Origin of the sequence: Paenibacillus silvae (genome assembly GCF_014639235.1) — a bacterium.
Classification (GTDB): domain Bacteria; phylum Bacillota; class Bacilli; order Paenibacillales; family Paenibacillaceae; genus Paenibacillus; species Paenibacillus silvae.
Genome location: NZ_BMFU01000023.1, coordinates 1 through 48,309, shown reverse-complemented (window position 1 = coordinate 48,309; position 48,309 = coordinate 1). Strand labels below are relative to the sequence as shown.

General features: G+C 45.3%; 42 protein-coding genes. 11 read left to right on the top strand and 31 right to left on the bottom strand.

Features of this window, described 5'->3' with window-relative positions; translation table 11 throughout:
• Positions 1 to 841 precede the first annotated feature (841 nt).
• The 6 genes from IEW26_RS29405 to IEW26_RS29380 all read right to left on the bottom strand — a co-directional run bounded on the left by IEW26_RS29405 (position 842) and on the right by IEW26_RS29380 (position 5,950).
• On the bottom strand, positions 842 to 1,102 hold the full coding sequence (locus IEW26_RS29405; RefSeq protein WP_188594930.1) for a hypothetical protein: 261 nt from the start codon (positions 1,100 to 1,102) through the stop codon (positions 842 to 844).
• 753 nt (positions 1,103 to 1,855) lie between these two features.
• On the bottom strand, positions 1,856 to 2,098 hold the full coding sequence (locus tag IEW26_RS29400) for a hypothetical protein (RefSeq protein WP_188594929.1): 243 nt from the start codon (positions 2,096 to 2,098) through the stop codon (positions 1,856 to 1,858).
• A 243-nt stretch (positions 2,099 to 2,341) separates the two neighbouring features.
• Complete coding sequence (gene phnE / locus IEW26_RS29395) at positions 2,342 to 3,154, bottom strand: phosphonate ABC transporter, permease protein PhnE (protein WP_188594928.1); 813 nt, start codon at positions 3,152 to 3,154, stop codon at positions 2,342 to 2,344.
• Positions 3,151 to 4,017 carry a phosphonate ABC transporter, permease protein PhnE gene (gene phnE, locus IEW26_RS29390; protein ID WP_188594927.1) on the bottom strand — a complete coding sequence of 289 codons (867 nt, stop codon included), beginning with the start codon at positions 4,015 to 4,017 and terminating at the stop codon, positions 3,151 to 3,153. Before phnE (IEW26_RS29390) ends, phnE (IEW26_RS29395) begins: the two co-directional genes overlap by 4 nt.
• Entirely contained in the window at positions 4,014 to 4,811 is a 798-nt protein-coding gene (gene phnC, locus IEW26_RS29385; RefSeq protein ID WP_188594934.1) for a phosphonate ABC transporter ATP-binding protein, read from the bottom strand. The genes phnE (IEW26_RS29390) and phnC overlap by 4 nt, the downstream gene beginning before the upstream one ends.
• 152 nt (positions 4,812 to 4,963) lie before the next feature.
• The gene (locus IEW26_RS29380) at positions 4,964 to 5,950 is read right to left on the bottom strand and encodes a phosphate/phosphite/phosphonate ABC transporter substrate-binding protein (RefSeq protein ID WP_111270276.1); all 987 of its coding nucleotides are present in this window, start codon (positions 5,948 to 5,950) and stop codon (positions 4,964 to 4,966) included.
• A gap of 275 nt (positions 5,951 to 6,225) precedes the next feature.
• Here IEW26_RS29380 and IEW26_RS29375 point away from each other — a divergent pair, with 275 nt between their 5' ends.
• Positions 6,226 to 7,989, top strand: a complete 1,764-nt coding sequence (locus IEW26_RS29375) for a bifunctional metallophosphatase/5'-nucleotidase (RefSeq protein WP_188594926.1) — start codon at positions 6,226 to 6,228, stop codon at positions 7,987 to 7,989.
• Positions 7,990 to 9,175: 1,186 nt separating this feature from the next.
• Here IEW26_RS29375 and IEW26_RS29370 read toward each other — a convergent pair.
• From IEW26_RS29370 to IEW26_RS29350, 5 genes are all read right to left on the bottom strand, one after another.
• Positions 9,176 to 9,478, bottom strand: a complete 303-nt coding sequence (locus tag IEW26_RS29370) for a hypothetical protein (RefSeq protein WP_188594925.1) — start codon at positions 9,476 to 9,478, stop codon at positions 9,176 to 9,178.
• Between the two features lie 627 nt (positions 9,479 to 10,105).
• Positions 10,106 to 11,947 (bottom strand): ABC transporter ATP-binding protein, encoded by a 1,842-nt coding sequence (locus IEW26_RS29365; protein WP_188594924.1) that lies wholly within the window; start codon positions 11,945 to 11,947, stop codon positions 10,106 to 10,108.
• A complete protein-coding gene (locus IEW26_RS29360) occupies positions 11,928 to 13,934 on the bottom strand; it encodes an ABC transporter ATP-binding protein (RefSeq protein ID WP_444543969.1) in 2,007 nt (668 codons plus the stop codon). Before IEW26_RS29360 ends, IEW26_RS29365 begins: the two co-directional genes overlap by 20 nt.
• Positions 13,935 to 14,301: 367 nt before the next feature.
• A complete protein-coding gene (locus IEW26_RS29355; RefSeq protein ID WP_188594922.1) occupies positions 14,302 to 15,048 on the bottom strand; it encodes a nuclease-related domain-containing protein in 747 nt (248 codons plus the stop codon).
• A gap of 313 nt (positions 15,049 to 15,361) precedes the next feature.
• On the bottom strand, positions 15,362 to 16,255 hold the full coding sequence (locus IEW26_RS29350; RefSeq protein WP_188594921.1) for an NAD(P)-dependent oxidoreductase: 894 nt from the start codon (positions 16,253 to 16,255) through the stop codon (positions 15,362 to 15,364).
• Between the two features lie 745 nt (positions 16,256 to 17,000).
• Between IEW26_RS29350 and IEW26_RS29345 the strand changes: the two genes are divergently transcribed.
• Genes IEW26_RS29345 through IEW26_RS29335 form a run of 3 tightly spaced genes read left to right on the top strand, consistent with a single transcriptional unit; the run spans position 17,001 to position 20,759 of the window.
• Positions 17,001 to 18,137: a GerAB/ArcD/ProY family transporter gene (locus IEW26_RS29345; RefSeq protein ID WP_188594920.1), complete on the top strand. Its 1,137-nt coding sequence runs from the start codon at positions 17,001 to 17,003 to the stop codon at positions 18,135 to 18,137.
• On the top strand, positions 18,094 to 19,599 hold the full coding sequence (locus tag IEW26_RS29340) for a spore germination protein (protein ID WP_188594919.1): 1,506 nt from the start codon (positions 18,094 to 18,096) through the stop codon (positions 19,597 to 19,599). The genes IEW26_RS29345 and IEW26_RS29340 overlap by 44 nt, the downstream gene beginning before the upstream one ends.
• Positions 19,596 to 20,759 (top strand): Ger(x)C family spore germination protein, encoded by a 1,164-nt coding sequence (locus IEW26_RS29335; protein WP_188594918.1) that lies wholly within the window; start codon positions 19,596 to 19,598, stop codon positions 20,757 to 20,759. Before IEW26_RS29340 ends, IEW26_RS29335 begins: the two co-directional genes overlap by 4 nt.
• Before the next feature lie 128 nt (positions 20,760 to 20,887).
• On the opposite strand, the gene IEW26_RS29330 is transcribed toward IEW26_RS29335, so the two are convergent.
• A complete protein-coding gene (locus IEW26_RS29330; protein WP_188594917.1) occupies positions 20,888 to 21,292 on the bottom strand; it encodes a RidA family protein in 405 nt (134 codons plus the stop codon).
• 251 nt (positions 21,293 to 21,543) lie between these two features.
• Here IEW26_RS29330 and IEW26_RS29325 point away from each other — a divergent pair, with 251 nt between their 5' ends.
• Positions 21,544 to 22,071: a hypothetical protein gene (locus IEW26_RS29325; RefSeq protein ID WP_188594916.1), complete on the top strand. Its 528-nt coding sequence runs from the start codon at positions 21,544 to 21,546 to the stop codon at positions 22,069 to 22,071.
• A gap of 69 nt (positions 22,072 to 22,140) precedes the next feature.
• On the opposite strand, the gene IEW26_RS29320 is transcribed toward IEW26_RS29325, so the two are convergent.
• Positions 22,141 to 22,422, bottom strand: a complete 282-nt coding sequence (locus IEW26_RS29320; RefSeq protein WP_188594915.1) for a hypothetical protein — start codon at positions 22,420 to 22,422, stop codon at positions 22,141 to 22,143.
• 244 nt (positions 22,423 to 22,666) lie between these two features.
• On the opposite strand from IEW26_RS29320, the gene IEW26_RS29315 reads away from it, so the two are divergent.
• Positions 22,667 to 23,995, top strand: coding sequence for an MFS transporter (locus tag IEW26_RS29315; protein ID WP_188594914.1), 1,329 nt, complete (start codon positions 22,667 to 22,669; stop codon positions 23,993 to 23,995).
• 111 nt (positions 23,996 to 24,106) lie between these two features.
• On the opposite strand, the gene IEW26_RS29310 is transcribed toward IEW26_RS29315, so the two are convergent.
• From IEW26_RS29310 to IEW26_RS29285, 6 genes are all read right to left on the bottom strand, one after another.
• Positions 24,107 to 25,402 carry a galactokinase gene (locus tag IEW26_RS29310; protein WP_188594913.1) on the bottom strand — a complete coding sequence of 432 codons (1,296 nt, stop codon included), beginning with the start codon at positions 25,400 to 25,402 and terminating at the stop codon, positions 24,107 to 24,109.
• Between the two features lie 428 nt (positions 25,403 to 25,830).
• Positions 25,831 to 26,319, bottom strand: coding sequence for a copper amine oxidase N-terminal domain-containing protein (locus IEW26_RS29305; RefSeq protein WP_188594912.1), 489 nt, complete (start codon positions 26,317 to 26,319; stop codon positions 25,831 to 25,833).
• Between the two features lie 176 nt (positions 26,320 to 26,495).
• Entirely contained in the window at positions 26,496 to 26,750 is a 255-nt protein-coding gene (locus IEW26_RS29300; RefSeq protein WP_188594911.1) for a helix-turn-helix domain-containing protein, read from the bottom strand.
• Entirely contained in the window at positions 26,731 to 26,910 is a 180-nt protein-coding gene (locus IEW26_RS29295; RefSeq protein WP_188594910.1) for a YvrJ family protein, read from the bottom strand. The genes IEW26_RS29300 and IEW26_RS29295 overlap by 20 nt, the downstream gene beginning before the upstream one ends.
• A 3-nt stretch (positions 26,911 to 26,913) precedes the next feature.
• On the bottom strand, positions 26,914 to 27,537 hold the full coding sequence (locus tag IEW26_RS29290; RefSeq protein WP_188594909.1) for a sigma-70 family RNA polymerase sigma factor: 624 nt from the start codon (positions 27,535 to 27,537) through the stop codon (positions 26,914 to 26,916).
• A 219-nt stretch (positions 27,538 to 27,756) separates the two neighbouring features.
• Positions 27,757 to 28,155, bottom strand: coding sequence for a hypothetical protein (locus IEW26_RS29285; protein WP_188594908.1), 399 nt, complete (start codon positions 28,153 to 28,155; stop codon positions 27,757 to 27,759).
• Positions 28,156 to 28,249: 94 nt separating this feature from the next.
• On the opposite strand from IEW26_RS29285, the gene IEW26_RS29280 reads away from it, so the two are divergent.
• From IEW26_RS29280 to IEW26_RS29265, 4 genes are all read left to right on the top strand, one after another.
• Positions 28,250 to 28,834, top strand: coding sequence for an N-acetylmuramoyl-L-alanine amidase family protein (locus tag IEW26_RS29280; protein WP_188594907.1), 585 nt, complete (start codon positions 28,250 to 28,252; stop codon positions 28,832 to 28,834).
• Positions 28,835 to 29,075: 241 nt separating this feature from the next.
• The gene (locus tag IEW26_RS29275) at positions 29,076 to 29,675 is read left to right on the top strand and encodes an RNA polymerase sigma factor (protein WP_229730101.1); all 600 of its coding nucleotides are present in this window, start codon (positions 29,076 to 29,078) and stop codon (positions 29,673 to 29,675) included.
• A complete protein-coding gene (locus IEW26_RS29270; protein WP_188594906.1) occupies positions 29,623 to 30,597 on the top strand; it encodes a DUF4367 domain-containing protein in 975 nt (324 codons plus the stop codon). Before IEW26_RS29275 ends, IEW26_RS29270 begins: the two co-directional genes overlap by 53 nt.
• Before the next feature lie 278 nt (positions 30,598 to 30,875).
• Positions 30,876 to 31,856, top strand: a complete 981-nt coding sequence (locus IEW26_RS29265) for a DUF4367 domain-containing protein (protein ID WP_188594905.1) — start codon at positions 30,876 to 30,878, stop codon at positions 31,854 to 31,856.
• A 423-nt stretch (positions 31,857 to 32,279) separates the two neighbouring features.
• On the opposite strand, the gene IEW26_RS29260 is transcribed toward IEW26_RS29265, so the two are convergent.
• The 5 genes from IEW26_RS29260 to IEW26_RS29240 form a co-directional block, all read right to left on the bottom strand.
• Positions 32,280 to 34,736 carry a DEAD/DEAH box helicase family protein gene (locus IEW26_RS29260; protein WP_188594904.1) on the bottom strand — a complete coding sequence of 819 codons (2,457 nt, stop codon included), beginning with the start codon at positions 34,734 to 34,736 and terminating at the stop codon, positions 32,280 to 32,282.
• Entirely contained in the window at positions 34,720 to 35,046 is a 327-nt protein-coding gene (locus IEW26_RS29255) for a nucleoside triphosphate pyrophosphohydrolase (protein ID WP_188594903.1), read from the bottom strand. The genes IEW26_RS29260 and IEW26_RS29255 overlap by 17 nt, the downstream gene beginning before the upstream one ends.
• A gap of 191 nt (positions 35,047 to 35,237) precedes the next feature.
• Positions 35,238 to 35,723, bottom strand: coding sequence for a hypothetical protein (locus IEW26_RS29250; RefSeq protein WP_188594902.1), 486 nt, complete (start codon positions 35,721 to 35,723; stop codon positions 35,238 to 35,240).
• Positions 35,723 to 36,964 carry a WXG100 family type VII secretion target gene (locus tag IEW26_RS29245; protein ID WP_188594901.1) on the bottom strand — a complete coding sequence of 414 codons (1,242 nt, stop codon included), beginning with the start codon at positions 36,962 to 36,964 and terminating at the stop codon, positions 35,723 to 35,725. The genes IEW26_RS29250 and IEW26_RS29245 overlap by 1 nt, the downstream gene beginning before the upstream one ends.
• A 189-nt stretch (positions 36,965 to 37,153) precedes the next feature.
• Positions 37,154 to 37,660, bottom strand: a complete 507-nt coding sequence (locus IEW26_RS29240) for a hypothetical protein (RefSeq protein WP_188594900.1) — start codon at positions 37,658 to 37,660, stop codon at positions 37,154 to 37,156.
• Between the two features lie 140 nt (positions 37,661 to 37,800).
• On the opposite strand from IEW26_RS29240, the gene IEW26_RS29235 reads away from it, so the two are divergent.
• Positions 37,801 to 38,142, top strand: coding sequence for a helix-turn-helix domain-containing protein (locus IEW26_RS29235; RefSeq protein WP_188594899.1), 342 nt, complete (start codon positions 37,801 to 37,803; stop codon positions 38,140 to 38,142).
• A gap of 69 nt (positions 38,143 to 38,211) precedes the next feature.
• Here the strand turns inward: IEW26_RS29235 and IEW26_RS29230 are convergent, their stop codons facing one another.
• The 7 genes from IEW26_RS29230 to IEW26_RS29200 all read right to left on the bottom strand — a co-directional run.
• Positions 38,212 to 40,071, bottom strand: a complete 1,860-nt coding sequence (locus IEW26_RS29230; RefSeq protein ID WP_188594898.1) for a DUF2075 domain-containing protein — start codon at positions 40,069 to 40,071, stop codon at positions 38,212 to 38,214.
• A 998-nt stretch (positions 40,072 to 41,069) separates the two neighbouring features.
• Complete coding sequence (locus IEW26_RS29225) at positions 41,070 to 44,207, bottom strand: DEAD/DEAH box helicase (protein WP_188594897.1); 3,138 nt, start codon at positions 44,205 to 44,207, stop codon at positions 41,070 to 41,072.
• 253 nt (positions 44,208 to 44,460) lie between these two features.
• On the bottom strand, positions 44,461 to 44,745 hold the full coding sequence (locus IEW26_RS29220) for a DUF4183 domain-containing protein (RefSeq protein WP_188594896.1): 285 nt from the start codon (positions 44,743 to 44,745) through the stop codon (positions 44,461 to 44,463).
• Between the two features lie 81 nt (positions 44,746 to 44,826).
• Entirely contained in the window at positions 44,827 to 45,567 is a 741-nt protein-coding gene (locus IEW26_RS29215; protein WP_229730100.1) for a DUF4183 domain-containing protein, read from the bottom strand.
• Positions 45,568 to 46,004: 437 nt separating this feature from the next.
• Positions 46,005 to 46,667, bottom strand: a complete 663-nt coding sequence (locus IEW26_RS29210) for a hypothetical protein (RefSeq protein ID WP_229730099.1) — start codon at positions 46,665 to 46,667, stop codon at positions 46,005 to 46,007.
• A 229-nt stretch (positions 46,668 to 46,896) separates the two neighbouring features.
• Complete coding sequence (locus tag IEW26_RS29205) at positions 46,897 to 47,364, bottom strand: hypothetical protein (protein ID WP_188594894.1); 468 nt, start codon at positions 47,362 to 47,364, stop codon at positions 46,897 to 46,899.
• A gap of 18 nt (positions 47,365 to 47,382) precedes the next feature.
• Positions 47,383 to 48,309: CdiA C-terminal domain-containing protein (locus IEW26_RS29200; protein ID WP_229730098.1), on the bottom strand; the 927-nt coding region annotated here is incomplete at its 5' end.

Here is a 48,309-nt window from a genome sequence, read left to right as displayed (position 1 = left end):
CAAGCGAATGCACGGGGCGCTAGGTTATCTTTCTCCTGCTCGTTTTGCAATGAAATTTACGGACAAATCCGCAGCGTAGTGTCTACTTTCTTGACATAGGTCCAAATCCACCCGCTCCCTCGGTCATCCGAAACTCTAACGAATCTGAGAAACCTTATTCAGCCATTTTAGACGCCTTTTACATTCTAACGATTCCTAGTGACGCTATTTGGCTAAATTTCGGGTACAGGAGAGCAAAAATGGGCTAAATGTTACAAATAGCGTCTATACGAATCGTTAGAATTTTGAAGCCCCCTTTTCAGGCCAAATAAGGCTTCTGGGAATCGTTAGCTTTTCGACCCAGCACGAAATGCCACTAAACAGCACCAACTTAATACCCAAGCAGCACCCACTCATAACCAAGCGACACTATCTACAACGACTTCATACCGTAAACACCTAGTCATAACAAATCAGCACCATACCTAGCAACTTAACACTAGTGGTGATTCAGCGCCCATACGTAGCATCTTAGCACTCACACTAATGACGATTCAGCGCCCCTTAGCAACAACCTAACACTAACACTAATGACGATTCAGCGCCCCTTAGCTGCAACTTAACACTTATTAGTCATACTAGTAATCACATCACTTTACACTCACTGTGCGACTTCTACCGGACCTTCCCTCGTACCACGAGTATTACTTATTTCAATTCATTTCAGTTGATTCCAATTCGTTTTATTTTAATTTTACTTTATTCGACTTTACTTTACTTTACTTTGCTTTGCTTTGCTTTGCTTTGCTTTGCTTGCTTCATATCATTTCATTTCACTCCATATAAATTAACAACATTCATATCACTTCAGGCGTGCTCTCTCGTAACCATTCCTTGTAAAAAGAATAGTGTTCCAGACCGCGCAATAAGCACCTAGTGCAATGACGACAATTACGAAAAAAAGATTCATCTGCGCGAATGCATAACTGCTCCCGGTAAATACAATCAGAATAGCGCTAAGTCCAATATTCTCACGTTGATGTCGTTGAAACTTCTGAAAAATCATCCTGTACAGCAATACCGCTGCCACAAACATGATCCAGATAATATAAAACTTTTCCATAGGCTAATCACCTTTTATTTATTTTTTCAGAGCTTTAATATATCCTGCTCCTTCTATCTTGGACACCCTATTCTTCTCATACGTAATCTCAATATGCCTTCCCGCCGACTAACTTGTTTACCTGTAGCTTTAGCTTTACTTTTACATGTACCTCCACCTGTTTGTCTATGTACGTTACATAGCAACTCTTCCCAACAATCAACCCCATTCACTCACCCACAGTCCAATTGTTATGAATTAATCAACCGGATAAATCCCAAAAGCCAGGCTGCGATGAAAAGATACACCATAACTTTGATAAACACATATTCTCGTTTTCGATGAAGAACATATCCAGCCACCACAAATGCTGAGCGCACCCGTGATAATCAACAGCATCATCCGTAAAATGATCCACGCCCCCTTTTAATAGAGCATCGGTATCTTCTGCGGATAAATGAATAATATAAGATTAAATAGAAATAAAATACATTTTTAAACAATATCCCCCTCCATATATAAATTCAGCTAGAAGTGGAGCTCTCCACTGAAGCCTTATTTCTGTTACTGAAGCCTTATTTCCGCTGTCTCAAGCACGAATTTTCTCAGTTACTTTGCTTGTAAAAGCATACTCTCTTCATATTTTTCACCATTTACATCAGTCCACTCGATCTCAACCGTTTGGTCTTCTTCATCACTAACCTTAGAGCCTTCTGTCCTCATGATCGGAAACTGAATAGAAGTAGATGCTAGACCGGTTTCCTGTCTGATTATCTATCCATTGTTTATGCTGATTTTGAAATTCTGGATATTCTCCCAACTATCTTTATTGTAAGAGATGATGTATACTCCCTGCTCGCTTTCGCCCTTTGTAACCGTCGTGTCCAGCTGGCCCGTCCAATGCTCACTCTCTCCCGTCAGGTTAATTTTGGTTTGCAATGTCGAACATCCCACAAGAAATACAATGACCAGGCAAGTAATTCCAGCCACCCACCACAGATTATGCTTTTCTCTCATAATTCCCCTCCATGATCACAAATGTATACCTATATAATATCGTAAGAGGAAATCATTTCTAACTAATCATTTCAAATTCGTGAGAAAATATGATGATTCTGTCTGCAAAACAGTACATATCCAATACACAAAAAGCAGCTCATGCGCTGATGCACGGCTGCTTTGCGATCCATAATGGATCAATCGTGTATAAAGTATCGGGTTCGTTTTCGGTTGGAGAAAAAAATGTATTACAATTCCCTGTTACACCAGCTTCTTTCGAATATATCCCGAGATCAGGTCAATAATCGTAATCATCACGATGATGCCGAGCAGGATAATGCCGACACGCGGCCAGTTGCGTGTACTGAGTGCAAAGATTAGCGGTGTCCCGATGCCGCCTGCGCCGATGACGCCGAGAATCGTGGCCGAGCGCACATTAATTTCAAAACGATATAGCGTATAGTTCAGGAAGCCTGGAATGACCTGCGGCAGAATGGCAAACCACAGCTGCTGCATCCGGGTTGCCCCTGAAGCCAGCAGTGCCTCGGACGGGCCGTAGTCGATATTTTCAACCTCATCCGCAAACAGCTTACCCAGCATGCCGATCGAGTGCAGTCCCAGAGCCAACACCCCGGCGAACGAGCCAGGACCGACAGCCTTGATGAACAGCAGCGCCATAATAATCTCGGGGAATGTACGGATGAAGCTCAGCATCATTTTACCCGCACCCGAGATGGCCCGGTGGCCGCTCATATTGCGTGCTGACCAGAAGGCAAACGGGATACAGAGCACAGCAGAGATTACGGTACCAAGTACAGAGATCGCGAGCGTATCCAGCAGTCCACGCAGCAAATCCTCCCCTTCAGGCAAATAGACAAAATTCCAGTCTGGGGAGAAAACACCTGCGATAATTGCCTTCATAATCTGTCCGGCGGTTTCCTTGAATCCGGTAAAAGGCACGCCCGCAAGCGCCCACGCATAGATCAGAATTAACAGCAGGATAATGATCCAGCGCAGCGGATTTTTTCGTGGTTTGGGTCTGGGCCGAAAACGGCTTACTTCATTTTTCATCATAACAATTTCTCCCGCAGCTTAGTGCTCACATAGTCTATAATCAGAACGATAGCCAGTGTAAAAATAATGATTGTATTGGTCTTGTCGTATTCAAGGAATCCGAGTGTCGCTTCATAATAAAGCCCAATGCCCCCCGCTCCAACTAATCCCAGAATGGCAGCAGCTCGTACGTTAATCTCGAAGGCATACAGCACGTAAGAGGTAAACTGTGCCGCAATTTGGGGAACAACACCGTACACAATAAGCTGAATCCGGTTCATACCCACAGCGGTCATCGCTTCAAGCGGCCCTTTGTCAATCGTCTCCAGTGTTTCATACGTAAGCTTGGCAATCAGCCCCACCGAGAACACAGCCAGTGCGAGAATACCCGGAACCGGCCCCAATCCAAATACAGCAACAAACAGTGCCGCCAGCAGCAGATCGGGTATCGTACGAATCAGGTTCAGCAGAAAACGTGCCGGATAATAAATCCAGCGGCTCGGCGCCAGATTACCAGCACAGATAATCGAGATCGGAATCGCGAGAATCGCACCAATTGTCGTACCCAGCAGCGCCATACGAATCGTCTCCAGCATGCCTTGAACGATATTGTCAAAATAACTCCACCGCGGTGGAAACATCTCCTTCAGCAGCTTCCACATCTCGGGAATGCCTGTAATCAGATCGGTTATCCCCGCACCCGTCTGCTTCGCACTGGCCCATAACAACAGCAGAATAAGCAGCAGCGTCAGTACATGTTTGGTACGACCAGGCGGCTTGGGACGTTGGATGACCTGAATCGGACTAGCTCCAGAGCCTGGCCCCCTCCGGTTCCCAGCTGATCCTCCTGCATTTTGTAATGAAACGTTAACCTCTTCCTTCATACCAGCACTTCTTCCTGCTCATGCACAGCCTGCTTGTCCAGCAATTCGTCAGCCAGAATCGGGCGGCCATATATTTCAGCAAATCGCTCATCCGTTGCTTCTTCTACCGGGCCATCAAATACAACCTCTCCCGCCCGCAAGCCAACAATCCGTGTCGCATACTCTCTGGCCAGATCAATAAAGTGCAAATTAACAATCGTGGTAATCCCGAGCTCCTGATTGATCCGTTTTAGGTCATCCATAACCTGTTTCGTGGTGAGCGGGTCAAGGGAAGCGACGGGTTCATCGGCCAAAATAATTTTGGCTTCCTGTGCGAGCACACGCGCAATAGCCACACGCTGCTGCTGTCCACCAGACAGCTGGTCCGCACGAGAATAAGCCTTCTCCGAGATATTCACCCGATCCAGTGCATCAAAGGCCAGCTCGACATCCTCTTTTGGAAAACGGCCCAGAATCGTGCGAAGTGTGGAATGATACCCCACCCGACCAGCCAGGACATTGCGCAGCACGCTAGAGCGTTTCACCAGATTGAAGCTTTGAAAAATCATGCCGATATCCCGGCGGATCATGCGCAGGCGTTTGCCCTGGGCTTTGGTGATGGAGCTGCCGTTGATCAGAATCTCACCTTCACTAATATCATGCAGCCGGTTGATGGAACGCAGCAGCGTTGATTTGCCTGCACCGGATAAACCGACCACGGCAATGAATTCCCCCTGCTTCAATGTCAAATTGATGTTATTCAAACCTTTTGTGCCGTTGGCATACGTTTTGGTTACATTGTGAAGCTCAATCATCACGTTAATCCTTCTTTCATTCATAATGTTTATCTGGTTTCCGCTGTTCCCAGCAGAAACTTGTAATAACGGCACAAGCCAGAACAGCGTCAATCACGCTGAACTGGCCTGTTCACTGTGCAAAAGTCACGAATTGCTTCTGGATCGAACAACTACTCGGTTTTCACTTTCTCGTTATACTGGCGAACGATATCAAATTTGCTGTCATCGGACTCCACATAACCTTCGTGCGTGTAGATTTCTTTGATGATCTGATGACCTTCTGTATCTTTACCGATATCGATGAAGGCTTGTTTGATCTTGGCAGTCCAATCTGCATTCATATCGCTGCGGACAGCAATGGTATCGTTAGGAATTGGCTCAGTGAAAGCAAGTACGCGTGTGTCTTTGAATACATTCGGATAATCTTTGGACACCGTGTTACGGGCATCCTGGAAAATAGCTGCGGCATCCACATCACCGTTCAGCACGGCGATAACACCTTGGTCATGGCCTTTAACGGTTACAGGCTGTACATCCTTGAGCGGATCAATACCGCGGTCCATCAGCAGCGCCGCAGGCCATACATAACCTGCAGAAGACGTTACGTTCTGGTAGGCAATTTTTTTACCTTTCAGATCCTCAATGGACTGGATCGGGGAGTCTTTTTTCACAATAATCATGGATTTATACGAATCTGCCAGTTGCTCTGTCGGAGCGCCCGTCTCATCATTCACGCCAAAACGTTGAGCTTGCAAAATAACCTGTGCTGCCCCTTTTTCCTTCGCCAGAACATAAGCCGTTGGAGGCAGGAAACCTACATCTACTTTTTTGGAAGACATCGCTTCAATGATGGTGTTGTAATCTGTAGAAACGCTGACTTTTACCGGGATACCCAGCTTGTCGCCAAGCAGCTTCTCCAGCGGTTTTGCCTTTGCTTCAAGGGTGTCTGCATTCTGGGAAGGAACAAATTGCACCGTCAGTTCCGTAGGTACATAGCCGTCAGCCGTTTTGTCTTTCTCAGCTGTATCGGTCGATGTGCCGGACGCGCTCGAACTGGCTTCAGCTCCGTTTGACGAATTGGTTGTCGCGTTAGACCCACATGCACTCAGGAACAGAACCAAAATCAATAATGGTAAAAATAAAGCAGACTTCTTCAATCGAACACCCTCCAAAAGTTTTTCTATTTTTCAATACTTGTCTACTATAATTGGCAAATATTCGCGTGATGTGAAACGAAATTTGGAGTTTTGTAAAGTTTGCTGTCATGCTGTCAACGGGACTTTCATCTGTTAAAATAGGCTCATTATGGTTGATGTTTCTGGATGAAACATGCGTTTATCACGGCTTATCCCCTGTGGTTCAGGCTGTTTCCTGTACAGTATCCACTGTTTCTGCCATATATCTAAACTTATATATTAGAGGAGATTGTAAAATGACCCGCATTCCCCCTACGACAAACGTTGAACTTATATTCACCAGTGACCTTCACGGGGCTATTCGCCCGATCCACTACAATACCAATGCATATCGTCCGGCAGGTCTCGCCCTGCTGGCTTCTCTTATTCGCCAGGAACGGGAGCGTTCACCTGAGCTGCTGCTCATTGATAATGGAGACTTGCTGCAAGGTTCCCCCCTTGCCTCGTATGCGGCTTCACACATTTCCAAAGATGGAATCCATCCTTTCATTAACGTGTTAAATGAGCTTGGATACGATGCCGCCGTTCCGGGTAATCATGAGTTCAACTATGGACAGGAGCTGCTGCGCGGAGCGGTGGAAGGTTCTTCTTTTCCCTGGCTATCAGCCAATATTGTGATGAAACGTGAACAGCAAACGTCAGAGCTTGCAAATACAGAGCATCCTGCCAATCAGCCAGCGTATATGACCTATGAGGATACATCGATCGCGGTTCATTGCTATAATGCAGACTCGAGTGGAGATTCGGAAAATACTCAACTGGAACGTCCTATTACACCTGCTGGAGCGGGTATCCCTGCTTTTGGACATCCGTATCTGGTCAAGACACTCTCTTCCGGTGTAAAACTCGCCTTACTCGGTGCGACCACACACTACATCCCCAACTGGGAGCATCCGAAAAACATCGAAGGTCTGCACTTTCTGGATGCACTGGAAACCATTCGTGCGTGGGTGGCATACATTCGTGAATATGAGCAGCCCGATGTGCTGGTGGTCAGTTATCATGGTGGATTCGAGTGTGAGCTGGAATCGGGAGAGCCTGCGGAGCGCTTAACGGGGGAAAATCAGGCCTATGCCATCTGCCGGGAGATCGAAGGTATTGATGTATTGCTCACGGGGCATCAGCACCGCCAGTTGACCGCCGAAATTCATGGGGTAACCGTGATTCAACCCGGATTCAACGGAAGTGCAGCAGGTCATGTGTCAGTACAGCTTGAGCAGCTGCCAGGCGGCAAATGGGCAGTGACGGACAAAAAAGCGCGTTTATTGCTGCTGGATGAGCACTCTGATCTCAAGCCTGACCCACTCGTGATGAAGCTGACTGAGGAGCTGGAGGCCTCGGCACAGACATGGCTGGATCAGCCGATTGGCGAAGTCGCGGGAGATGGGGATTTGTCTATTATGAGCGCCGCGCAGCTTCGGCTTCAAGCGCATCCTTTTATTGAATTTGTGCATCAGGTGCAGCTCGAGGCAACAGGTGCTCAGTTATCCAACACAGCTATGCTAAGCGAAGAGGCTCGCGGATTCGGCAGACAGATTACAGTACGTGATGTGTTATCGAACTTCATTTATCCTAACACCCTGACTGTGCTTGAACTGAGCGGAGCGGATATTCGGGAAGCACTGGAGCAGACCGCACGTTATTTCGAGCTAGACGCTTCAGGCAAAGTGGCCGTGAATCCCGCATACATGCAGCCCAAACCTCAGCATTACAACTACGACATGTGGGCCGGGATCGAATACGAACTGGACATCTCAAAGCCGGTTGGCAGCCGTGTGGTACAGTTGGAGCGTGAAGGCAAACCGCTGGAGATGGACGCAACTTACGCTGTGGTGATGAACAGCTATCGTGCTGCAGGCGGTGGAGATTATGCGATGTATCCGGGCAAAAAGGTGCTGCACGAAGGCGCCACGGATATGGCGGCACTCGTCGAGGATTACATTCGACGGCATCAGCCGTTGCAGGTAAATGAAGTGCATAACTGGAAGGTGACTTGTTAAATGGACTTCCTGAGGCTGGGCCGATCACCGTCATGTGGGGAAGGGAAGCAGTGCAGGTAGACACCGTACTCTCTGGGAATTACTAACAATGTTCGGCATAGCCCCCAGTTCACAGTGGGCGGGGCTTTTGCTGCATAACGGCGGTTGGGTGGACGTTGGATGGACGTTCGATGCACAGATAGATATTGGGTGGACGTTGGATAGACGTTTGATGCACGGATAGATATTGGGTGGACTTTGGATAGACGTTTGATGCACGGATAGATATTGGGTGGACGTTGGATGGACGTTTGATGCGTGGATAGATATTGGGTGGACTTTGGATGAAGTGCCTTGCATAGATGGGATGGTTGGTTAAAGCTGTATAACGAACGAGGGAATTGTACTTCGTTTAGGCTCAGGTTAATGGTGCGGATCGTTGTAGGCGAAACGTAGACTCAGGTGGTGGAATGTAATTTGGGTTGGCACCACCGATGGCGCAGAATTATCCGGGAAGCTGTGGCTTATGTTCGATCGGCGGGGCGCTGAATTATCTAGGTAACTGTAAGTTCATGCTCGATTGGCGAGAGCGGGGTATCTACACATCTGTAGTTCATGACCGACGGACAGCCACGGGATTATCTACTTATCTGTAGTTCAAGCTCAACCGACAGGCGCGGGGTTATCCAGGAAACCGTCGCTCTCCAATTCTAACGATTCCTAGAAACCTTATTTGGGTCATTTCCCAGCATTCAGAACTCTAACGATTCCCAGTGACCTTATTCCTCCGCGAAATGACGATTTCAGCTCCAATTGAGCTGATTTTCTCTGAATAGCGTCTCTCAGAATCGTTACATTTTAAACTTGGGCAAAAAGTGCCAAATAAGCTTTCCTGGGATCGTTAGAGTTCAGCTTCCATAAAAAATCCCCCTCCTCCCCCAATTTCATCAGGTTGGCGTGACAGCGACTTATCGAGTAGTAAACACATACCAAAGAGAACTTTCCGTCATACTCGCGGCATATCTCGAAACCTACTGAAGTGCATCATTTATCGCTTTTTCGCCCCCTAGCTGGTCACTTTCCCTTGACGTGCCCCGGCACGCGTGCGGTAAGCTGCTTTGCTTGGAACAAAATTTCGGTAAAATCTGCTTCCTTCAGCGTTTTCAGACACGCGCCAATGACTCTTCGGAAGTCCTCTTTGTTCTTCTCAATAGTAATTCAACCATGCAATCAAAGTTAGCAGCGGAACTAGCCATATGAGAAAAAGATTAGCCACTGCGATCGCTGTTTTGTATTTCCCAAAATGATAAAACAACCAACAGAACAGAGAAAGTAATACACCTATCGGATATGACAGCAGCAGCGCATAAATCCAATACTCAATGCCTCCCTGTTTACTTCCCATCTGACTATATAATCCGAAAATAAAGAAAACTGGATACGGTAACAGCGTAATTGCGTAAATTCCATTAAAAAGAATAAGCCAGTGCGCTACTTTTTGATTTTTCAAAAGCGACAGCAACCTCCTAACCACTACGTTCGCAGCAGCATTTGACCAGCCATATCCGATGCCGTTCAGCACAAAAGCTTAGACTACTTAAACTGCTAAACTCCCCACGCTCCATTACATATTACTCATCATTACTCGACCCACACGACTCTACTCCGCACCACTTAGCACTCATTTACTCAGAGTCCAGAACTCAGCACCATTCATTACTCAAAAATCGAGTCCAGAACTACTCACCACGTCTCCTGTATTTCCATCACTTCTCCTGCTACACGATCCCCAATCTTCTTTCACTACTCATCGCTCATTACTCACTATTCATCACTCATTACTCAAAAATCGAGCTCAGAACAACTCACCACGCCTCTGTTTCCCCATCACTCTTCTGTTCCGCGATCCCCACTTAAGCTCATACCCCACTTCCCCGCATTTCCCGACCTGCTTAACTTAATTGGCGCTCTGCATCAAGCTTCACTTCATTAGATCTCTGCGCCATTCACCTAATTTCCCCTTCATACTTCTCGTAACTCTTCTTTTATAAAATCAACTTCACTTCACTTCTCTATCTCTTCCCTTCTCTTCATTTCACTTCGCTCAATCCGCTCCGAACAACTACATTTTTGCAGCTTACTGTGCCTTCTTCCGCAGCTGACTGTGGTACAGCTCACTATAGAATCCGCCCTGCTTCAGCAGCTCGTCATGTGATCCCTGCTCCAGCAGCCGTCCATCCTTCAGCACCAGAATCCGATCAGCCTGGCGGATCGTGTTCAGCCTGTGCGCAATGACAAAGCTGGTGCGGCCTTGCATCAAACGTTCCAGCCCCTCCTGAATTTTGATCTCGGTCACAGTGTCAATGCTGCTGGTGGCCTCATCCAATACCAGAATGGACGGGTCAGCCAGAATGGCCCGGGCAATCGCAAGCAGCTGCTTCTGCCCTTGGCTGATGCCGCTCCCGTCCGCTTGCAGCACCCGGTCGTAGCCATCCTTCATTCGCATAATGAAGGAATGGGCATTCGCCAGCTTCGAAGCAGCCTCCACCTCTTCATCGGTGGCATCCAGACGTCCAAACCGGATGTTTTCACGAATCGTTCCTTGAAATAAAAATGAATCCTGCAATACAAACGCCATGTGCGAGCGCAAATTATCACGACGAATGCTCGTCATCGGATGCCCATCCACGATAATGACTCCACTTGTCGGATCATAGAAACGGGATAACAGCTGAATCAGCGTGGTTTTCCCCGCTCCCGTTGGCCCCACCAGCGCAATCATCTCGCCAGGCTTTGCCTGAAAGCTAATGCCGCGCAGAATATCACGTCCCTCATCGTATCCGAACGATACATTGTCGAACCGGACGTTGCCCTCCATTTTATCCAAAGCAATCGCTGCCCCTTCATCCTTCGCTTCCTCATCCTCGTCCAGCACCTCGAATACCCGCTCTGCACCCGCAATCGCAGACAACAGTGTGTTCCACTGATTCGCCAGATCGTTCAGCGGACGTGTGAATTGACGCGCATATTCTACAAAGATAATAATGACACCCACGGTCACAGAGCCCTGAATCGCCAAGATGCCACCGATGCCCGCGACAATCGCAAAGCTCAGATTGTTGAGCCCATTCATCAGTTTCGGGATAAAACCGGATATGGTCTGCGCCCAGAAGGCCGAAATGCGAATACGCATATTCCGCTCTTCAAAGCCGCGAATAACCCGTTCCTCCTGTGAAAAAGCCTTGATGATGCGCTGACCGGATAACGTCTCCTCAATATAACCGTTGAGTTCACCAAGATTTCGCTGCCGCTCTTTGAAGAGCGGGCCTGTTCGGCGTGTAATCCATCTCATGCCGAGGGCCATCAGAGGCACAACGATAAATGTAAGCAAGGTCAGCAGCGGACTAAGCCACAACATTACTCCTAAAGTGCCGAGCAGGGTTAATACACTCGAAAAAATCTGAATCGCCGAGCTATTCAGCGTACTGCTCACATTCTCGATATCATTGGTAACCCGGCTCATAATCTCACCCTGCTGACGTTTGCCAAAGAACGGGATTGGCAATTTGTGCAGATGGGAGAACAAGTCATAACGCATGCGGAATACCGTTTCCTGTGCGATCTCTATCATCCATATATTTTGCAGCCAGGAGGTGAGCGAAAAGAGGACATACACCGCTGTCAGCCCCAGCAGAAACGTGATCCAGCTAGAGCTTGTCGCTTCTCCGGCTATAAATTGATCCACCGCCACGCCGACCATATACGGACCAAGCAAAGCCAGACCCGAGCTGGCCAGAACCATGAGCAGCACAAGCGAAAGCTTGACCTTGCGGCGTGCAAGGTAACTCCAGATTCGCCCCAGCGTACCTGACCAGTTTTTGGCTCTTGCCTTCGGTTTGCGTCCACTGCCTGAACGAAGTGATTCGGGATCAAGTGCAGGCCGTGGCTGACGGAACGGTTCAATGAATGCTTTGAACATACTGCGCACCCTCCCCGTATTGTGATTCATGAATTCGACGATAAAGCTCCGACGACCCCATCAAGTCTTCATGTTTGCCCTGTCCGATCAGCCGGCCATCGTCCAATAACAGAATCAAGTCGGCCGAAGTCGTCGAGCTGATCTTTTGCGTAATAATAAACGTCGTACAGGAGAGCTCCTCCAACGCATCCAGCAAGCGGCCTTCCGTAGCTACATCCAGTGCGCTTGTGCTGTCATCAAGAATGAGAATGCTTGGACGGCGTACCAAAGCTCTCGCAATCGAGAGGCGCTGCTTCTGTCCGCCGGAAAGGTTAACCCCTCTTTGGCCCAGCTGCGTATCATATCCATTCGGCAGCTGCTCGATCGTCTCATGAATTTGCGCACGTCTTGCCGCCTCTACAATCTCCTCCATTGAAGCATCTTCACGTCCCCAGGCGATATTCTCCCGCACGGAGCCGGTGAACAGGATTACCTCCTGTGGCACGTAACCGATTGAACCGCGCAGCGTCGGCAAATCCAGCGCTGACGCATCTGCGCCATCAATACGCACCCGCCCCTGTTCTTCGGTATAGAGCCGCGGAATCAGCTGAACCAGAGACGATTTTCCTGATCCGGTTGCGCCCATAATGGCAATTCGCTGGCCTGCTTTTGCCGAGAACGAGATATCCTCAAGCACTTTAATCTCACTACCAGGATAACTGAAGCCCACTTTGCTAAACTCTACCGCACCTTGCACGGCACGAAAATTCTGTTCATTCCGTATAGAGCCCGCGCCAGAGCTTTCTGAACGATGATGGATTGAACTTGGGAAATCTGCAGGCACTGTCCCTTTCTCAGACACACCAATTAGGGCCTTTTCACTTTCGCTTTCACTTTCACTTACATTTCCACTTTGATCCCTTTGCCCCATCTTCCCGGTTTGCCCATTCTTGCTGTGCTCTTCCATCCATGGAACCTGTTCGTTCTGATCACGCTTGCCATTCTCTCCAATCTGTGCAATCCGACCAGCCAGGCTTCCTTGTCCCGTTCGTTCCGTCTCCGATGTATCTTCTGTCTCGAACACTTCATTCAGACGCTGTGCTGAAGCACTTGCCCGGGAAAAAGTGACCAGAATCCACGATAGCGCCGACATCGCTCCAATGGTACGCAGCAAATAATTGATGACAGCAACCACTTCACCGACCGTTGCTGAGCCTGAGCTGATGTCCAGCCGCCCGAACCATAACACGGCAATAATACAGCCATTCATCATCAGCAGCATGAACGGCATTGTTGTCTCCGTCAGGCGCAGCGCGGAGATTGTGCCCTTCATCAGCTTGCCGCTGAAGCTGGCAAAGCGTTCAATCTCATGGCCCATCCGAACAAAAACACGGATCAGACGAATGCCTGTCAGATTTTCCTGGATGACACCGTTGACGGCATCCAGTCTGCGCTGCACATTGCGGAACAGCAGCGCTGCCTTTTTGATCATCCAGATAACAAAGACAAGCAGCACAGGCACCATAACCACCAGCAGCAATCCCAGTCTCGGGTTCACCACCACCGCCATCATCATGCTGCCAATCACCACCAGCGGAACCCGTGTCATGAAACGCAAGCTCATGAAGATCGTATCCTGCACCTGAGTAACATCCCCGGTCAATCGGGTGATAAGCGACGAAGTAGCAAAGCGGTTAAATACCGCATAGGAAAACGTTTGCATCTTCTCATACAGCTTCTCCCTCAGGTCATATCCAAACCCCAAACTGGCATGGGAGGCAAAAAATGAACTTGCAATGCCCGCGGCAAAAGCGATCAGCGCACTTACCACCAGCACGCCTCCCCACATCCATACAACGTTCAGGTCCCCTTGCTGGATGCCGTTATCAATAATTTTGGAGATCAGATACGGCTGAGCCAGCTCCACCGTTAATTCAATCAGCATCATGACTAACGCTGCAATGGCGGCGACCCGGTACTTTTTCAAGTGAACAAACAGCTTGATCATTCCCATTCCTCCAGCCCGGAGCATCGTTCAGGCGATCCTGCACCAGGTACTTGCCATCAGCTCCGTTATTCTCTTTCTTTAACTCTATGTAAAATTTCACGTAACCTATACGACTATTATATCGCATTTTTTCCACTTTACATCGTTACGTTCTTCTCATTCTTAGTATTAACCTTAAAGTTAGGCCTGAAATCCGCTGAACATGAACCGTAATCTGTAATAAAAAAAGGAAAAGGATACCCTTATCTGTCGAACCAGACCAGGAATATCCCTTTTGGGTTTGCTTTTCTTAGTTTCCTCAATGAATTTTGCACAACGTAAAAAGCAATAACACTGAACCAAAAACCGCTGCCGGATCGTAGCAGTCCTACTTAATCCCTTTGGCCTTGGCCATATGTTCGGCTCGAATCTGTTGATCCGTCGAATTCGCGGCATGCAGCATATCCCGGATCGCCTGAATGTCCTGCTCTTTATACAAGGTCTCGGGCAGCTCGGACTCCAGCCGTTCGGTTTTGCGCTGAATCGTTTCCACTAATTCATGGTCATAAATGACCATTTCATCCGAATTCACGTATCTTATGGCCGGATCTATGCTGATGCGGCAGCGGTTCGTAAACGTGACCATGGAGACCACGCGAACCCGCTTGTAATCTCCAAGATGGGCCTGGACAGCTTCAACATGGGCACGGTGCTGCATGAGCGGATTGTACATTTTGACCCGACTGCTGCTGACCGTCCAATTGGCCTCCCGCCGGCCGCCGCGAATCTCTCCTGTGGTCAGATTCCGGGTTTCAATGACAAAGATCGCCCGCGGGCCAACAACGACATGATCCACCTGCGAATACCCTGAACGAGACTTAGGATTGCTCACCAGCAGGTCGTTCAGCACCTTATACTCACGAGGCAGACCTAGCAGAAGCTCGGCTGTGGATGGCTCTTGCGGTGCGCTGATCCATTCGGAATCAGACTTCTTCTTTTTGCGCCGACCACGTGTCAGACGAGGTGGAATACCTGTAGCTGGCGACAAAGCAGAAGCAGGAGACGGGACAGCATCTGTAAGTGGACTCGCAATCTCCGGTCGTGTCTTGAACAGAGACAGGATTTTCTTGAACATGGGCAAGCTCCGTTCTATTTAGAGTGGCATATTGATTATGTAGATGTTTCGCTGCCCCACAACATGCAAGATGTTTGGCACCTTATGATCAAGCATACTTCTATACCTTATGTCGGATAAAGTCGAACAAAAGTAAAGGGCGTTGGATCAAATTCATTGTTATGTTAAACGTACATGATATCCAATACCCTAATCTGCGACTTTAGACACATGCTGTACTCCAAAATCATGTCCACAATTCCAAGAAAAAAGCAGCAGCCCCTTGCCTTACACCAAAGAGTCCGCTGCTGCCTTCACGTTGTACACGCCTTATTTAAGCCTGGAGATAGTAAGTGTACAACACCTGTGTACCTTTCTCGTCCATGCCATTTTTTGATATTTCCTGATACAGAGATTCAGCAAGAGCCAGTCCGGGGGTTTTCATACCCATCGCTTGAGCTGATTCGAGAGCAATTCCCATGTCTTTGATAAAATGTTTCACGTAAAATCCAGGCTCATAATCGCCTTTGATCATACGCGGTCCAAGGTTGCTGAGAGACCAGCTTCCGGCTGCGCCTGTCGCAATACTTTTCAGCACATTCTCCGCGTCCAATCCCGACGTCTTGGCATAGGCGAGTGCTTCGCATACGCCCAGCATGCCAGAGGCGATGGCAATCTGGTTGCACATTTTGGTATGCTGCCCGGCGCCTGGCTTGCCCTGCAGCACGATGTTGGTGCCCATCTGCTCAAAAATCGGACGCACCGCTTCAAATGCTTCTGCGGCACCGCCCACCATAATGGACAGCCTGCCGTCCCTTGCGCCGATATCGCCGCCGGATACAGGCGCGTCCAGTGCATGGAGCCCTCTGGCTGCAGCCGCCTCCGAGATGCGTGCAGCCAGCAATGGACTGGAGGTGGTCATGTCAATCAGGTACGAGCCTGGTTTCGCGTGAGCCACAAGCCCATGCTCCCCGAGATAAATCTCTTCCACATCTTTCGGATAACCCACCATTGTAATAATTACATCACACACCTCTGCCAAGGCAGCTGGTGTTTCGTGCCAGACGGCCCCTTCCTTCACGAGCGCTTCTGCCTTAGCGGCAGTGCGCGTGTATACATGAAGCGGATAGCCTGCACGCTGAATGTGACCAGCCATGCTTTTGCCCATAACGCCAGTTCCAATAAAGCCTACTTTGGTCTCTTCAGGTGATTTTACCGATTGTGTCATTGCAAGTTTCCTCCCTGTTCCTTGAATGATATATGTGCTCGTCTACGATTCCATGAGCCCGGTTCAACTTTCAGCTTCAATTGTAACTTCGAATTCTATGATGCAGGTGGTGAAACGCTTCTCTCATTCCTGTAACGATCTCCAGAAACGCTATTTGGGCCATATCACCCGTTTTTATTTTCTAACGATCACAGGAGAGCTTATTTAAAGAATTCGATGTGAAAACGGGCATTTCTCGCGTGTTTTCAGCTAAATAAGGTTTCTGGGAATCGTTACAATTTCTGAAGGCCTTATTTTGCTCCAATAAGCTCATCTGAGATCGTTAAAATAAATAGGCTTTGTGGGCGCTGAGATACCACATGTTACATACCATATACCATATATTACATATTACATCCAACACCCTAAACCTCGTACCCCAACTTTAACCCGGTTGTTAAGCCGTTTGAGCTCTTGATCTGCTCTTGATCTGCTCTTGATCTGCTCTTGATGCTCTTGATCAGCTCCGAATTTGCTACCGATCTACTCTTGGTCTGCTCTTCAGCTGAATTTCCTTCATCCTGCATATCTCGTCCATGCACTTCGCAATCTGTGTGTTACTCGATCTATATGTTATATGTTATAGCTTTCTCCCCGGCCCGTCTATCTCGAGCTACGTTTTCTGTGAAAAAAACTGAAAAGCGAATCATTTTCTCATAGACTGTACAACCTAACGGAAACGTAGTAAAGCGGAAGGGGGATTCGCATGGGGCAGGATAAAGGACAGATTACCATCTGGTTATCCATTTCAATTATTTTACTCAGCGCAGGGCTGGTCTGCCATGTCTTGTCCATCCCCGCCATTCTGGATGCAGCAGGTCGTGACGGTTGGCTCTCTGTGCTTGCAGCCGCACCGCTATTTATGCTTTTTCTGGCTATGATGTTTATCATTATGCGCCGTATTCACGGGCAGCGGCTCCCGGACTGGATTGCGAGGGAATTTGGTCACGTAACTGCATGGATTTTTCGTATTACCGCAGCCCTGCTGTTATTTTCACTGGGAACACATACGTTATATGAAACAACCAACTGGACCGTATCGACTTACCTTCCTTTTACGCCAACCTATGTACTTGCCGGTGCAGGTGCGTTGGTTGCGGCCTGGTCCGCTGCCAAAGGGATTCGCTCGATTGCGATGACCTCCAGCATTCTGCTTCCATTCGTCATTGTGCTCGGGTACTTTGTGATGTCTGCCAATATGAAATACAAGGACTATAGCCAGCTGTTCCCTATACTGGAGAATGGCTGGGCTCCCGTGATGCGAGGTGTAATTTACTCTTTGGCGGGGCTGATGGAAATCTGGATTCTAATGCTCTTTCAACATGAGATCAAGAGCAAGTTTCGCTGGTGGCATATTCTTCTTCTAGGCATCTTTATGATCAGTATGGCCGTTGGCCCCACGATGGGCGCCATTGTGGAATTTGGACCAGAAGAGGCGGCCAAGCAGCGAAACAGCCCCTTTGAACAGTGGAAGCTCGTTAATATCGGAAAACTGTTTCAACACGTTGATTTTCTATCCATCTATCAGTGGCTCAGCGGAGCCTTTGCCCGTGTGGCAATTTCCATGTACCTCATTGTTGATCTGCTCAACTTCCGCAGACCCAGGAAACGATACATTGCCATCCTCTGTATCACATTGCTGATGTGTGCTTTGGCTATCCAATGGTGGCGCATTGATTATGTTGATTATTATGTGGACCACATTCAATTTCCTGTCATGCTGTCTTACGTCTCCATTGTCACCATTTTGCTTACACTGGCTGCTCTATTACATAAAAAGGACAAGGAGGAACCTGCTCATGGCCCTTCCACCGCGAACGACACCAACCCATCCAGAGGATGAGGCTTTCCGCATCACGCAGCATCACCTGACAACGTTTTTCTCCGGGTCGGATGATGTCATTATTGACAGTCATACTCTTGGAGATGGGCAAACGAAACTGTTGATGGCCTACTGCAGCGGTATGGTGGATACCCAGATTATCTATGATATCATCCTGCCCGAACTCAAACGAACCTATGAATTGACTCGCTTCATGCGTTTGTCCGATATAGAAAAGCATATCAGCCTGGAATGGAACGTTGTTAATACCCAAGACCCGCAATATGGAGCGGACCTGATATCACTCCGTGTGTTTGAAGGGCATCTTCTCATCGGTCTCCCCTCGCTTCAAGCGATGTGGAGTATGGATATTTCCAACATGCCAACACGAACTCCAGAAGAATCTACAACCGAGGTATCCATTCGCGGAGCAAGGGATGGCTTCATTGAACCTTTGGCGGTAAATGTTGCTTTGATCCGCACCCGGCTGCGAACAGCCGATCTGGCTTGTAACATTGAACTGATCGGTTCACTGTCCGCAACCAAGGTAGCGTTGATGTACATGAAAAATATAGCTAACCCCGGGCTTATAGATGATATAAAGCATCGTCTGCGCACCATCCAGACCGAACGTCTAATGACAGCCAACGAATTGGAGGAGTTATTATCTCCTGCCAAGATCACTTTATTTCCATTAACGCATTACACGGGAAGACCTGATTTTGCAGCAGAATGCCTGCTGAACGGTCGCTTTATTCTCATTGTCGATGGAAACCCGAGTGCCATTATCGGACCTGTTAATCTGTTTCTTCTGCTCAAATCCCCAGAGGATGCAAGCTTTCCTTTTCTATCGGTTAATATGGGGCGTATGCTGCGATTTATAGGTCTGTTTATCACCCTGTTCCTTCCAGGGTTTTATATTGCACTGACCTCTTTTCATATGGACCAGATTCCTTTCCCCCTTGTGGCGACGATCTCCGCAGGCCGAATGGGGCTGCCGATGGAGTCCGGTGTGGAGATGTTTCTGATCATGCTGCTTATGGAATTATTCCGTGAAGCCGGGGTTCGTTTGCCAAGTGCCATCGGTCAGACATTGACTGTTGTGGGCGGTCTGATTATCGGTGATTCTGCCATCCGGGCCGGCATGGTTTCACCGCTGATGATTGTTGTCATCGCTTTGACCATTGTAGCCGGTGCGACCATTGTCAATCAGGTCATGACCAGTTCGATCCTGATTCTGCGTTTCCTGTGCTTTATCCTTGGAGCCACATTGGGAATCTACGGCTTCATTCTGTCCATGATTCTGTTTGTGATCTATTTGACAGACCTGAAATCCTTCGGCATCCCGTATTTGACCCCCTTGTCACCGCTTAACATCAGACAGGCTTTTGTATCCTTATTCAAAATGCCCACCAGTCTCCGCAAACGCCGGCCCGTATATCTGGAAACACAAAAGCCCAGTAAACAAGGAAAACGAAAATGAACAGACTCCTTATACGCTGCCTGTTAACCTTGCTGAGCCTGTCTCTGTGCCTTATGACAACCGGATGCTGGAGCTCTTACGAGATTCAGCAGGTCGATTACGCCAAAGCCATTGGGGTTGAATACAAGGATGGCCTGTATCACCTCTATGTACAGACACTGGATTTCTCAAGTGTGGCGAAAAGCGATAATTCCAGCAAAACGTCCCAAGCTCCGCCAATCTGGGTAGGCCATGCTGAGGGCAAAACGATGAGCCTTGCCATGAATGAGTTGTGGCGTGCCTCACAGCTTCACATTGCCTGGGGGCATGTCACTGCCATCGTGTTGGCTGAGAGTGTGCTGAACAACAAGCATATTCAGGACGTATTTGATATGATGGGCCGTTTCCCGGAAGCACGTTACACCACATGGGTGTACGGTACCAAAGATTCTCTGCTGGACATTCTCAGCACCGCATCCATCTACAATCTGTCACCGCTGGACAGTGTGCTGCATAATCCGATGCCCAGCTATCTCGAGAATTCCTTGTTTAAACCTGTACTCAGCTTTGAGCTAATTGCAACACACAATGATCCGGCGACAACAACGTATCTGCCTGCCATTTCTTTGAATAAAGATTTGTGGCTTCAAAACAAAAAGAAACATGAACTGTTCCTGATTGAAGGCGCATTTTTCGAGCGAATGGGTGAGAAATTCGAGTTCATGCCTAAAAATCAGCTGCCTGGTTATCACTGGCTGATCAAAGGTATGCGCCGAGCCCCCTTGCTTATTCAAAAAGATGATGTCATCTACGGGGCCCTCAGTGTAGGATTGCCTACAATCAAGATCAAGCCAATTATACGGGGAGAACGGGTTACGTTCAAAATAGATGCCAAATATCTGACCGCTTTGTATGAATACCTTGTGCCTATGTCTTATGATGAAATGACCCGCATTAGCGAGGACACGATCAAGAAACAGATCATGGAAACATATCGTAACGGTTTAAAGCAAGGGGTAGATGTCTATGGTTTGCAGGAGCATTTGTACCGCAAAAACCCGAAGCTGTGGCACAGGCTCAGCGGCGATGGAGAAAATCTGCTTCTCACCGAGGATTCCATTGAAGAGTTAAACGTTCATCTCACGATCCCTTATACAGGCCGCTATAAACGGAAAGTGTGAAAATAGAAATGCAAAGCCCTTTCCAGGTGCATGAAAAGCATGTACGGGAAGGGCTTTATCTATAGGTTATCTATTTATCAGACCTAAGGTATCTAAAAAAAGATTTTTTACCATGCATTTTAAATGTACTATTGTTTAACTGCGATTGCCTCAACCTCAATCATCATATCCTCGTTAATCAGTCTACGAACTTCAACCGCTGAACTTGCAGGTGGATTTACTGTATTAATATATCGGTCCCGAATTTCACGTACGGTAGCCATCTGACTCATATCGGTTAAGAAAAAGGTTAACTTAGCTACATTATGAAAATCGACCCCGGCTACTTCCAAGGCAAGTTTAACGTTTTCGAAGACTTGTGTTGTCTGAACGGCCAGATCCCCGGCGCCGACTAATTGCCCTTCTTTATTTAGCGGTACTTGCCCCGAAATATAAATCGTCATATCGCTTCTGGTTTCTACTACATGAGTGTAACCAAAGGTTGGTGGCAAGTTCTCCGGATTCTTAAATTGCATTCGTTCATTGGCAGACATTGGCCCCGCTCCCTTCAAATTTTCTTGCTCTCGGACGTCGCTGTTGTAGCTCAACCAAGCCACATACTAGTATCACACAAATGAAAATAATGCCATCATTCTTATCACCCGTCCTTTGAGTATAGCAGGAGCTACAGAATATATCCAAGCATTCATATTAGGTAAAAGTGAAAGAAACATTGCGAATTCAAGCATATTTTTATATGCCATAGCTCACACTACCTTTAGAAAAATACGGAAGGAGTAACGGCATGAGTTTGAAAAAAAAATTAGTTGTTATAGGAACCATATTCGTATGTATATCCTTGGTATGGGGGTGTGGGAACGGGAACAACAATACCAGCCGATCGGCCGTAGATCAGCCTAATCATAATGAACAGGCCCAAAGCTGGGGAGACCCCAAACGTCTGGAAGCCTCTCACCTTGAAGCACTTGAACGCATGGAGAAGGATCATATTCATCGCATGGTTTCCCTGAGCGTAAGTACGGATGAGGATCAGGTCATGACAACACTGGAACGTTCCAGTCAGAAACTGGAAGAGATGAGACCCCTCGCCGAGATGCTGCAGTATGACGGTCATCCTGCTTTGCTACAACGAATTCAGGAGATGTCAGGAGATATTGAAGGCTCCAAGAATGCAGTGGCCGAAATGAAAAGCAAACCTCAATCCGGAAAAATTAAAATCCAGTCTGCGAAGACGGATGCCCTGCAGCATATCAACAGTTTTCGTGACTACCATGAATATGTACAGGGTCAGGTCAAAATGATGAATAAATAATAATGAATTATAGTTAGACTCGGAGCTTGTTCTCTCCCGAATCTAACTATTTTTTTATTTCTTATACCGCTACTCCACCCAAAGAGATACCCAAATGAACACACAGAAAAATACAACCGGTGCCAGCGCTCCAGTGGCGATGCAGACCCAGAGCTTGACTGGTTTAGCACTATTCCAAGAGTCTTCAATCCAGCTTAAACGCTCATTGCGCCATTGCTTAAACTTCAATCGATGGATCATACGCTGCATAACCTGCCTCCGTTCCCCTTCCGAAAACTCGCCTAGTACATGACCAAGCTCCTCATACAAATGCCCCTCTGTCTGACTTGCTTCAACCTTTGTTGTATTCATGAATATCCCTCCTCTTAGTTCATTTCTGTATTCCATAAGATAAATAACACACCTGAGACAAACAAGTTTGATGCAAAGCATGTTTTATATCATGTACATCAGGATCACGAACATCAGAAAAGGCTTACAAAATCAGGATTGAAATCCATTTTACAATAACATACATTGGTATTACACCAAATTTATCATTTTACCTTGCTAACTGTGACAGAAAACCATCTACATCTACGAAACGGAGGAAGGAATGAAGAACGAAGCACACGCTGTGAAACATAACTACGCCAAGCTGTTCGGTGCCTTTTCCCTTACTTTTCTAGGAGACGGATTAACGCTAGCTGCTGTACCCTGGCTTGTCTCCACCCTAACAACCGATACATTATATGCATCCATTACAATGACAGCCTTGCGTCTACCTTGGCTCATTTTCAGCTTGCCGGTTGGTGTTCTCATTGACCGATATTCACGCAAGCATATGCTCGTTGGAGCCAGCTTTACCCGAATGCTGTTTCTATTCATGCTGACGATCTGTATCTGGGGAGGCTGGATCAGCATACCGCTGCTTGCCTTGTTTATGTTCGGAATCGGTCTGAGTCGTGTTGTCTTTGACAGTACGGTGCAAACGATTATTCCGCAGATTGTGGAGGAAAAAAAGCTGGAAAAGGCCAATGGCCAGTTCACAGCCGGGCAGCTGATTACCAGCGATATTCTGGGCGTAGCCCTCGGCGGATTTATTATCACGATGCATATCGTGTATCCTTTTGCCATCGACACCGTAACAGCGGTGCTCTCCCTTCTGCTAATCATTGGCTTACGCGGCAGCTTCCAGCCGACTATCACGAAAGCAGCCCAAGCTCAGGAAACGTCTGCGGCAGCTTCCAAGCAACAAACGACTCAAGAGGAGAACGAGCAGCAGGCCCGTCCGCTGAAAAATTGGAAAAAGGAAATGTGGCTGGGGATTCGGTATGTATTTCAGGATCAATTTCTACGTGGTCTGGCTATTTTGTCAGTTACCATTACGCTGATGTTCTCCATGATTCTGGTAACCCAGATTTTCTTTGTACGTGAAGTACTGCAGCTTGAAGCCTATGCTTTTGGTATCCTGATCTCGATCGCCACCCTCGGCAGTATTCTGGGGAGTCAGGCTGTGGCTTCTATGCGCAAACGCTGGAGTTCGAAGCAGCTCATCCTTTTATCTATCCTAGCTATGGGCCTGCTCTATGGAGCGGTTGGTCTGACATCCAATGCATATGTAGTCGGTGGTCTATACTTCTGCGCAGCCTTTTTCATTGTTGTCTACAACGTAACCCGTTCGTCGATCCTGCAGCGTTCCGTGCCTAATGAATTGCTCGGGCGTGTAGGGAGTGTGTTCCGTTTCCTTTCCTTTGGCATCAGCGCCATCGGCACCTTGCTTGGCGGTTTGCTCGTTCGGGTAAGCGAAACCTTTTTTGACCGTCTGTTCTCGCTGCAGCTGCCCTATTTGCTGCTTAGTGCGGTTTACATCGTGGCCTGTTTCCTGTTTGCTTCCAAAATGCGAAATGTACCTGAGCAGTCACGGCAGTCGTCCATATCATGATGTAGCTCATTCTTCACACTCCAAATAGAACTAAGAAAAAAAGCGGGCTCCGTGGGATACTTCCCACTTGAGCCCGCTTTTCGTTAAATTATAGTCTACGTATGACTATGATTAAGCCTGATTTAGTTCCGCATTCAAGCAGATGGAACCGTGCTGACGCACGTTAACCACGATCACTGGTGTATCCAGCATGCCGCGCATCCAGTTCATATACTCCTCTGCTTTGGCATTAGGAACAATCGCCAGAATAACGCCTGCGAATCCACCGCCATGCACTCGGCATGCGCCGTCTCCCAGATTGCTCAAATAGTTCTCGGTCAGCGCAAGCGCCACTGAGATTTCCTGTGCACGAGTCGCGCCGCTTTGATACACGTTTTGCAGCCATTTCCATGACGAGTTCCCCGATGCAGTGATCAGTGACAAGAAGTCCGTAAAACGACCTTCACGCAAAGCCGCCACTTGTCCATCCACCCGTTTATTCTCAGCCAGGAAATGCAGCGCACGCAATACCGCACGATCTCCAGCCGCTTCACGGATCGCAGGCAGCTTCGCATAGATGTCCTCTTCCGAAATTTCACGCACGTACTCAGCGCCAAGTGCCTTCGCGACAGCCTTCATCTCGTTAGGAACAGCAGCATAATCTTCCGTCAGGTCGGCGTGGTTGCCGCCTGTATTCACGATGACCAGGGAATATCCGTTCTCCTGGAAATTCCATTCCACAGGTTCAATCACAGGTTCAGCCGGATTGGCAAAATCAATCGAGATCAGGCCGCCATATGCGCAAGCCATCTGATCCAGAAGGCCGGACGGCTTGTTCCAGTAATGATTTTCAGCATACTGTCCGATTTTTGCCAGTGTCACCACATCCAGCTTGCCATCATTGTAGAAATGGTTCAGGATGGTGCAGATCAGCATTTCGAAGGACGCAGAAGAACTTACACCGGAAGCCGCGAATACGTTACTGGAAATGTCCGCTTTGAAGCCGCCAATGCTGTAGCCCAATTCCACAAAGCCTGCCGCCATACCACGGATCAATCCGGTTGTACCGTCATCCTCCGCGTTAGGCTTCAGGTCAGCAAGGTTGATCACATACTTTTTGTCGTATCCCTCGGAGTAGAACGTAATTACATTGTCGCCTGTTGGCACCGATACTGCAATCGTGTCCAGTGTAATGCTTCCCGCGAGCACTTTGCCATGGTTATGATCCGTATGATTGCCGCCGATCTCGCTGCGTCCCGGAGAACTGAACAGATGCATGTTATCCTGCTCACCAAAGTGTTCACGGAATGAAGCATCCAGCTTCACATAACGGGCACCCTGCTCCTCTACATGCTGTGGTCCGTACATTTGCGCAAGCAAGGCCTGTCCCTGTGTTGATTGAATAAGCTGTGTTACTTGTGTGGTCATCTCTATTCCTCCCATTTCATATGCAAGCGGCATGTAACCGCTATCCCTTATGTCGTCTAAAATCCTTCATCGGATTAGCCATCCCCATTATCTCAGCTTCTGAGCCGAAAAGGTAGGGCAGAATTGAAATTTTGGAAGCGTTTTTTGAAACATGTGTCCAATTCGAAAAAATGCGGAGGGTTAGGTCATCCGATGCGTAACACACATGCTAGAAGAGAACAGAGAGAGGCGGAGCGACGATATCATTTCTATCTTATTTTTATTAAATTGATGTGGGACTATACATGCCGATAAGAAAGTTCTTCTTACTATGGCGCTTCCTGATGACGGTTCTGCAAAATAAAAAACCTTTAAGAATCGCTCCATGTGAAGCAGTTTGTTAAAGGTTCAAGACTTATGATGCACAGCAACTATGACCGTATGTAGAATTAGTGGATTGTTGCCGATTGTGCCGAGATGGAGACGCTGCCTTCCTTGACGATGATCTCGTTAAAGAAAGGCTCAAAAAATGTCACGGGTACATACATCACACCCTTTATGGACTGAACAGCTGCAGGCAACTGCACATTCTGGGTCAGATTAATAATCTTCAGCTTGCCCGTAAATTTTGCCTCTGTACTGCCTTCCTTCACCATTGCAGACTGTATACTCTCATCCACCTTCACAGCTTTTTCCTCTGCAAGCCAGCTAACTTTATAGCCAAGGGCTTCCGCCGCAGCTCTCAAAGGCACCATCACTGTTCCTTTTTGTTCATAAGCCATCTGCTCTGCACGTTTAGCTTCTACCACTCTTCCATTGACAGTTAAGCTGTATTCTGGCGTAGACGCGGCTGCGCTGACTTTGGCAGCTGAAGCATACAGTGCGCCGGCCACAGATACAACGCATAGTGCAGCGATGAACATCATCATTTTTTTCATAGGAATCTCATCCCTTCTTGTTTAAGCTCCTTTAGCAAAGTTTAACATAGAAAAGAAAATATGATGCTGATCTATTCAAAACAACAACCCTATTCATATTCCCCTCTTGGCTTATTATCGCCTTGAATATGAACAGGGTTGTACGTTAACAAAATTTAATTTACAGTATGTGTCTTTCATTCCGCTTTAAACAGCAGTTGGTCGCAGAATTCCGAGTATGTAGGCACATGCTCCAACTTATAATTCATGATTTTAATGATCAATCCTTCAACAATGGTTTGTGACAAATCATCACGGTCTTGAGGTCTGACCTGATGTCTCATTTGTTGAATGATAGGCTGAAAAGCATTAATGAGTTGAAACATACTTTCCCGATCTCCATTCTGTGCCCTCTGCACTGCATCATAGAATTCAACCTTGTTTGGATTCATCTTTAATCACCGCTTTGATTACCTCGATCAGAGAGCTGATGTTTACTGACAGCTGATCCAGCTTTTTCTCAAATCGGGTAAATAAATAAAATGTAATCATGATAGGGAAGCCAACCTGACTGATTCCTGTTATGAAAGTCGCAATTACGCTATTCTCCATGCTCTACCCCTCTTTTTCCAGTAAATTTTTCATTTTTTTCAAGGCTGCATGTCTTGTCTTCACTACGGCCTGCTGACTAACCTGAAGTCTACTGGCAATTTCATGGTCATGATACCCCTGTCCATAATATAGCGTTGTTACATGCTTCTGTTTATTTGTCAAACTCTCATATGCCAACTCGACATGCTCGTCTGCAAAACCATCCTGAAAATGCGAAGACCGCTCATCCCTCTGCGACGTATGCAAGGCAGTTTGATAGGTACTAATCGTCTCACCGATGCATACATTCGAATCCTCGGAGGATGGTCTGTCATAGATCAGTACATTTCGAGTTGCATAACGTTGATTACGCCGCATTTGATCAATACTCATAAATTTTAGCGAAGATGAGACATACGTGACAAACCGAATTTGAAAGAAATACTTGCGGAAGGACTCATTTAACTCCTCTTCTTTTCCAACCTCCCCTCCTATAAAATCTAACAATAATCGTTGGTGCCTCTCCTGCTCAAAAAAATTCAAGACTATCCGATTGCAAAATAACTCAGGATTCTCGCGTTTGTACTCCTTAAACCGTGAACTGACTGTATGCGTAGTGCAATCATGCTTGCTATCTAAAGTGCTCATCCAGAATTCCCTCCTTTAAGTCTTAATACATATCAAAGCGTCTTAAACAATGATAAAAACAACCATATAGGAACAAACGTTCCTATTATTATACTACATTTTTTCCATAATGAACAAAATAATCTAAATCAGCTTCAATGCAGTTTTCTCTTGATCAGCATTATAAAAAAAGACATCAGCCGATTAGGCTAATGTCTAAATATTATCCTTATGAATACCTCATCTCTTTACGATGGATTCATCATAAGTAACCGGGATTGAAAGAAGAACCTTCTGTGTGTCCTTCTCCTCATCAAAATTACCATCACCATCTTCATCGAGATAAAAGTTTACCATTCCACCGCCATTCGATGGAGTATTAAATTCTACCATCTCATCAAATTCCCCATCATTTATTGTAATCTTACCGCTGCCAATAAAAGAATGCCCATCTTCAATCTGATAAAAGAAATATGAAACATTTTGATCTGAAATGCTGCCAGCAATACGAAGTGTGGTTGTTTCAAGTTTAGCCCCTTCTATCGGTGAGGATAGAGTTAATTCAGCCTTTTTAGCAGAAGAGCAAGCAAAGAGAGTCAGTAATAATATGAAAAACAGAAAAAACCATTTTTTTTTCATCAAAATTCTCCTTGTAGGTTGTTTAAAGTTAAATTCATTACGCTTTATGAAATAGATTGGCGCCAATCAAAATAATTCATAGAGGTGATTAAGGATGGCATTGAAAGGGAAAAAGATACTGATTGACCCAGGTCACGGTGGTACAGACAATGGAGCAAGTGGTAAATTAAATGGAAGCACGGTATACGAGAAAAATCTGGCATTTACTTTTGCTAACTCCGTCAAGTCATATCTAACCAATGCAGGTGTAAACGTCGTGATGACAAGAACTTCTGATACAAGTGTAGGCGTTAATGATCGCTGGCAAAAAGGACAAAATGAAAAAGTAGATGCCGTTATCAGTATCCATTGGAATGGAGGCAGTACAACAGCAAGCGGTACGGAAACCTACTATGCCAAGACTCGCTCGGGAGACAAGAACTTTGCACAAACTCTTCAGACAGCTGTTGTTGCTGCCCTAGGTACAAATGACCGAGGTGTGTTAGATGACACACAAGCTGCTGTTGGATCTCTCGGTGTACTACGATACCCATCAAGTGCAACGTATCCTAGAGCACTGATCGAAGTGGAGTACATTACTAACCCAACCGCGTTAAGCAATCTGGATTATCCGATGTATGAAGCATCACTTGATTTTGCTACAGGCGTTCTTAACGGTTTGAAAAATTATTTTGGATAAACGAAAGCTGGGAGAACTCTCTCCCGGCTTTTTAAATTATTTTTACGCTCATCAGTGGGTAATCTTCCAATTAAAGGAATTATAACTTGGAGTAGCATGGCTATTTGTTTCAAATTGGTATCAAACAAGCAAAGAATAGAAGCAATATTGTAACAAAAGAAATAAATTTATGCTGAAAACTGTCCCCCTGTCACATTTTGTATCTCTCATACCGTCATACTATATGTTAGGGGGGAATCACTTGGAAGAACCAATTCAGCAGATCATCAAGGATGTGATGCAAGGAGAAAAAGATAAGTATGCCTTGATCGTCATTCGCTGTGAAAAATTCATCTTTAACTACTGCTACCACATGCTGGGGGATTACGGCGAAGCAGAGGACTGCAGCCAGGAGGTATTCCTGAAGGCTTATCGCGGACTGCATACCTATCAACCGGATCGACCTTTCGAAGCGTGGCTGTACCGCATTGCCTATAACCATTCCATTGATATGCTTCGCAAGCGCAAGGTCACAAGGCTACTGCCTTTTCTGTACAAAAATGACCGGGAGAACAATCACGTGGATCAAGCGATCGATCACAAATATTATAACCCTGCCGTTTTACACGCACTTGCTGCACTGTCCGCAGAAGAACGAAGCTTACTAATCCTGCGCTGTGTCGAGGACAAAAGCTACAGCGATATCAGTCTCGTACTGAATCAGAATACCGCTAATTTACGCAAAAAATTTCAACGTGCTGCTGCCAAATTCAGAAAGAACTACGTCAGCCAAGAGGAGGAAAAGCCAAATGAAGCACAACGATCCCGAACACGAGCTGAAACGACTATTTCAAAAAGTTGAACCTTCAGGCACTGACCTGCAAGATCGGATCATGAGCCTGATTCACAAAGAATCCGCACCGAAAGAGCGATTCATCGTCAAACATCGTGTCGGGGTTCTGCTGATCGCAGGCTTGTTGCTGACAGCATCCACCGGATTTGCGGCAATGAATTATCAGTCGTTATTCAACGATAAAGGCGATGTTCTTTTGGAAGAAAAACCACTCACTGCTGATCCTGTGCACCAACTATCTCAAGAAGAACAGCTGCGATTGGGACGTATGAATGAAATCTGGATGAATGAGATTAAACCGGGTGAAGCCGCATTGATCTATGTCGTTCCGAATAACCCACATCATCAGTTCGATATTCGCTCTAACCCGCTTAGAGTTGAAAATTTTGAGCAATTAAGCCACATGGTTCATGTTCCTGGCATACCGCTATCTCAAAAGCTATCAGGTGCTTCACGTACATATACTTTTCAGAAAGCAAGTGTAAGCATGGAGTACAAGCAGGATGTATATGAGCTTTCGGATGAGAAAAAAGAAGCCTTGGTTCAAGAGCTGCGCCTTCAAGCTCAAACCTCAGGCCAGGATCATGCGCTAATGCCTGTGCCTGTAACCGATCAATTCTGGCTCTCTTCCATGACCTACGTTAGCGGACAGAATGAAATCTCGCTAAGTATTATGAATAACAAGGATAAGGAACCACTGATCGCTTCATATGATGAGGATCTCAACACCACCAGTCGCAAAATTAAAATTCACGGACAAGATGTGATCGCGCGAACATACGGCGGTGATGTCACAGAACTAATGTGGGTTTATCAGGAGCCGAAAACCAAGTACGCATACCACTACACGCTTGGTGTTCGAGAAGGTGTGGTTCCACTGGAAGAGTTAATCCACATTGCGGAGACTCTGATTCCAGCATCTGATCGTTAAATTTTCCGGATGCCAATAGGAAAAAATAAAGGCTTATCCACTTCAACAGAATGAAGCAAGATAAGCCTTTTTTATTTTGATCATATATTCCTACCTCTATCTCTATCTCTGCAGCAGTATAGTAAATATTCTTGCGCATACTTCTCATCGGAAACAACCCATAGCTAACACGCCAACGAATTGAAATAAAAGCTATAAATTACATAATTTATTTAACCGTTTGTCACACTATAACCCCTCCCTTCCGTTATATCCAGTGTAAGAAGGGAGGGGAATGATTGGAGCACTTCGATCCCGGGCAGGGTCTGAAATTTCGCTTTCAGAAAGTTGAACCCGTCGGTAATGCCTTGTATCACCGGATTATGAACCAGATTCACCTTGAAGAAAAAATAAAACCAAAGGAGCGATTTTTTGTGAAATACAAAATCAGTTTTCTACTTACTCTAGGTTTATTGTTAACCGCCTCAACCGGATTTGCTGCCGTGAAATACCAGTCTCTGACCAACGACAACGGGGATGTACTTTTTCAAGAACAGCCAATGACCCACGCAGAATCTAATCGTACCGAGGATGACGACAAAAGAATTAGTCTCATGAATAACATCTGGGTCAATCAGATCAAACCAGGTGAAGCAGCGATCATCTACATCGTGCCCAACAATCCGAACCAGGAGCTCTACCTCAAGGCGAATTCGCATATTATTAAAAATTTTACCACCATGCAAAAGATGGTTAACATTCCAGGCAGACCTCTAGCTAAAGAGATTGCTGGCAAAGGAAAAGAAAAATATACATTCCAAAAAGCAAGCGTGCATATGGAGCATGGAATGGACCTCGACAAGCTCTCCGAGACGGAAAAGGCAGACATCACTAACAAGCTTCTTCTGGAAGCACAGGCTTCAGGAAAAGACTACGCACTCATGCCCGTTCCTTTTACAGACGAGTTCTGGCTCACCACCCTGACTTACACCAACGGCAAAAAAGAAGTTTCGCTGGACATTCTGAACAGTCAGGACACGGGTACAGTCTCGGCTTCATATCAAGATAGCATTAAAGTCACCAGTCATAAGATTAAAATTAACGGACAGGATGTCATCCAGCGAACTTATGGCAGCGGACCTTCCGAGTTCATATGGGTGTATGAAGACCCAAAAACCAAATATGCTTATCACTACACCCTGAGAACAGCTAAAGGTAACATCTCCAATGAAGAGCTGCTTCGCATTGCAAAAACGCTGATTCCGACAGCAAAAAAATAATGTTTTCTGCTCAAAGATACACATGAGAAAAAAGCTTATCCACTTCGTGTGCGGGATAAGCTTTTTTTATTTTATATTTACCGCTTCATCCCGTTCAAAGTAAGAATACAACCGAGATCGTTATAAAAATGGCAAACTAAACTCTTCTTACGGTGTTATACACTTATAAGAAACAATGTTAGTTTTGTTGCTTATTTATATAGAAAGGTCGTTATCTATGAAAAAAACAATCACAAAGTTAGCCTCTATACTAGGTTATGGACTTTTAACTTCCCTTTTTATTTTCTTTCTTATAGCACTAATTGCAATTATCATTCTGGCTATCTATGAGTTCAGAAACTAATCACCACAAAAATATAAGCAACAACAAAGCCCATATTGAATCAGCTTCGTTGCCGCTCATATCTTATTTAACATCTTCAATTAAACTATAGATAAAGGATTGCCTTTCTCGAAATATGAATGTAACCGATACAAACATACTTCCCGTGTCCAACGATATAACACTGCCCGTTCTTCCGTATTCTGCACTTCTACATTCAGTGAAAACACGCCATCTTCGAATCGGGTCATACTGTTCTTTGCCCCACTCCACTTGGACATGGGCATGTCGATAATCAGCTTCTGCATCTCGTTTGCCGTCTTCTCATTCCATTCTGTTAGCGCAGCCTTACCTTTATCTGAAAAGTCCTTTCGTTTCCGATACTCCTTCTCTGTAAGATATCGATAGAAAAATTCAGCCATCTCTCCCGGTGTGACCGGGTCCATCCAGTGGGCTTCGCCTCGATCCAGCATATAAAGCAGCACAATCATTTTGTAGCTTTTGTTCATGATCGTCTTTTCTATATCTCGCAGCCATGCTTCGTGCCGAACATAGATATCTCCCTCCACAGGAGATAACAACTCTGTCCAGTACAGGAAACCGACATATGAGCCAAATTCGCTTCGGTATCCGATACTCTTCGACTGCCCCATAAGATGAAGCTCCAGATAGGTCGGGATACGTCCCAGCTCGCGTTTGACATCCAGAAAATCCTGAAGCAGCTTTTCGCGGCGCGGCATTCGTTTGCGGCTTAGCTCCTGAAGCAAGTTCACCACTCGGGTCTCCAGATGAATGCCGCAGTTGTCTGGAACTTCCGGTATAGCCGAGTCCAGTGCTTTTCCACTACGTTCCTCATTCCTGCGTACATCAAACAGGCTAAGCTTCACATCCGCATTGCGGTAATTCCCGATCAGGTCGATGATAACGCAATGAGACTTTCCTTCTGACAACCTCAAACCTCGCCCCACCTGCTGGGTGAATACCGTAAGTGACTCGGTGGGACGTACAAAAAGCAACGTATCTACACTCGGAATATCCGTCCCTTCGTTAAACAAATCTACGGTCAGCACAACTTCCAGTTCACCCGCGCCAAGCTGCCGGATGGCTTCCTCTCGCGACATCTCCGATGTACGCGAATGCAGGCTAAGCACCTTCACTCCCTGACTTCGGAAATACGCAGCCAGGTAGTCCGCTTGACGAATGGATGAGCAGAAACAGATGGTTCTTGTCTGCTTGTGCCGTATCCAGGCCGCATAGATCGTTTCCACATGCTCCTCTTGCAGTTGAACAGACATGAGCTGTTCTTCATCATATTTGGTACCGAGCCAGCGAATCTGCGAATAGTCCGTATCGTCGAATACGCCATAGTATTGAAAAGGCGCCAGCCATCCGCGCCGAATCACTTCAATAAAATGCATCTGGTACGCGACGTTCCCGTCACACAGTGCATATACATCCTTACCATCCAGTCGATCCGGGGTTGCTGTAATACCCAGCAAAAACTGCGGACGGAAGTATTCAATGACCTTCATATACGTCTTTGCCGCCGCATGATGGAACTCATCCACCACGATCAGATCAAAGGCATTAGCCGCAAACACATCCCGGTGTCGTTGCAAACTCAGTGTATAGATCGAAGCGTACACACAGTCTGCCTCTCCATCCTTTTGTTTTCCGTTAAATATCCCATGACTACGTTCAGGCATGATCTGCTGAAACGACTTTTTCGCCTGATTCAGGATCTCTTCCCGATGCGCTATAAACAAAATTCGCTCAAACCTTTGGGCGAAAAAGCCCGCCAAATACGTTTTGCCAAGTCCAGTCGCCATAACCACCATGGCTTTTTCGTACTGCTCCTCCATCGTTGCATTCAATGCTTCGAGTACATCTAATTGGGCAAATCGTGGCTGAATAGGCAAATGAGGCAAGACAGCAGGCTCGTGTTCAGTCTCCTCCTCTGGCAGCCTTGTACCAAACTCTGCTTCCTCCATTTCAGTGATCCGCTGGATCATCTCCGGGTTCTTCTGGTGATACTGTCGATACTCTTCTTCATACAGTGCGATGGAATCCGGGTTCACTGGCAAGGTTGTCTCGTGATAGAAGCTCTGCATGAACTTCTCCAAAGCCGACTGAAACGTATACGGCTCTGCCTCCGCATTCATTGCCAAATTCCATTCATACCCCGTCTTGAGCGCCGTGAATGAGAAATTCGAAGAGCCGACAATCAACATGCCTTCTCCATGTTCATGATCAAACAGATATGCTTTAGGGTGAAAAGAAGTACCCATGCTTCGCCACAGCCTTGCTTCAATTCGTGGATCAACCTCACAGAGCGCCCGCAATCCTTCAGGCTGTGTGATGTACAAATAGTCTCCTGCGAGCATACGCACCTCTGCTCCACGTTCTGCCGCCCGCTTGAGATGTGGGGCAAGCAGCTTGACTCCAGATTGCATCATAAAGGACGTCATAATATAAATCCCGGACGCATGCTGCATCCGGGTAATAAGTTCATCGGCCAGATTGTCGGTAATGAGTTTTACATTAAGCTTCGTTGACATCGATCAGATACACTCTCTCCTGGAATCCTCCACGCGCCTCGGCTTTATCTGCACGCAGCTTATCCAGCTGCGCCGCATTGGCACCATGAACCTCTGCCAGCGCCCGGATCACTTCGAGCATATCCGCCAGTTCCTCCAGCGCTTCCTGATCGCTTCCTGCACTCATGTATTCTTCCGATTCTTCGCTCAGCTTTGTTCTTAACTCTTCCTTGTATTCCTCCGGGTCCAGAATGCGCGTCCGACACTCCTTGCGGCTGGATGTGATAATATGCGGAATCTTGTCCCGCACTAATTTGTTGTATGTAGGCATGTGGTTTATCATCCTCTCTGCTCTGGAAGCTCTCCAGCTTCACGCCAGAATGTCCCTTTTTGCCATTATACCATTTGCCATGGATGAAGAGAGGTGGTTTTTGTAAAGTGGCGGGAGCAAAAAGAGGGATACAAAAAGCCCATAGCTACTCTTTAAGGAGTGAGTTGGGCTTATACGGAATTTCGTGCTACCTATAGGGAATTCGGGTTCATGTAACACCAATCAGACATATTTGAAGTTTTCCAAGCTTTCGCCAGATCAGACATTGTGTAAACCCAATCTTCCTCTATCCAAACCATCATCTGCGGGTACCTCGCAAGAAAATAATACAGAAAGGTTAGGGTAACCTCTTCATTTTGATGAACTTCATCTATAATAAGCGTGTTAAAATATATTCTCCCATCATCTATCCACTCCAATTCTCTGTATTGATGCAGAGCAGGTTCATCGTACACATCGACTCTGATCGTATTATTTACCTTGCCAAGTCCTGACTCTTGTTGGTTCGAAAGTGAAATACCTAAGGCACAATGTTTCATGTTCTGTTCCGAATCTAAATCTTGAATTCCATATATTAAATGTAATTTTGCCTCTATACAGGCTTGCTGTATATCTCTCATCAAACGATCTATGGGTATATTACTGTTTTCTTCTACCAATACAAAAGCCGATGCCATTATTTCAGTACCTCCCTTAATTCATCCAACGAGTTAACCACTTTAACACCCTTACTTTTTACATAATCGATTTTCTCAGATGCAATTCGACCCGTATTTTCTAACGGTGTGTCGATATATAAAATAACTTCCTTCTTGTTATGATTAAAAAACTCTTTATGATTTATATCCACGAGTCTATCGATTTGGTCTGTTTTCACTGCTCCCGCTGATTTTTTCACTTCAATAATTTGTGAGTTCGTAACAACATCCAGATCCGTAACTCTTAATTTATTATCCACATTTTTAACTTCCACTCCAAATCCAGTTACTCCAACATGACTCTCTACAAATTCACCGACTTTCCCCTCGACAACTTTACCTGTATCACGGCTATTTTTTGCAGCATCTATTGCATGAGGTATATTTTTAGGGTTCTGCTCTATCCAAAAAATCCTGTTGCCAGCATTGTTAGTGAATTGTACTTCTAATCCTTTATTCGTTTTGCTGAGTATTGGGTTATCATGCAATGGATTGTTCGGAATATGACCGGGCTTTGCTCCCATGTCTTTTGATAATTTCAATCCATTTTTCGGAACCTTGTAGCCCTTATTATACATCCCCGTAAAAGCCATCGCGATCTTACCGAGTTGTAAACTTGCGATAGAAATTCCAGCTTGCCATGCAGGTACAGATACTCCGGTAATGGGATGGTAACCTTCTTCAAATGCCTTAATTTGTTCATCATATATATCTCCCCCACCAGACTCGGGTTGCTTCGGCCCTGCTCTCATTTCCTCTAATGAACCACCATTATTAAAGTATTTCCTTAATTCCTTCTGTCCTGGCATCCCATCCTCAGCTTCACTGGCAGGCATAACGACACCAAACAAAGGATTGTATACCATTCTTTGTTTCTCTTCCCGGTTAGCTGTATCCTGATTCATTATGCTGCCAGCAGCATTCTGCCCAATAACGGCACCCAAGCTCACCTGTTCCTGATCCACCTGTTGGAACCTCTCGGCAATAGCCACTAGTTCCTGAGAGGACTTCACCATACTCTCCAGTGCACGATTCAGTACAGGACGAGATTGCTGAAAATCATAGAAGAACCGCTCCTGTGTGGCTCCTGCCCACTGAGACTCGATGAAGCCGATTCTTGCAGTCAGGTCATTCCGTATCGATTCCAGCTGTTGTCTCCCCTGCTCAATCTGTTTAGATACATGTAGTAGTTGCTCTGGTGTTACTTTAATTGTACTCATAGATTTCTCTCCGAAGTAAATAAGATTTTACTATGTTAGCAGAAGTACGTGATATATACATCCGTCCAATATCCTGATTTTCCCTTATTATCAAAAGTGTTCTTTAATCCCCTGTGCTCTTAGAGTCCTATGTTCAAAAAAACTGAGCAATTTATACACACATTGAATCAATAGATTATTTTAGCTCTGTTAGTTATGCTTCAACCGATCCTCTAACTCCTTCAATATTTCTTCTGTTCGTTGAAGAAGCTTTTTGATGTTGTTTTCCTTTAGAGTCCGATCCTGGTTAAACTCCCCCATGCAGGACATATGTTGAATCGTACCAATGAACAAAGCAATGTCCAATCCAGGTACAGTATCTGTATGCACCAAAGGTAAAATCTCATTCATAGTAAGCTCCTTCGGTGAATGTACTGCACGATACTTTTGGATATATAATGCCTTAATCATCGAGGCAAGTGCCCAATCGCAGAGTATGAGGCAAGCTTGAAACTGATTGTGACTTTGCATGATGCTGGCAAGTTTGATGTGATATTTCGAATGTTGGTGATAGCCCATGATTGTATTACGGAGTCTATATTCATCTAGATTATGTCTGAATACAGATTGCTTAGAGTTATTACCTTCTTGAAAACGAGGAGTAAAATCTACTTGGTGATTACAAGGCGCTTCGGTAAAAGACCGATTTCTTGCCATTGTCATCCCTCCAGCGAGTTAATACCAGTATTATACAACAAAATAATACTTATAGTAATCAATTATTTATTTTGTATTCTTCGTTTGGTGTTTACCTTTAGGAAACTTGTCTACACTTTTGAACATAGAGGTGAAATACCATGAACGAGGACAGAGAAGTTTTAAAATTGGTCGGAGCCAGAATTCGTGCACTACGCAAAGAAAAAGGGTATTCACAAGAATCCCTTGGAGAAAAAGGTGGATTTCATTTTTCATACATAGGTCAGATTGAACGTGGTGAAAAGAACGTCTCTTTGGTGAACTTGGCGAAGATCGCTGAGTCCCTTGAAGTTAATTTGATACAATTATTTGCGTATGTTGATGAAGAGTTTGAAGTAACTGAAGATGAGAAACAAATTAAGGAAATTGTACAACTGCTAAGAGACTCTAATTCAGAACATATACGGACAGCCAAAAATGTTGTAAAAGGAATATTGATGTAAAAAACAACAACCCTATCTCTCCATTTTTGTTGAAATGATAGGGTTTCTTCACTACGTGCAATCAAAAATTCATTTTATCTTACTTCTACTTTGTAAGTAACTCATCAATTCTTTATCCCGACAATAAACATAACACCCCTTCATCCCCCGAGACATCAATATTTTATAAATATTTTTAACTAGCTTAGTTAACTCCTCATTTTTGAATTTAAGTCCTTTTTTCCCCATTCTATCCTTGTACTCATCATAATCCGAATAAAGTTCCATCTTATTTGAATCAAATTTCAGATCATTTCCTATGATTACGCCTACATAATCAAACTCTAGACCTTGAGACGTATGAACACATCCAATCTGATCTACACCACTTTCATCTATAGCCCACGTGCTTGATATGGAACGAGCATTCCAAGGCATAGCAAATTGATGTTCTTCAATGTTCACATCAGGAATTTCGCCATTGTGATTACCATCCTTATCAGCAGTCCAATTCCAAGCAAACCCAGCTAGCATTCTTGCCTTGTATCCCTGTTCATTTTTAATTTTGATTAGATGGTATACTTCGTTTGGTGTGTTCATTAATATAAATTCAAAAGAATTTTGATCCCATCCATCGAAATTAGCAGTAGGACGAATCTGTAATGCGTCATCAACCCAATTTAAAAAACCTTCTGCCCCAGAGCAACGAAACTGGGCTGCTAGTGAGTATTCATGCACTTCCGAATTATATAATGCAGCTAAACGTTTAATCTCTGCAATAGAACCAATATCTTCAGGTCGGATACGTTGAAAATCATCTATGAAAAACACATTCACTTTAGATGCCTTAATGATATCTTCGATCTGACTCTCTCCAAAATATTGATATGCTCCTTTGCCCTTCAATCGGTGTGCTTCATCAACAACAAGTACGTCATACATGTTAGCTGGTTCTTTGTAAAATTGACTTGATCCCGAAAATAACATCTTTGTACGTGTCTTGTTTTTAGCTTGTCGTTTTGTCAGAGTCTCTACCATAACCGTTCGAAATGAAGCATTTGGGGCAATGAATTTAACATTTAGCTTATTTTTAAGTAACCCACCGAGTGCATTCATAGATATTACTGATTTACCTGTACCAGGACCACCTTGCACAATGATGGTCCGTTTTATATCTGTTTGCTTGGCGAGACTCATAATTGCTTCATATGCAACCTTCTGCTCATCAAGCAATACAAAATCAGAGTTTCCCTGAAACAATCCATCGATATGGTCAATTAGCTTCTTAGACGGACGGATCTTACCATTCTCAATTAAATAAAGTAAGTTAACCCCCTTTCCTTGACCTACATGCTTTTTAAGGAAATTTTGAAGTTTAGATGTATCATCAGCTAAAAATAAAGGAGCTTCACAGATGATATTCTGATATTGATCGTATTGGAGCGGATCAGGATGAACCGATCTGTAATTATGTAGATATGCACATGAGTATCCATTAATATCCTTGGAATACACAGCTTCATTCATATCACTTAAATATTGTTTATATGACCATGCCTGATACGAAGGATGAGGTGTCTCCCTTGTTCTACCTCCAATAAATGCCCTTACAATATCTTCACGATCCATAGCCTCGACTGCATCCCATTGTTTTAACTCCACAATCACAAAGTTATCATTCTTTTGTTCATCCTGACCTGCAATAATAAAATCAATTCTTTTACTTGTAGAAGGAATATTATATTCAATTAATATGCCGCAATCATCTGCAACCTTAGAATTACGAATAATCTTTTCCATAAATTGCATAGAATTATTCCAGGCTCGTACCTCACCTTTGTTTGGTTTCTTCCCCATACCTTTAATATAGGCTTCCTCAATTTGAACTGTAATTTGATTATTATCAACTGATTCTCTGAAGGCCAATGCATTACTACTGTAAATGATCATGGTGTCACCGCCTAATAAAATAGTTTTAATTTTTTCCTAATCTCAAGGCATTAGATGTAAGGGTTGCTATCCCAGCTGCGAATAAGATCAATTCCAGCAATTTGTTTTGGATGAAATGAAGAAATTGAAGTATTTTCATATAAGAGTTGTTCATTATTGAGTTCTGCATATTAATATAAAATTCAGTTGTAGGCATAGGAACAGAAAAATGTAAGCAAAAAGTATAGTACAACGCTTTTTTATAATAAAATATCATACCTCCTACATCATATTTATTTGCGTAACCAAGAAACTCGTACGATTCACTAGTCTCAGCAAATGATAGATAAAGATGTGAAAAAACCATATCAGGAAATATTAAAGCAAATAAAGCGAAAAGAAATATAAATACAATTTGATACCGTGATTCACTATTCAATATTCTAGTTTTTACAAGTTTAAATAGAGATTCAATTACGTAGAATGCAATTATTAATGTAAAGACAGCTACTAGGAAAGTCTGAAGTATTTCCCAAGTTAGATACTTTGACAAAAACACTAAAAAGTTATTGCTTGGATACAAGTTAATTGTTTGTATAACGAACGCATAATAGGTAAAGAAAAGTGTACAAAAAGTGAGGAAAGTAAATATGAGCATTATGGAGACTGAGATATTAATACCTAAATTTAATTTGCTATTTATAAATGAATGTACTGTAACAAGCATATATACAAAAACAAAAAAAATTATCACTGTGCTTAAAATAAAAAAGAATTCTACTGTCCATAAATGAATGAGCACTAGTGGAATTGAAATTAAGATACAATATGCATACCAAGATGCAATTTTCTCATGTATTTGAAAACTCAGTAATATAATTGTTGACCAAATAACTATAGTTTTCATATTTAAATCTTTTGAAAACAAGAATATTAAAAAATTTAAAATATGAGGAGTAAATACCATAATTAAGTATGATATATTGTAATTTTTCATTTCATTTATCTCCTATCTTGCATCAAACAATACACTTATTCGCCACCGCCACCATCTTCGCGGGCATCTCTTCCCTTAACCGCCACACAAAGCTCATCGGCTTGCTCCCCTCATGACTCACGTAATCCGCTTCACCCAGGAAGACAAATGGAGATGTATAGCCATGCTCCTCCTTATACTCCCGAACAAACAGAGCAATTCGGTTGCCTGTATCTCGATGATGAATATAACGCTGTGCGGTAGCGGTGTGCTCCGATACCCGGCTCTGAGTTTGCCAGTGGAACAAACGCTCATTAATCGCATAGTCCTCGTATAGCGTGGAGGGTGAGAAGTCCTTATCCGATTTGTTCAATGTAATGAAGAAGATATCCGTCTGTTCATCGGCAAAATATTTCACGCCTTCGCGGAAGGTTGGTGATTGCTCGGCATTCCAGTAGCCAAAGGCGGCGAGTACTTGGTCGATGGAGTACATACAGTGGATATCCAGTGGACAAGTGTACGGGAATGAGTTACTTTTATCCACAAATCGCAGATGCGCCAGATTATATTTAAAAATATCCACAAGCTCGGCCCGGAATGCTTCACAGGACAGCACTCGTGCCACGCCTTCTTCAATACCGCTTAGCCCCAGCTTCTCCGGTGAAGCCCGGTGAAAGGTGTAATAGAACATGACCAACATGCGCTGTTCATCGGCGGTGGTAGGCTCTTTGCCTTTTTCAATGTAGTCGATCAGAAAAGTCAGCCAGCTGCGAGAGTTGATCGTCAGCACGGATGGCAGTCTGCGAATGTACTCCTCCTGCTCGTCTTCCACTGGCTCGGTTAGTCCGGCTTCGGCCATCAGGCCGCGGAAATACCTTTTGCCCGAACGCCCGCCATACAATTCATACAGTGTCATCCCGTGATGCTCTACAAAATCGGCCAGAGTCAGCGGTAATCCGGTGTCCTGCTGGAACGTTTGCAGCTTCTGGATCAGCGCTCTGCGATTGCGGCTCATCTGCTTCAGATTACGCATGACGTAATCCTTGGCTTGCTTTTCCAACTGAATAAACGTGCCCCGAGGCAAGTTCGAAAAACCGTTCTCGACGTAGTACGAGATGGAATGCTTGGTCACACCGATCAGGGCCCGGAATTTATCCTGGTATCTGTACTCCTGATGCGCTTGTCCGATGAAGTCGAGCACGGTCAGGCACTCTTTGCCCTCCGCCATCCGTAATCCACGGCCGAGCTGTTGCAGGAATACGGTTAAACTTTCAGTCGGACGCAGGAACAGAATCGTATTCACCTCAGGAATATCCACACCCTCATTGTACAGATCAACAACAAAGATCATGCGTAGTTCTCCGTTCACCAGTTTTCCTTTTGCAGAATGACGCTCCTGTTCGCTCGACCCGCCATGCAGAGCCATAGATGGAATACCGGCTTCGTTGAAAACTTTAGCCATATACAGTGCATGATCCACCCCTACGCAGAAACCAAGCCCTTTCACCTCATCCAGATCGGTGACATATCTGTTCAGACTTTGCATGATCTGGTTGGCACGAATTTTGTTATGGGTGTAGAGCTTCTCCAGCTCATTCAGATCGTAGCCTTTGCGCGACCACTTCACCTGAGACAGATCAACGGTATCGGTGACACCAAAGTATTGAAACGGACTCAGCAGCTTCCGGTCGATGGCATCCGTCAGACGAATCTCTGCGGCAATCGTATGATCGAAGTAAGCGGTTATGTCTTTGCCATCCATCCGTTCAGGCGTTGCAGTAAGTCCTAGCAAAATCTGCGGCTCGTAGTGAGATAATAGCTTCTGGTAGGAAGGAGCAGCAGCATGGTGGAATTCATCCACAATGATGTAGTCGTAATAGTCCCGGCTGGTGATCTCTGTCAGCTTCATGGAATTGAGGCTCTGTATGCTGACAAACAGATGCTCCAGCGCCTCCGCCCGGTGACTCCCGACATGCAGCTCGCCAAAGTTCATATCCTTCAAAATATACCGAAACGTGTCCCGGCTTTGCTTCAGAATCTCTTCCCGATGGGCGACAAAAAGCAGCTTGGCTCCCGCATGACTTGCCCGGAATCGTTTGTAATCAAAGGCTGAGATGACCGTTTTGCCCACGCCTGTGGCGGCGACGATCAGGTTGCGGATTCGACCATACAGCGTGCGCTCGGCTTCAAGCTGTTCCAGCACTTCCTTTTGATAATCATAAGGCTGGATGTCGAGATGGAAATGTCCAGTTCGGTCCTTTTTGCGATTCAGAGCCGCTCTCAGTTGTGCCTCATGCTCCTGATCCTCAGGTATGTATCTCGTAAATTCGCGGTCATTCCAGTAACTTTCGAATGTCGCTTCAATCTTGCGCAGCACATCGAGTGAATCCTTCTCCGTCACCTTGAGATTCCATTCCATGCCACTGGTCAGGGCCGGGTTAGACAGGTTGGAAGATCCCACATAGGCGGTGGTGAATCCGGTATCGCGGTGGAAAATGTACGTTTTGGCGTGCAGTCGGGTGACTTTGGTATCATACGAAATCTGGATTTCGGTGTTCGGTAATTTGCTGAGCTCGGTAATCGCTTTGAGATCGGTTGCTTCCATATAGGTGGTCGTGATGATCCGCAGCTTTCCCCCGCCTGATGTGAATTGCTGGAGCTGTTCCAGCAGCAGGCGAAGCCCGCTGAATTTGATAAAAGACACCAGCCAGTCGATCCGGTCGGCGGTCACGATCTCTTTTTGCAGCTCCAGCAGCATGCTTGGTTCAGACTTCGCACCTGTGAATAACGAGCTTTGGGCAATCGGTGTATCCGGGCGAATGATTTTGGTATCGCGAACCGCACGAATGCTGTTCAGCTTGGAATACACATGGGTCAGCACCTCTCCCTGCTCATCCAGTTGCAGATCGTTATACTCCTCTTCCCCCAACGTGTCCTTTAAAGTTGCTATGATCTCATTACAGGTTCGAATCTGCTCTAATACGGCCATTTTGTCTTCCGTCTGTTCCCGTACAATCTTGAGCGCTCGCCGGGTCACCGCCGCCAAATACGTGGACAACAGCTTGCGTGCTTCCTCTGCATCCAGCTTCTCGGTCCCAATGTGATACACATCCGGGTCCAGCGCCGAAATCTCCTGTCTGGTGATGGTGTTGATAAGCTGTTCATATATGCCTTGTTTCATAAATATACCTCGCGAGAGTTAGAATAGGTTGTGGATATGTAGTTGTGCTCCATGGATATTGCTTGGTATTGGTAAATATGGTCTCTACTCTATTATCGTCCAGCACGTGAGAAATTTCATTAGTTGTTTGAGTATAAAAAAAGAGCACCCCTCTTGATTCAAAGCACCTCTCCAGATCATAAGCGTAAAAAAAACGACTCCTATCCCAGATAGAAGCCGCACAATGCCTTTCTTATACAACTTTAGCTAATCATCAGGACACTACAAATTGTACAACAATCGGAGTACCATCGTTCAATGCATCCCCGCCGGGGATGGTAATTGTAGTGGCGGTAACCGAGGATGTGTCTGCTGTTTGCATCAGACCATTAATATACAGGTTGTAGTAATTAAACGCAGTCGGGAAGGCCGTAGCAGCAGTGCCCGCATCGTCTGTAAACGCCGTAGCAGCGATCGCAAACGTTGCCCCTGTACCTGTTCCATCACCGATCGTCGCAGCGAATCGTAAACTGTTCTGAAATGGTGTAACCAGTGGCATATTTCTCACCTCCTACCTGACATAGTATATGTGGTAGATTTGAGACTCGTGAAGGCCAATTCAGGAGGAGGTTTAACCATTTTAACTATTGATAATTATCGCTGTTAGCTGAACAATTTCGACAATAATCGGTGTGCCTGCAAGCAATACACCACTCTGAGGAGGAAGAAACAAACTAGTGGCAGTTAAGGTATAGGACCCGCCTGGCTGCAAGATTCCATTAATGTAGAGATTATAATAACTCGTCGTACTGATTCCTGCGAATTCGGTTACACTCCCATTATCATCATCCACAAAGTCTCCAGCAGGTATTGTAACCGAGCTTGTTAAATCCAGATTAACCTCTGGAAAATAAAAATACCGTCCCGTTGCAGGAACGACCTGAACTCCTGTTACCGTTCCCGGAGGACCCTGCTCACCTTGAGGTCCCGTTGGCCCCGTTTCTCCCTGAGGGCCTGCGGGACCTTGCGCACCAGCTACTCCCTGCTCACCCGGTACACCCTGAGGGCCCACGGGACCCTGTTCTCCCGGACTTCCCGCTTCTCCACGCTCTCCCTGAGGGCCTGCTGGACCCTGCGCTCCGACTACTCCCTGCTCACCCGGTACACCCTGAGGACCCATGGGACCTTGTGCTCCTGAACTTCCCGCTTCTCCACGCTCTCCCCGAGGGCCTGCTGGACCCTGTGTACCCGCTGCTCCCTGCTCACCAGGAACACCCTGAGGGCCCATGATACCTTGTGCTCCCGGCATTCCCTGTCTGCCTGCGGCACCTTGAGGCCCTATCATACCTTGGGCACCTTGCTGACCTGCTGGTCCCTGCATTTCAATCAGACCACCACCTATGGTTTCCTGATGTCTTGGCAGGGCGATATGATCTATGCGATCAGGACAAGCTGGAATAGTCGGGATTTTTACAGGTCGTACAATAACTTTTCGACTAGCAGTGATGCTTCTGTGTCTTCGTGTTGGCTTTATTGACTTGGCGCATCGTTTTTTTCTGGAATCTTTACAACGTATCCTGTACCGTTTGCTGCGTCTTTTAGAGATTGGTTTACTCCATCCCGCCATGGATCGTGTCGCTCTTAATACGTTACGGCTCCTTCTTATTTTCTTTGAAAGCTTCAAGATGGTCACTCTCCTTAGGCAAAAAACACGGTATATATGCCTTATACTATGTCATGAGCACATGCGGAGAGTGTGCTCATGACTATGACCCCATGAAATACATTACTCTGCCTTTGCAGATGCTTCTTTTTCCTTCATCTATATCTTGGATTCAACGCCTCTCTCCAGATATCATCCTTTACAAAATCAACCTTTTTCTCTTCAAAATAAGCTCGCGTTTCTTGCTCCAGATCACTCAAGAGTTGAGGCCAATCTTTTTCGTTAATTTCTTTGGATTCGAAATCTCCAACAATATGCAGCCACCGATTATTCAACTGTTGATACTCCTGGATTCTGGTTTTGAGATCAGCGGATACAGGATAATTGATTAGATCCAACCGCTGGAACGTCATCTGCATTCGGAATAATGTACTTGGCCATATGTCCTCCAGCCCCAAATGGTTGATGAATGGTTGTGCAGGTTTAACCAGCCAGCTGGTTTCCTGACTGAAACTGAGATTCATTAAATTATACTTATTAATAATCTGTGACATGTCTATGAGGTTATATTGGAGCTGCCTGGCCTGCTCCCCATCCTCAACCATCTCGTTAATGATTTTCCCATTCTCCAATATACGGTTTAAAATAAGATCATTATGGATAATTGCACTTTTCAAATCAACGATATCTTGGCGAACATTCATGGTCAGGTACTGTTCATATATTCTTTTTTCTTTGTACAAACTGTAGGCTAGAACAAGTAAGATCACAAAGGCAAGGCAACAGCCGATCATAAAAAGTCGCTTTTTTAAAATCAAGGTATGGGTCCCTCCTCCTCATTTTATATAGTAAGAAGCACCTCTACGTTTGTATGGTAGAAGTGCCTCTATGTCATTCATCATTTCAATTATAAAATTCCATCTATATCGTTCCAGAATCAGTATAGCACCGTTCACTCATATAATTTTTTCACTAGCTGCTTTCTGATAATCTTCGACAGCCTTCACAGGAACATAATATGCTAGAAATGCCGTAAGTCCGACTTTATCATTTCATGAAAACCTCATATTCAATATGTTTAAGAAGTTCTCCATAACTTTTCTGAAGTAATTCAAGGTAAGTTCTGTTGAATGTATATTTTCCGTCCTTATAGAAAAATATTTCTTCTCCAGATGTGTGATAGAATACTCCATTCACTTTAAGTGACTTCAGTATTGCAAATGAAATTTCGTACATCGTTTTATAACATAATTCATAGTTTTGATTGTTTTTTAATTCATAAGATATCGTCTGTTCATATATGAAATCCTCTTCTTGGAACATCGTTTCGTAAGAAGCAGCTGGATGATTGGGCGGAAAATGATTATTATATATACTTATCTTCAATCCATTTTCCAGTTCAAACTCATCATTGTTTTTATTTTTTGTATGACTCACCTTAAAATTGTTACTTAATAGTAGACTCCTTATTCCTAAGACATCCTGTCTTCCGTTTATTTTAAGCGAATATTCCATAGATTTGTCTCCTCTACTTTATGGATAAACAGAAATAATCTTACCATCCTTTTTGATTGCGATAACTTCTTCTAAACCTTCAATTTCCCAATCGCGAAATTGTTTTATTAAAGAAGCGTCATCTCCTGCCCACTTAGACAGGTTAATCACCACGTTCTTCGTTTGTTGTTTGACCACGACTTTTTCTTCTACTTCACTCCAAATACCTCGGATACCCTTACTCTCCGTTGGTGAATAGCAGTCAAATATACGATCTTCAATTCGAAAATCTGGATCCCTGTTAAGGTCAATACCATCACTTTCTCGAACTTTTGGGTTTTGTTCAATCCGATATCCATTTTTAGCCAATACATCAGCGGCATGATTCTCAAGTTCCAAGGATTGTTTAGTCGCCTTATCTGCATTATTCGGAATTCTGGTCCTGGTTCCGCTAGGTATGGCATCTTGATTGGGTGGTGCACTTGGTTTAATCAATTCTCTTACACTGTTCTGGCGTTCATTCCCTTTTTCCTTCTTCCCTCCCCCACCCGCTCCATAGTCATCCTTCGAGTGCAAGGCTCTGCCAAAGAAGAAATAAGACAAGGCCTGACCTACTAACGCACCTTTATAATACCCCGACTCATCTTCATTAAGCTGCTTTTTCTGCTCATCTACAAACTGCTCGATGTCGGACCTCGCTGTTCCTGTACCCCAGGCCGCATCCCATGCAAATGCAATTCCTCGTCGAGCATCAACCACTTTCCCCAACGTCATATCATAGGCCAGATTACCTAACGTACTGAACGGATGATAGAGGATTGCCTCTGCCATCTCACCCAACCCTGTAACGGTGTCGCCAATGGCTTTGTCCACGGCTCCAGTGAAAAAGCTTGGTTTCAACTCGTCAGGTATGTACAAGGCTACCTCGCCTGTGCTGTCTGTTGTTCTGAAATTATTTGCAATGAA

Bases quoted from the DNA above. Each gene is read 5' to 3' on its own strand.
- IEW26_RS29350 (WP_188594921.1), bottom strand. From the start codon at position 16,255: ATGACACAATCGGTAAAATCACCTGAAGAGACCAAAGTAGGCTTTATT.
- IEW26_RS29365 (WP_188594924.1), bottom strand. From the start codon at position 11,947: ATGTTCAAAGCATTCATTGAACCGTTCCGTCAGCCACGGCCTGCACTT.
- phnE (WP_188594928.1), bottom strand. From the start codon at position 3,154: ATGATGAAAAATGAAGTAAGCCGTTTTCGGCCCAGACCCAAACCACGA.
- IEW26_RS29340 (WP_188594919.1), top strand. From the start codon at position 18,094: ATGGCCCTTCCACCGCGAACGACACCAACCCATCCAGAGGATGAGGCT.
- IEW26_RS29245 (WP_188594901.1), bottom strand. From the start codon at position 36,964: ATGAGTACAATTAAAGTAACACCAGAGCAACTACTACATGTATCTAAA.
- IEW26_RS29345 (WP_188594920.1), top strand. From the start codon at position 17,001: ATGGGGCAGGATAAAGGACAGATTACCATCTGGTTATCCATTTCAATT.
- IEW26_RS29300 (WP_188594911.1), bottom strand. From the start codon at position 26,750: ATGAATCCAAACAAGGTTGAATTCTATGATGCAGTGCAGAGGGCACAG.
- IEW26_RS29355 (WP_188594922.1), bottom strand. From the start codon at position 15,048: ATGTTCAAGAAAATCCTGTCTCTGTTCAAGACACGACCGGAGATTGCG.
- IEW26_RS29335 (WP_188594918.1), top strand. From the start codon at position 19,596: ATGAACAGACTCCTTATACGCTGCCTGTTAACCTTGCTGAGCCTGTCT.
- phnE (WP_188594927.1), bottom strand. From the start codon at position 4,017: ATGAAGGAAGAGGTTAACGTTTCATTACAAAATGCAGGAGGATCAGCT.
- IEW26_RS29320 (WP_188594915.1), bottom strand. From the start codon at position 22,422: ATGAATACAACAAAGGTTGAAGCAAGTCAGACAGAGGGGCATTTGTAT.
- IEW26_RS29255 (WP_188594903.1), bottom strand. From the start codon at position 35,046: ATGCCTACATACAACAAATTAGTGCGGGACAAGATTCCGCATATTATC.
- IEW26_RS29400 (WP_188594929.1), bottom strand. From the start codon at position 2,098: ATGAGAGAAAAGCATAATCTGTGGTGGGTGGCTGGAATTACTTGCCTG.
- IEW26_RS29360 (WP_444543969.1), bottom strand. From the start codon at position 13,934: ATGATCAAGCTGTTTGTTCACTTGAAAAAGTACCGGGTCGCCGCCATT.
- IEW26_RS29310 (WP_188594913.1), bottom strand. From the start codon at position 25,402: ATGACCACACAAGTAACACAGCTTATTCAATCAACACAGGGACAGGCC.
- IEW26_RS29250 (WP_188594902.1), bottom strand. From the start codon at position 35,723: ATGGCATCGGCTTTTGTATTGGTAGAAGAAAACAGTAATATACCCATA.
- IEW26_RS29205 (WP_188594894.1), bottom strand. From the start codon at position 47,364: ATGGAATATTCGCTTAAAATAAACGGAAGACAGGATGTCTTAGGAATA.
- IEW26_RS29225 (WP_188594897.1), bottom strand. From the start codon at position 44,207: ATGAAACAAGGCATATATGAACAGCTTATCAACACCATCACCAGACAG.
- IEW26_RS29315 (WP_188594914.1), top strand. From the start codon at position 22,667: ATGAAGAACGAAGCACACGCTGTGAAACATAACTACGCCAAGCTGTTC.
- IEW26_RS29305 (WP_188594912.1), bottom strand. From the start codon at position 26,319: ATGAAAAAAATGATGATGTTCATCGCTGCACTATGCGTTGTATCTGTG.
- phnC (WP_188594934.1), bottom strand. From the start codon at position 4,811: ATGATTGAGCTTCACAATGTAACCAAAACGTATGCCAACGGCACAAAA.
- IEW26_RS29295 (WP_188594910.1), bottom strand. From the start codon at position 26,910: ATGGAGAATAGCGTAATTGCGACTTTCATAACAGGAATCAGTCAGGTT.
- IEW26_RS29405 (WP_188594930.1), bottom strand. From the start codon at position 1,102: ATGGAAAAGTTTTATATTATCTGGATCATGTTTGTGGCAGCGGTATTG.
- IEW26_RS29235 (WP_188594899.1), top strand. From the start codon at position 37,801: ATGAACGAGGACAGAGAAGTTTTAAAATTGGTCGGAGCCAGAATTCGT.
- IEW26_RS29375 (WP_188594926.1), top strand. From the start codon at position 6,226: ATGACCCGCATTCCCCCTACGACAAACGTTGAACTTATATTCACCAGT.
- IEW26_RS29220 (WP_188594896.1), bottom strand. From the start codon at position 44,745: ATGCCACTGGTTACACCATTTCAGAACAGTTTACGATTCGCTGCGACG.
- IEW26_RS29285 (WP_188594908.1), bottom strand. From the start codon at position 28,155: ATGAAAAAAAAATGGTTTTTTCTGTTTTTCATATTATTACTGACTCTC.
- IEW26_RS29230 (WP_188594898.1), bottom strand. From the start codon at position 40,071: ATGATCATTTACAGTAGTAATGCATTGGCCTTCAGAGAATCAGTTGAT.
- IEW26_RS29290 (WP_188594909.1), bottom strand. From the start codon at position 27,537: ATGAGCACTTTAGATAGCAAGCATGATTGCACTACGCATACAGTCAGT.
- IEW26_RS29260 (WP_188594904.1), bottom strand. From the start codon at position 34,736: ATGTCAACGAAGCTTAATGTAAAACTCATTACCGACAATCTGGCCGAT.
- IEW26_RS29215 (WP_229730100.1), bottom strand. From the start codon at position 45,567: ATGCAGGGACCAGCAGGTCAGCAAGGTGCCCAAGGTATGATAGGGCCT.
- IEW26_RS29325 (WP_188594916.1), top strand. From the start codon at position 21,544: ATGAGTTTGAAAAAAAAATTAGTTGTTATAGGAACCATATTCGTATGT.
- IEW26_RS29330 (WP_188594917.1), bottom strand. From the start codon at position 21,292: ATGTCTGCCAATGAACGAATGCAATTTAAGAATCCGGAGAACTTGCCA.
- IEW26_RS29280 (WP_188594907.1), top strand. From the start codon at position 28,250: ATGGCATTGAAAGGGAAAAAGATACTGATTGACCCAGGTCACGGTGGT.
- IEW26_RS29240 (WP_188594900.1), bottom strand. From the start codon at position 37,660: ATGGCAAGAAATCGGTCTTTTACCGAAGCGCCTTGTAATCACCAAGTA.
- IEW26_RS29270 (WP_188594906.1), top strand. From the start codon at position 29,623: ATGAAGCACAACGATCCCGAACACGAGCTGAAACGACTATTTCAAAAA.